At 65.0% G+C, this 49,107-nt stretch carries 54 protein-coding genes and 1 tRNA gene; 21 read left to right on the top strand and 34 right to left on the bottom strand.

Annotated elements, in window-relative coordinates:
- On the top strand, positions 1 to 1,038 hold a 1,038-nt coding region (locus LJE61_RS04045; protein ID WP_296910553.1), incomplete at its 5' end, for a S16 family serine protease.
- A 4-nt stretch (positions 1,039 to 1,042) separates the two neighbouring features.
- Here LJE61_RS04045 and rfbD read toward each other — a convergent pair.
- From rfbD to LJE61_RS04015, 6 genes are all read right to left on the bottom strand, one after another.
- On the bottom strand, positions 1,043 to 1,954 hold the full coding sequence (gene rfbD, locus LJE61_RS04040) for a dTDP-4-dehydrorhamnose reductase (protein WP_296917513.1): 912 nt from the start codon (positions 1,952 to 1,954) through the stop codon (positions 1,043 to 1,045).
- Positions 1,951 to 2,517 carry a dTDP-4-dehydrorhamnose 3,5-epimerase gene (gene rfbC, locus LJE61_RS04035; protein ID WP_296910548.1) on the bottom strand — a complete coding sequence of 189 codons (567 nt, stop codon included), beginning with the start codon at positions 2,515 to 2,517 and terminating at the stop codon, positions 1,951 to 1,953. Before rfbC ends, rfbD begins: the two co-directional genes overlap by 4 nt.
- Complete coding sequence (rfbA, locus tag LJE61_RS04030; RefSeq protein ID WP_296910545.1) at positions 2,514 to 3,395, bottom strand: glucose-1-phosphate thymidylyltransferase RfbA; 882 nt, start codon at positions 3,393 to 3,395, stop codon at positions 2,514 to 2,516. Before rfbA ends, rfbC begins: the two co-directional genes overlap by 4 nt.
- A 14-nt stretch (positions 3,396 to 3,409) precedes the next feature.
- On the bottom strand, positions 3,410 to 4,471 hold the full coding sequence (gene rfbB / locus LJE61_RS04025) for a dTDP-glucose 4,6-dehydratase (protein ID WP_296910543.1): 1,062 nt from the start codon (positions 4,469 to 4,471) through the stop codon (positions 3,410 to 3,412).
- A 21-nt stretch (positions 4,472 to 4,492) separates the two neighbouring features.
- Complete coding sequence (gene ssb / locus LJE61_RS04020; RefSeq protein WP_296910541.1) at positions 4,493 to 4,999, bottom strand: single-stranded DNA-binding protein; 507 nt, start codon at positions 4,997 to 4,999, stop codon at positions 4,493 to 4,495.
- Positions 5,000 to 5,223: 224 nt separating this feature from the next.
- Positions 5,224 to 6,615, bottom strand: coding sequence for an MFS transporter (locus LJE61_RS04015; RefSeq protein ID WP_296910560.1), 1,392 nt, complete (start codon positions 6,613 to 6,615; stop codon positions 5,224 to 5,226).
- Positions 6,616 to 6,748: 133 nt separating this feature from the next.
- Between LJE61_RS04015 and LJE61_RS04010 the strand changes: the two genes are divergently transcribed.
- The 3 genes from LJE61_RS04010 (at position 6,749) to LJE61_RS04000 (ending at position 8,983) form a co-directional block, all read left to right on the top strand.
- Positions 6,749 to 6,824: transfer RNA gene (locus tag LJE61_RS04010), tRNA-Thr, on the top strand.
- A gap of 236 nt (positions 6,825 to 7,060) precedes the next feature.
- On the top strand, positions 7,061 to 8,197 hold the full coding sequence (locus tag LJE61_RS04005; RefSeq protein WP_296910539.1) for a hypothetical protein: 1,137 nt from the start codon (positions 7,061 to 7,063) through the stop codon (positions 8,195 to 8,197).
- 111 nt (positions 8,198 to 8,308) lie between these two features.
- Complete coding sequence (locus tag LJE61_RS04000) at positions 8,309 to 8,983, top strand: hypothetical protein (RefSeq protein WP_296910536.1); 675 nt, start codon at positions 8,309 to 8,311, stop codon at positions 8,981 to 8,983.
- 18 nt (positions 8,984 to 9,001) lie between these two features.
- Here LJE61_RS04000 and LJE61_RS03995 read toward each other — a convergent pair whose 3' ends face one another.
- On the bottom strand, positions 9,002 to 9,523 hold the full coding sequence (locus LJE61_RS03995; RefSeq protein ID WP_296910534.1) for a hypothetical protein: 522 nt from the start codon (positions 9,521 to 9,523) through the stop codon (positions 9,002 to 9,004).
- 256 nt (positions 9,524 to 9,779) lie between these two features.
- Here LJE61_RS03995 and LJE61_RS03990 point away from each other — a divergent pair, with 256 nt between their 5' ends.
- From LJE61_RS03990 to LJE61_RS03980, 3 genes are all read left to right on the top strand, one after another.
- The gene (locus LJE61_RS03990) at positions 9,780 to 11,231 is read left to right on the top strand and encodes a TrkH family potassium uptake protein (protein ID WP_296910532.1); all 1,452 of its coding nucleotides are present in this window, start codon (positions 9,780 to 9,782) and stop codon (positions 11,229 to 11,231) included.
- 55 nt (positions 11,232 to 11,286) lie between these two features.
- Positions 11,287 to 11,610 carry a tetratricopeptide repeat protein gene (locus tag LJE61_RS03985; RefSeq protein WP_296910530.1) on the top strand — a complete coding sequence of 108 codons (324 nt, stop codon included), beginning with the start codon at positions 11,287 to 11,289 and terminating at the stop codon, positions 11,608 to 11,610.
- A gap of 147 nt (positions 11,611 to 11,757) precedes the next feature.
- Positions 11,758 to 12,009, top strand: a complete 252-nt coding sequence (locus LJE61_RS03980) for an FmdB family zinc ribbon protein (protein ID WP_296910528.1) — start codon at positions 11,758 to 11,760, stop codon at positions 12,007 to 12,009.
- A gap of 238 nt (positions 12,010 to 12,247) precedes the next feature.
- On the opposite strand, the gene LJE61_RS03975 is transcribed toward LJE61_RS03980, so the two are convergent.
- Genes LJE61_RS03975 through LJE61_RS03960 form a run of 4 tightly spaced genes read right to left on the bottom strand, consistent with a single transcriptional unit; the run spans position 12,248 to position 14,872 of the window.
- Positions 12,248 to 12,403 carry a hypothetical protein gene (locus tag LJE61_RS03975; protein ID WP_296917519.1) on the bottom strand — a complete coding sequence of 52 codons (156 nt, stop codon included), beginning with the start codon at positions 12,401 to 12,403 and terminating at the stop codon, positions 12,248 to 12,250.
- Positions 12,388 to 13,458, bottom strand: a complete 1,071-nt coding sequence (locus LJE61_RS03970; RefSeq protein ID WP_296910526.1) for an AI-2E family transporter — start codon at positions 13,456 to 13,458, stop codon at positions 12,388 to 12,390. Before LJE61_RS03970 ends, LJE61_RS03975 begins: the two co-directional genes overlap by 16 nt.
- Complete coding sequence (locus LJE61_RS03965; RefSeq protein WP_367114904.1) at positions 13,455 to 13,943, bottom strand: hypothetical protein; 489 nt, start codon at positions 13,941 to 13,943, stop codon at positions 13,455 to 13,457. Before LJE61_RS03965 ends, LJE61_RS03970 begins: the two co-directional genes overlap by 4 nt.
- A 32-nt stretch (positions 13,944 to 13,975) precedes the next feature.
- On the bottom strand, positions 13,976 to 14,872 hold the full coding sequence (locus tag LJE61_RS03960) for a LysR family transcriptional regulator (protein ID WP_296910524.1): 897 nt from the start codon (positions 14,870 to 14,872) through the stop codon (positions 13,976 to 13,978).
- A 248-nt stretch (positions 14,873 to 15,120) separates the two neighbouring features.
- On the opposite strand from LJE61_RS03960, the gene LJE61_RS03955 reads away from it, so the two are divergent.
- Positions 15,121 to 16,422 carry an OmpP1/FadL family transporter gene (locus LJE61_RS03955; protein ID WP_296910521.1) on the top strand — a complete coding sequence of 434 codons (1,302 nt, stop codon included), beginning with the start codon at positions 15,121 to 15,123 and terminating at the stop codon, positions 16,420 to 16,422.
- A 301-nt stretch (positions 16,423 to 16,723) separates the two neighbouring features.
- Here the strand turns inward: LJE61_RS03955 and dsrE2 are convergent, their stop codons facing one another.
- The 3 genes from dsrE2 to LJE61_RS03940 form a co-directional block, all read right to left on the bottom strand.
- Complete coding sequence (gene dsrE2, locus LJE61_RS03950; RefSeq protein ID WP_296910519.1) at positions 16,724 to 17,203, bottom strand: sulfur carrier protein DsrE2; 480 nt, start codon at positions 17,201 to 17,203, stop codon at positions 16,724 to 16,726.
- A 64-nt stretch (positions 17,204 to 17,267) separates the two neighbouring features.
- Positions 17,268 to 17,498, bottom strand: a complete 231-nt coding sequence (locus LJE61_RS03945; RefSeq protein ID WP_296910517.1) for a sulfurtransferase TusA family protein — start codon at positions 17,496 to 17,498, stop codon at positions 17,268 to 17,270.
- 326 nt (positions 17,499 to 17,824) lie between these two features.
- Positions 17,825 to 18,136 (bottom strand): rhd_2599 family sulfurtransferase, encoded by a 312-nt coding sequence (locus tag LJE61_RS03940; protein ID WP_296910515.1) that lies wholly within the window; start codon positions 18,134 to 18,136, stop codon positions 17,825 to 17,827.
- Between the two features lie 96 nt (positions 18,137 to 18,232).
- On the opposite strand from LJE61_RS03940, the gene cysG reads away from it, so the two are divergent.
- Complete coding sequence (gene cysG, locus LJE61_RS03935; RefSeq protein WP_296910513.1) at positions 18,233 to 19,657, top strand: siroheme synthase CysG; 1,425 nt, start codon at positions 18,233 to 18,235, stop codon at positions 19,655 to 19,657.
- 66 nt (positions 19,658 to 19,723) lie between these two features.
- On the opposite strand, the gene plsY is transcribed toward cysG, so the two are convergent.
- Positions 19,724 to 20,320, bottom strand: coding sequence for a glycerol-3-phosphate 1-O-acyltransferase PlsY (gene plsY, locus LJE61_RS03930; RefSeq protein ID WP_296910510.1), 597 nt, complete (start codon positions 20,318 to 20,320; stop codon positions 19,724 to 19,726).
- A gap of 99 nt (positions 20,321 to 20,419) precedes the next feature.
- Between plsY and LJE61_RS03925 the strand changes: the two genes are divergently transcribed.
- Positions 20,420 to 20,782: a dihydroneopterin aldolase gene (locus LJE61_RS03925; protein ID WP_296910508.1), complete on the top strand. Its 363-nt coding sequence runs from the start codon at positions 20,420 to 20,422 to the stop codon at positions 20,780 to 20,782.
- Between the two features lie 192 nt (positions 20,783 to 20,974).
- On the opposite strand, the gene LJE61_RS03920 is transcribed toward LJE61_RS03925, so the two are convergent.
- Together LJE61_RS03920 and LJE61_RS03915 are read right to left on the bottom strand one after the other, a co-directional pair.
- Positions 20,975 to 21,640, bottom strand: a complete 666-nt coding sequence (locus LJE61_RS03920) for an SOUL family heme-binding protein (RefSeq protein WP_296910506.1) — start codon at positions 21,638 to 21,640, stop codon at positions 20,975 to 20,977.
- Positions 21,641 to 21,808: 168 nt separating this feature from the next.
- Complete coding sequence (locus LJE61_RS03915; RefSeq protein ID WP_296910504.1) at positions 21,809 to 22,294, bottom strand: DUF2452 domain-containing protein; 486 nt, start codon at positions 22,292 to 22,294, stop codon at positions 21,809 to 21,811.
- Positions 22,295 to 22,462: 168 nt separating this feature from the next.
- On the opposite strand from LJE61_RS03915, the gene LJE61_RS03910 reads away from it, so the two are divergent.
- Positions 22,463 to 23,653: a class I SAM-dependent methyltransferase gene (locus LJE61_RS03910; protein ID WP_296910502.1), complete on the top strand. Its 1,191-nt coding sequence runs from the start codon at positions 22,463 to 22,465 to the stop codon at positions 23,651 to 23,653.
- 137 nt (positions 23,654 to 23,790) lie between these two features.
- Here the strand turns inward: LJE61_RS03910 and LJE61_RS03905 are convergent, their stop codons facing one another.
- From LJE61_RS03905 to LJE61_RS03895, 3 genes are all read right to left on the bottom strand, one after another.
- Complete coding sequence (locus tag LJE61_RS03905; RefSeq protein WP_296910501.1) at positions 23,791 to 24,573, bottom strand: VOC family protein; 783 nt, start codon at positions 24,571 to 24,573, stop codon at positions 23,791 to 23,793.
- A gap of 89 nt (positions 24,574 to 24,662) precedes the next feature.
- Positions 24,663 to 25,268, bottom strand: coding sequence for a hypothetical protein (locus tag LJE61_RS03900; protein ID WP_296910499.1), 606 nt, complete (start codon positions 25,266 to 25,268; stop codon positions 24,663 to 24,665).
- A 33-nt stretch (positions 25,269 to 25,301) separates the two neighbouring features.
- Complete coding sequence (locus LJE61_RS03895; protein ID WP_296917510.1) at positions 25,302 to 26,417, bottom strand: hypothetical protein; 1,116 nt, start codon at positions 26,415 to 26,417, stop codon at positions 25,302 to 25,304.
- A 528-nt stretch (positions 26,418 to 26,945) separates the two neighbouring features.
- Here LJE61_RS03895 and LJE61_RS03890 point away from each other — a divergent pair.
- Positions 26,946 to 27,548, top strand: coding sequence for a DUF938 domain-containing protein (locus LJE61_RS03890; protein WP_296910495.1), 603 nt, complete (start codon positions 26,946 to 26,948; stop codon positions 27,546 to 27,548).
- 9 nt (positions 27,549 to 27,557) lie between these two features.
- Complete coding sequence (locus LJE61_RS03885) at positions 27,558 to 28,130, top strand: DUF427 domain-containing protein (protein ID WP_296917509.1); 573 nt, start codon at positions 27,558 to 27,560, stop codon at positions 28,128 to 28,130.
- A gap of 59 nt (positions 28,131 to 28,189) precedes the next feature.
- Here LJE61_RS03885 and LJE61_RS03880 read toward each other — a convergent pair whose 3' ends face one another.
- The 9 genes from LJE61_RS03880 to LJE61_RS03840 all read right to left on the bottom strand — a co-directional run bounded on the left by LJE61_RS03880 (position 28,190) and on the right by LJE61_RS03840 (position 36,689).
- Positions 28,190 to 29,218, bottom strand: a complete 1,029-nt coding sequence (locus LJE61_RS03880) for a phosphoglycerate mutase (protein ID WP_296917507.1) — start codon at positions 29,216 to 29,218, stop codon at positions 28,190 to 28,192.
- A gap of 60 nt (positions 29,219 to 29,278) precedes the next feature.
- Positions 29,279 to 30,571: an APC family permease gene (locus LJE61_RS03875; RefSeq protein ID WP_296910490.1), complete on the bottom strand. Its 1,293-nt coding sequence runs from the start codon at positions 30,569 to 30,571 to the stop codon at positions 29,279 to 29,281.
- Positions 30,572 to 30,673: 102 nt separating this feature from the next.
- Positions 30,674 to 31,567 carry a 23S rRNA pseudouridine(2605) synthase RluB gene (gene rluB / locus LJE61_RS03870; RefSeq protein ID WP_296917505.1) on the bottom strand — a complete coding sequence of 298 codons (894 nt, stop codon included), beginning with the start codon at positions 31,565 to 31,567 and terminating at the stop codon, positions 30,674 to 30,676.
- Between the two features lie 120 nt (positions 31,568 to 31,687).
- Positions 31,688 to 32,299 carry an SMC-Scp complex subunit ScpB gene (gene scpB / locus LJE61_RS03865; RefSeq protein ID WP_296910486.1) on the bottom strand — a complete coding sequence of 204 codons (612 nt, stop codon included), beginning with the start codon at positions 32,297 to 32,299 and terminating at the stop codon, positions 31,688 to 31,690.
- Complete coding sequence (locus LJE61_RS03860; protein ID WP_519972934.1) at positions 32,280 to 33,134, bottom strand: segregation and condensation protein A; 855 nt, start codon at positions 33,132 to 33,134, stop codon at positions 32,280 to 32,282. Before LJE61_RS03860 ends, scpB begins: the two co-directional genes overlap by 20 nt.
- A gap of 115 nt (positions 33,135 to 33,249) precedes the next feature.
- On the bottom strand, positions 33,250 to 34,467 hold the full coding sequence (locus tag LJE61_RS03855) for a tryptophan--tRNA ligase (protein WP_296910484.1): 1,218 nt from the start codon (positions 34,465 to 34,467) through the stop codon (positions 33,250 to 33,252).
- Between the two features lie 17 nt (positions 34,468 to 34,484).
- On the bottom strand, positions 34,485 to 35,156 hold the full coding sequence (locus tag LJE61_RS03850; RefSeq protein ID WP_296910481.1) for a site-2 protease family protein: 672 nt from the start codon (positions 35,154 to 35,156) through the stop codon (positions 34,485 to 34,487).
- A 24-nt stretch (positions 35,157 to 35,180) separates the two neighbouring features.
- Entirely contained in the window at positions 35,181 to 35,804 is a 624-nt protein-coding gene (locus LJE61_RS03845; protein WP_296910480.1) for an L-threonylcarbamoyladenylate synthase, read from the bottom strand.
- Between the two features lie 9 nt (positions 35,805 to 35,813).
- Positions 35,814 to 36,689, bottom strand: a complete 876-nt coding sequence (locus tag LJE61_RS03840; protein WP_296910479.1) for a PHP domain-containing protein — start codon at positions 36,687 to 36,689, stop codon at positions 35,814 to 35,816.
- 192 nt (positions 36,690 to 36,881) lie between these two features.
- On the opposite strand from LJE61_RS03840, the gene LJE61_RS03835 reads away from it, so the two are divergent.
- Positions 36,882 to 37,628 (top strand): hypothetical protein, encoded by a 747-nt coding sequence (locus LJE61_RS03835; RefSeq protein ID WP_296910477.1) that lies wholly within the window; start codon positions 36,882 to 36,884, stop codon positions 37,626 to 37,628.
- Positions 37,629 to 37,674: 46 nt separating this feature from the next.
- On the opposite strand, the gene LJE61_RS03830 is transcribed toward LJE61_RS03835, so the two are convergent.
- Both LJE61_RS03830 and LJE61_RS03825 read right to left on the bottom strand, forming a co-directional pair.
- Complete coding sequence (locus LJE61_RS03830) at positions 37,675 to 38,556, bottom strand: sigma 54-interacting transcriptional regulator (protein ID WP_296910475.1); 882 nt, start codon at positions 38,554 to 38,556, stop codon at positions 37,675 to 37,677.
- 134 nt (positions 38,557 to 38,690) lie between these two features.
- Entirely contained in the window at positions 38,691 to 39,380 is a 690-nt protein-coding gene (locus LJE61_RS03825; protein ID WP_296917503.1) for a sulfite exporter TauE/SafE family protein, read from the bottom strand.
- Between the two features lie 503 nt (positions 39,381 to 39,883).
- Here LJE61_RS03825 and LJE61_RS03820 point away from each other — a divergent pair.
- The 6 genes from LJE61_RS03820 to LJE61_RS03795 all read left to right on the top strand — a co-directional run bounded on the left by LJE61_RS03820 (position 39,884) and on the right by LJE61_RS03795 (position 44,593).
- Positions 39,884 to 40,663: a DUF3050 domain-containing protein gene (locus tag LJE61_RS03820; RefSeq protein ID WP_296910472.1), complete on the top strand. Its 780-nt coding sequence runs from the start codon at positions 39,884 to 39,886 to the stop codon at positions 40,661 to 40,663.
- A 250-nt stretch (positions 40,664 to 40,913) separates the two neighbouring features.
- Entirely contained in the window at positions 40,914 to 41,216 is a 303-nt protein-coding gene (locus LJE61_RS03815; protein ID WP_296917501.1) for a TusE/DsrC/DsvC family sulfur relay protein, read from the top strand.
- Positions 41,217 to 41,398: 182 nt separating this feature from the next.
- Positions 41,399 to 41,692, top strand: coding sequence for a FeoA family protein (locus LJE61_RS03810; protein ID WP_296917499.1), 294 nt, complete (start codon positions 41,399 to 41,401; stop codon positions 41,690 to 41,692).
- A gap of 57 nt (positions 41,693 to 41,749) precedes the next feature.
- Positions 41,750 to 41,983: a FeoA family protein gene (locus LJE61_RS03805; RefSeq protein WP_296914050.1), complete on the top strand. Its 234-nt coding sequence runs from the start codon at positions 41,750 to 41,752 to the stop codon at positions 41,981 to 41,983.
- Complete coding sequence (feoB, locus tag LJE61_RS03800) at positions 41,980 to 44,307, top strand: Fe(2+) transporter permease subunit FeoB (RefSeq protein ID WP_296914052.1); 2,328 nt, start codon at positions 41,980 to 41,982, stop codon at positions 44,305 to 44,307. Before LJE61_RS03805 ends, feoB begins: the two co-directional genes overlap by 4 nt.
- Before the next feature lie 37 nt (positions 44,308 to 44,344).
- Entirely contained in the window at positions 44,345 to 44,593 is a 249-nt protein-coding gene (locus tag LJE61_RS03795; RefSeq protein ID WP_296914055.1) for a FeoC-like transcriptional regulator, read from the top strand.
- Positions 44,594 to 44,814: 221 nt separating this feature from the next.
- On the opposite strand, the gene LJE61_RS03790 is transcribed toward LJE61_RS03795, so the two are convergent.
- From LJE61_RS03790 to LJE61_RS03780, 3 genes are read right to left on the bottom strand one after another with little or no spacing between them, the layout of a single operon-like run.
- Complete coding sequence (locus LJE61_RS03790; RefSeq protein WP_296914057.1) at positions 44,815 to 45,537, bottom strand: PqiC family protein; 723 nt, start codon at positions 45,535 to 45,537, stop codon at positions 44,815 to 44,817.
- Complete coding sequence (locus LJE61_RS03785; RefSeq protein ID WP_296914059.1) at positions 45,534 to 47,216, bottom strand: PqiB family protein; 1,683 nt, start codon at positions 47,214 to 47,216, stop codon at positions 45,534 to 45,536. Before LJE61_RS03785 ends, LJE61_RS03790 begins: the two co-directional genes overlap by 4 nt.
- Positions 47,161 to 48,453: a paraquat-inducible protein A gene (locus LJE61_RS03780; RefSeq protein ID WP_296914062.1), complete on the bottom strand. Its 1,293-nt coding sequence runs from the start codon at positions 48,451 to 48,453 to the stop codon at positions 47,161 to 47,163. The genes LJE61_RS03785 and LJE61_RS03780 overlap by 56 nt, the downstream gene beginning before the upstream one ends.
- Before the next feature lie 328 nt (positions 48,454 to 48,781).
- Between LJE61_RS03780 and LJE61_RS03775 the strand changes: the two genes are divergently transcribed.
- On the top strand, positions 48,782 to 49,107 hold a 326-nt coding region (locus LJE61_RS03775; protein WP_296917497.1), incomplete at its 3' end, for a DNA polymerase III subunit chi.

Here is a 49,107-nt window from a genome sequence, read left to right as displayed (position 1 = left end):
GTCCTCGACCCCGAGCAGAATACCGGCTTTCTCGACCATTATCTCGACCTGCGCTTCGATCTTTCGAAGGTGCTCTTCGTCTGCACGGCGAACCAGCTCGACACCATCCCGGGTCCTCTGCTCGACCGCATGGAGGTCATCCAGCTCTCCGGATATATCGCCGAGGAGAAGCTGCAGATCGCTAAGAGGTATCTGCTTCCTCGCCAAATCGAGCGGGCCGGCCTGAGCAAAGGTGCGATCAGACTCGATACCAAGACCATGCGGGCGCTCATCGACGGCTATGCGCGGGATGCCGGCGTCCGGCGACTGGAAAAGCAGCTCGGGAAGATCGTCAGGAAAGTCGCCGTTCGCATGCTGGAAGGCGAAGGGACCCCCATCGGGATCACCGAGGCCGACCTCAGAGACTATCTTGGGAGTCCGGTCTTCCGTGACGAGCGCAAGCTCTCCGGTCCCGGGGTGGTGACCGGTCTGGCCTGGACCGCGATGGGGGGGGCGACCCTTTCGATCGAGGCGGCCCGCACGCATAGTTTCTCGCGTGGGTTCAAGCTGACCGGGCAGCTCGGCGACGTGATGAAGGAGTCGGCCGAGATCGCCTATGGCTATCTGGTCAGTCATGCGGTCGAGCTCGGGGCCGATCCCGCCTTCTTCGAGAACGCGTTCGTTCATGTCCACGTCCCGGCCGGTGCAACCCCAAAGGACGGCCCATCCGCCGGGGTGACCATCACCTCGGCGCTGCTTTCGCTGGCGCTGAACGCGCCCGTTCGCCGGATCGCCATGACGGGCGAGATCACACTGACGGGAGAGGTCTTCCCGGTCGGCGGCATCCGCGAAAAGCTGATTGCGGCGCGGCGCGCCCGGATCCGGGAGATCATCCTACCCGAGGACAATCGGGGCGACTTCGATGAGGTGCCGGAGCACGTCCGCACGGGGCTGACGGTGCACTTCGCATCCCGCTACGCCGACCTTCTGCCGTGGCTCTTCAATCCGAGAAAGGCCCCAGGTGGCGCCTCGCGGCGCCGGGCGGGCGCAACGCCCTAGGCGCCTACTTCAGCTCCTCGAGACACTGAGCCAACGAGAGGCGCCAGTCCGGCATCGCAAGCCCGAAGGTCTCCCGAAAACGGCTGTTGTCCAACACCGTGTACAGCGGGCGGCGCGTTGGCGCGGGGTATTCCGAGGTCGGGATCGGGATCAGGTTCGCCTCAAACCCGGTTGCCTCCAAAATCGCGCTTGCAAAGCCATACCAGCTGACCTGGCCTGAGCCGGTGAGATGATAGAGACCGCCGACCCGCTCCAGGTCGAGCTCGCCACGGAGGACCCGGTAGAGGACCAGCGCGGTCGCCTCTGCGAGCATGCGGCTCCAGGTGGGCGAGCCGATCTGGTCATCGACGACGCGCAGCTCATCGCGCTCTTTGAACAGGCGCAGCATGGTCAGCAGGAAATTGGCGCCTCGTGCGCCATACACCCAACTGGTCCGGAAGATCAGTGCCGGTGCACCTGAGCGAACAAGCGCTTGCTCGCCCCCGAGCTTGGTTTGACCATAGACGTTGAGCGGACCCGTGGGGTCGTCCTCCCGGTAGGGACGATCGAGTGTCCCGTCAAAGACGAAATCGGTGGAATAGTGGATGATTGGAGTCGCCCGGTCGGCGAGCAAGGCGCCAAGCTCGCCGACGGCATCGGCGTTGATGCGCTGGGCGGCCTTCTTGTCCGTCTCTGCCTTATCCACAGCCGTATAGGCTGCGGCGTTCACGACCGCATCAGGATCGGCATCCTGAACCAGTGTCGCCAAGGATCCCGGGGCCAAGAGGTCGATCGCTGGACCATACTCGCCTTCGAGCGAGGCCGCGACGACGTCGCCGACCACGGCGAGTGTGCGCCGCAGCTCCCAGCCGACCTGGCCATTGGCACCGATCAACAGGATACGAGGCCGATCAGTGAGCGCGAGCTTGCTGGTCATGTGTAATCCTCGTGGCCAGGGAGCCGCTCGGGCGGTATGTCGTTCAAACATGCCGCCGCCGCGTCTTTCGGGGAGAGCTCAGGCGCGCCTTCGAGCGGCCAGTCGATCCCAATGTCCGGATCATCCCAGCGCAGGCTGAATTCCGTATCTGGGCTGTAGTAGTCTGTTGTCTTATAGGTGAAGAGAGCGGACTCGCCGGTCACCAGAAACCCGTGCGCGAAACCCGGCGGGATCCAGAGCTGATGTCGGTTCTCTCCCGACAGGATTGCACCCACCCAGCGCCCGAAGGTCGGAGAGCCGAGGCGGATGTCCACCGCCACATCGAAGACCTCCCCGGTCAGGACCTGCACCAGCTTCCCCTGGGCGCGCGGGTGCTGTACATGCAGCCCGCGCAGGACCCCTTTGCGAGAGAGCGACAGATTGTCCTGCACCATCGGCATCGAGATCCCGAGATCGGCATAGCGGTCAGCGCGATAGGTCTCCAAGAAAAACCCCCGCTCGTCGCCCCATACCTTGGGCTCGAGGATGAGGACACCCGGAATGGCCGTCTCCGAAACCTTCACAGGGAGCCCCGCCGCAACAGGCTGAGCAGATAATCACCATAGCCGCTCTTCTTCAGCTCCTCGCCCATGGCCCGGAGCTGGTCGTCGTCGATCCATCCGTTGAAGTAGGCCACCTCTTCCGGGCAGCAGATCTTGAGCCCTTGGCGACGTTCGATGGTCTCGATGAACTGTCCGGCCTGCATCAGTGACTCGTGAGTACCCGTGTCGAGCCAGGCGGTTCCGCGACCGATGCGGCTCACGGAGAGCTCGCCTCGCTCGAGATAACGCAGATTGAGATCCGTGATCTCCAGCTCACCGCGAGACGACGGGCGCAGCCCCTCGGCCAGCTCACATGCCTTCCGGTCGTAAAAATAAATCCCAGTCACCGCCCAGTTGGACTTAGGCAGACGTGGCTTCTCCTCAAGGCTCAGCACGCTTCCCGCTGCGTCGATCTCGGCTACGCCATAGCGCCCGGGATCCGAGACATAGTAGCCGAAGACGGTCGCACCGCTTTCCCGCGCACCCGCCGCCTTCAGTTGATCGACCAGGCCGTGGCCGTAGAAGATGTTGTCTCCCAGAATCAAGCAAGAGGGGGAGTCACCCAGAAACCCCTTGCCGATCAGGAAGGCTTGCGCCAGCCCCCCGGGGTACGGCTGCTCGGCGTAATCTAATGCGATTCCCCATTGGGATCCATCTCCAAGCAATGACCGAAACATGGGCAGGTCATGCGGAGTGGAGATGATCAGGATCTCGCGAATCCCCGCCAACATCAGTGTCGAGAGCGGGTAGTAGATCATCGGCTTGTCGTAGACCGGCAACAGCTGCTTGCTGAGGGCCCGAGTCAAAGGATAGAGCCGGGTGCCGGAGCCTCCGGCGAGGATGATGCCTTTCCGATCCATATGAGTAGCCTTTTTCAGGGTCCGGCGGCGCCGAGACGCTCACCGAGGTAGCTTCCGTCGGTCACCCGGCGACACCAGGCGGGGTTGTCAAGATACCAGCCGATCGTCCGCCGTAACCCCGACTCGAAGGTCTCCTCCGGTGCCCAGCCCAGCTCGCGCTTGAGCTTGCCGGCATCGATGGCGTAGCGGCGATCGTGCCCGGGACGATCGGCGACAAAGGTCCGGAGGCCGGCGTGGGGACGATGGGGCGATTCCGGTAGTCGCTCGTCCAGGATCGCGCACAGGGTATCCACGACCTCGAGGTTGGTCTTCTCGCTGTCGCCGCCGACGTTATAGACCTCACCCGGTGTTCCCGCTTCGAGCACGCGCAGGATCGCCCTGCAGTGGTCGATCACGAACAACCAGTCGCGCACATTCCCGCCATCGCCGTAGATCGGTAGCGGTTCGCCGCGCAGGGCCTTCAGGATCATCAGCGGGATCAATTTCTCGGGAAACTGATATGGGCCGTAATTATTCGAGCAATTGGTGGTGAGGACAGGCAAGCCGTAGGTGTGAAACCATGCCCGGACCAGATGATCGGAAGCGGCCTTGGAAGCCGAATAGGGTGAGTTGGGGGCATAAGGGGTCGACTCGGTGAATCGTCCGGTCGGCCCTAACGAGCCGTAGACCTCGTCCGTGGAGACGTGCAGAAAGCGGAATGCATCCCTGGCCGCGCCGCTGCGCCTGGCCCAATGCGCACGGGCGCAGTCCAGAAGATTGAAGGTCCCGACGACATTGGTCTGAACGAATTGGGCCGGACCGTCGATCGAGCGGTCCACATGACTCTCCGCCGCGAAGTTCACCACCGCATCGACGTCATACTCGTCCAATAGGCGACTCACCAGTCCCCGATCTGCGATATCACCCTGCACGAACACGTGGCGAGGGTCGCCCTTGAGTCCGGCCAGGGTATCCAGATTGCCGGCATAGGTCAGGAGATCCAGGTTGACGACACGCGCGTCGGTGGAATCGAGGATGAAATGGACGAAGTTACCGCCGATAAAACCGGCGCCGCCGGTGACGAGGAGTGTGGACACGCGCAGCTTGCTCCCGGCTATTCAGAAAGGGATGTCGTCATCGAAATCGGCGGTGCCGTGACCGCCGCTTCCACCGGAGGTCGCCGGCGCAGGCGTTGGTCCTCGAGACGACCCGCCGCCATAGGCTTGTCCGGAAGGCGCTTCGTCAAAGGGGACCGAGGAGCCACTGCCGCCGCCGGAACGGCCATCGAGCATCTGCATCGTGCCGTTCATGTCCACCACCACCTCGGTGGTGTAGCGATCCTGTCCATCCTGGCCTTGCCACTTACGGGTGCGCAACTTTCCTTCGACGTAGATCTTGGAGCCTTTGTGCAGATACTGCTTGACGATCTCCGCAAGCTTCCCAAAGAACACCACCTGGTGCCACTCGGTGCGCTCCTGCATCTCGCCCGTGCTGCGGTCCTTCCAAGCCTCGCTGGTCGCGACCCGGACATTCGCGACCGCATCCCCGCTCGGCATGTAGCGAACGTCCGGATCGGCGCCCAGGTTGCCGATCAGAATCACCTTGTTGACGCCGCGCGTCGCCATCTCTTCCTCCTGCCCAGCGCCTGACGGTGGGCCTCATCGTCATGATTCGGATAACCGCCGCCGCGATGGTCGCAGCGACGTGCTCGAGTGCCGAGACGCCAAGGATGGCAGTCGGGCGCCCCGGAGGCCGGATGGAGCGTCAGCAGAAACCAGGCTGCCGCAGATGCGTCTGACCGATCCTACGCCGCGAGCCAGCCCCGGATTCCGCTGACGCGTCATCCAGGCTACGCCGAAACCGCAGTGAATTCCTGCAATTTTGCCCAATCCAATCTGCGACTGTCCACCTTCAGATAGGCGACGCCCTCATCGAGCGCGACCACCGCGTCCTCGACGCCCGGTATGGCGAGCAGACGCGCCTCCAGACCGTCACCCGGGCCAGCTGGAAGCGCGTCGAGCGACAGGACGTGCGCGGTCAGATTCGCGGGCATCGCCATGCCCGCGGCGAGGCCGACCCACACCAACGCGGTCGCAGCGCCGACCAGGTAGACTGCGTCCGCACCGAAGCTCTGGTGCGCCATGCCCCCAAGCAGCCCACCCAGAAACGCACCAACGAACTGGGAGCTCGAGAAGACCCCCATGGCCGTTCCTTTGGCCCCGGGACGCGCGGCCTTCGAGACCAGGGACGGCAGAATGGCCTCCATCAGGTTGAAGGCCGTGAACATCACGAGCAACAGCAGCCCCAGGACCCAGACCGACTGGTTGAAGCGATAGAAGCCCAACATCGCCGAGCCCATGGCGATGACCGAGCCGAGCAAGACGCTCTTTACCTTGCCCCCACGCTCGGCGAGGATGATGAAGGGGACCATGGCGACGATGGCGAGCAGCACCACGGGCAGATAAAGCAGCCAGTGGTCCTCGGCCGCCAGTCCTGCCGACTCGATGGAGAGCGGCAGCACCACGAAGAGGCTGACCATGGTGAGGTGCAGAAGAAAGATGCCGAGGTCGAGTCGCAGCAACGTTCGGTTGGTGAGCACGCCGGCAAACTGGTCCATCACCGGCTGCGCCTCTCGGTGCACACTCGAGCGCACGGGTTCAGGCACGACATAGGTCAGTACCAGGATCCCCGCGACCGCCAGGACCGCAGTTAACCAGAAGATCCCGGATATCCCGACCCAGCGCGCCAACGGCGGCCCGATGACGAGCGCGGCCGCAAACGACAAGGCGACGCTGATGCCGATGGCGGCCATGGCCCGGGTCCGCACGACATCCCGAGTGAGATCGGCGGTCAGGGCAATGGTCGCCGCCGCGATGGCGCCGCTGCCCTGGATCACCCGCCCCAGGATCACGAGCTCGATCCGATCGGCCAAGGCCGCGACGATACTCCCGATCGCAAACAGCACAAGTCCGGCATAGATGACGGGCTTACGCCCGACGCGATCCGACAGCAGACCCAAAGGGATCTGGAAGAGCGCCTGGGTCAGGCCATAGGCGCCGATCGCCAGCCCGACCAGGATGGGCGTCGCGCCCTCTAACTCATGGGCGTACAGAGCGAAGACCGGCAGGACCATGAAGAGACCCAGCATTCGCGTTGAGAAGATCGCGGCCAGACCGGCGGCGGCGCGCGCTTCCACGCGGGTAAAGGCGACCAGGGATCGTTCGGCAGGGTTCACGGCCATCGGCTTCATGCGTCAATACGGCTCAATTTTGCAGTATAACAGCTCGAAATGCCGCCTCGCAGACACGGACAGAAACCGCATCAGCTCCCGGTTGAGGCCGGCGGTTTCTCCACCTATACTTAAGAGCTTGGTTGCCGGTGTAGCTCAGTCGGTAGAGCAACGCATTCGTAATGCGTAGGTCCGCGGTTCGAATCCGCGCACCGGCTCCAACTCAACGACGCGCATGGATCAGCGGCAGGCGCCCTGCCAACCTTTGCATTCGGTTCAACGGCACCGCGCCGGGGCGCACGATCCGTTCCCGTAGGCCTGGCGCATGGGGTCGCGGGCCCTGAATCGCGCCATCCCCGCTAGGATCCTGACCTAAGGTATGGCACGCTTGGCGGGACCTGGGACGGTCGGCGTCCGCCGGGTATCCACGGATTGATCTCGAGGACTGGGTGTGAAGATGCGTTTCATCGTTAGTGTCTGCTGTCTCGCGACCCTCGGCGGCATGATGGCCGGTTGCGCCGGTGCGCCGAGCGCCTCCGGCTCGGACATGCGGCCGGGCAGCTGGTCGGTTGGGGATCGCCCGCAGATGGCGTTCCCCGGGGCCACCCGTTCCGAGGTCAAGGCACTCGCCATGGGGGCGGCACGGAGCCGGTCCTGGACCATCGTGGAGTCGACCGAAGACCGTTTGGTTGTTCAACGATCACTCGATTCGGGCTCATCGGCGGCGCGTGACCTCGCGGCATCCGGGATCGCACCCGGCTCGCCGGTTGAGGTCACCTCCTACTTCCTGAGCGATCGGGGTGGCGTCAAGGTTGCCCTGGACGCGGCGGTCGTCTCGCAGGCCGCGCGCGCCGGAAGGCCGATGCGCACCGACGTGACCGAGACCTTTCGCGCTTCGCTGAACGAGTCCCTCCGGTCGCTCCACGACTCATGGTCTCAGAACCGCGCCCGGCTCGCACAGGCCGCACCGCCGCTCGGCGGCGGCGCACTGGCCGAGCGCGACAGCGAGGCACAGAGTCAGGACTCCTTCGCCCGAGGCGATGCAGCGAGCGACGTCAGCCAACGTCACCCAGCGGGTTGGACCAACGAGGCCGCCGCGGCAGTGATCGAGCCCGACCAGGCACCAGCCCCAAGCGCGCCAGAGCCTCCAGCACCTCGGTCTGCGCCGGGACCCGTTGAGCAGCCGGTCCCCACCCGCGTCGCCGATACCCGACTGCGGCCGCCTGCGCCTGAGCCCAGGCGCAGCGGGGTCACGCCGGCCCCAGTCGTCGACGCCAGCCCCGTCTTGAGCGGCCTGCCGACTGTAGCAACGGTGCAACCGATGGTGATCCCGGAACCGGCTCCGGAGCCGCCCGCCGCGCCCCTGCCACTGCCCAGCAGCGAGAACATGGTGGCGCTGTACCCGGCGTCGGAGTCGGTGCGCTGGGCGTACTATGCAGAGCAGTATGCGCGTCTGCGCGGCTGCAACGTGGCGTCCCAGGGCTCGATCCTCATCGATTCGCGAAGCGACGGAGAGATCCACAAGGTGCCCTGCAAGGGCACGGACGCAGTCCTCGTCCAGTGTGACAATGGTGAATGTCGGGGTCTGCTGTGACCGGGGTCAACGGTCGCGCTCGGCCTGACCACGCCGTTTGTGCCAGATGACGGCGGGATCGGAGCGAGGACCCGCTCATCCGCCACCCGGCGGAGAGGCGCCGGATCGCGAATGAGGCGTGGCGGTGCCGGGCGGAAGCTCGCGACCCTGGTCACCGGGGTCTTCCTCGTGAAGCTCAGCCTCGCCGCCCCGATAACCGGACCGAGCGCGCTCTTGTTCTATGCCACCGTCGATGAAGCCCGACGCTTCGCCGTCGACTCGGCATCCGAGCGTGGATGGGCCGTGCTTGCGGCGGCGGAGGTGGCGGAATTCGAGCAAGTCCTCGAGGAGGGCGATCCGCGACGACTGATCCGCGTCTCAGCGTGGTTCACGGAAGAACCCGCCGGCGTGAGGGTGCTTCTGCGCGGCCGCGAGGTCGAGGTCTCGGCGACCGGAGAGGAGTTGAGCACGGACGTCACCGAGCGCTACCGCGAGAACCTGACGAACGCGTTGGCCTCACTCCGAAGCAACTGGGATCGCCAGCACCGCCGGGATCCGGGCGAGCCGGAGGAAGCGACCCTCGTGGGGTCCGTCGGCTCAGTCGGCGATCCGACTCAAAGGGGCCCGATCGGTGTCTGGGCCTATTATGCGGAGCGCTACGCGGAGAGTCGCGCTTGTGCGCTGACGCCGACGGGGGCCGTGCTCGAGGCATCCGGCGCGGATTGGGAGCGCCATCGCGTCGACTGCCTCGATGGGCGATCGCTGCGCATCCACTGCCACCATGGCGACTGTACGGCGCGGCGTTGAGCTCGCCCCCGACCGCAATCAGGACGCGGCGCCGGCGATGGCCCGGATCCTCATCTGCGGCCCGATGACCTGCTGCGACTGGGGAAGGGTGAGAGGTGGACCAAGGCGGCAATCAAAGTACGGGGCGATACAACGCAGCGATCGCACGTTTGACCCGGGGTCGCTCCGCAGCCGCCACACGGACTCCTGGAACAGGGTGTCGGAGCAGCCGAACCCCGCCATCAGGGCGGGAACGCGCGTGATCGGATCTTTGAGCAGGGTGTAACGACTAGACACGACCCGGAAATTCCCGGAGCTGCTCATCTGGCCCGCATCGGAGACCGTGGCGATCTCCAACTCGCAAAAGGGCTCCAGCAGACTAACTCCGGCAACCTGTCGGCCGCCCCGAAAGCTGGCATGGGCGGATCCTGGCGGGATCCTGATGGGCTCGGGGATCTCGACCTCGAAGCCCGCTACGCGCGGCTGGCCAGGCGCGTGAGTGCATCCGGCCACGCCGAGGGCCAGGCAAAGCAGCAGGCCGCGGGTTGGTGCTGCAATCACGGCCCGCGGATGCCGGGGCCGTCTAGCCGGGTCGGTCGGCGGGAAAGCCGACGTTGGCTCAACGGGATGGCGGATCATCGTCGTTGGCGGAGCGGCTGTCAGAGCCGGAAAGGAGTAGACCGGCGACGGCGAGGCCGAGCAGCAGCAGCAGGGAAATTGCAACAAGGGATACGGCTAGATTCATCGTCTGGTGTCGTTCATTCGGGATGCTGATCCCGGCGGCTATCGATTGCTTGACGATCCGTCCGGGTGCGAGATGAAGCTATTCGCAGTCCAGAAGATCCTCGGACTCCTGCTGACGATCTTCAGCTTTTCGATGCTCCCGCCGGTCGTGGTCGGGCTGATCTACCAAGACGACGAGGTCTGGCCGTTTCTCGCCGCATTCCTGCTCATCCTCGGCATCGGCCTGGTGACCTTCCTTCCCGTCATGCGGGTCCGGCAGGAGCTGCGGATCAGGGACGGGTTCATGGTCGTCGTCCTATTTTGGACCGGCCTCGGCCTGGCCGGTTCTTTACCCTTCCTGCTCGCCGAGGAGCCCAACCTCTCGGTAACGGATGCAATCTTCGAGTCCATGTCCGGACTCACCACCACCGGCGCGACAGTGATCGTCGGACTCGATTACCTGCCCAAGGCGATTCTCTTCTACCGCCAACAGCTCCAGTGGCTAGGCGGCATGGGCATCATCGTACTTGCGGTCGCGGTCCTCCCGATGCTCGGGATCGGCGGAATGCAGCTCTACCGCGCCGAGATGCCAGGGCCGATGAAGGATACCAAGCTTACACCCCGGATCACCGAGACGGCAAAGGCGCTCTGGTACATCTACGCCTGGATCACGGTCGCCTGTGCGCTCGCCTATTGGGCCGCCGGCATGAGCCTGTTCGATGCGGTGGGCCACGCCTTTTCCACCGTCGCCATCGGTGGCTTCTCGACCCACGACGCCAGTATGGGTTATTTCGATGGCACCTTGATCGAAATGATCGCCGTCGTCTTCATGCTCATGGCAGCCATGAGCTTCGCGCTTCATTTCGTCGCGTTTCGACGACAGGATCTAGGCGTCTATTGGCGCGACAGCGAGCTGCGTTTCTTCCTCCTCATCATGGCCGCTGTGACCGCCATGACGACGCTTGCCCTGTTCTATAGCGACACCTACATCACCTGGGACGATGCGTTCACGAATGGGCTGTTTCAGGCGGTATCGATCGGGACCACGGCCGGCTTCACGACCGCGGAATTCTATTTCTGGCCACCTTTCATCGAGATCCTGTTGTTGTTTGCCAGTTTTGTCGGCGCCTGCGCTGGCTCGACCGGCGGCGGGATCAAGGTCATCCGCTTCCTGCTCCTGATCAAGCAAGGCATCCGCGAGATCGAGCGGCTGATTCACCCCAACGCACAGATACCCGTTCGCATCGGCGGAAAGAGCGTCAACCACCGCGTGGTCGACGCCGTATGGGGATTTTTCTCCCTCTATGTCGCGAGCTTTGTGGCGATGTACCTGTTGCTTGCGGCCACCGGGCTCGACCTCCTGACCTCGTTTTCCGCGGTCGCGGCATGCATCAACAATCTCGGCCCGGGACTGGCCCAAGTCGGCCCCCACTATGCACACCTTTACGATCCTGCGAAATGGATCCTCTGCGTGGCAATGCTCCTCGGGCGGCTCGAGATCTTCACGCTCCTGGTCCTCCTCACACCGGCATTCTGGCAACGCTGACGCGGGGTGGAGGTCGCAGGCACACCACCCTCCATCCAACCACGGATCAAGCGCAATGGGCATCATCGATAACCTGCAGGCCATGTTGAAACGCGGTCAAGACTCCGCCCTCTTGCGCTATAGCCTCGGCGCGGAGCAACTCAAGGCCGGCGATCACCGACAGGCACTGGTCCACCTCGCCGAGGCCGTGCGTCTCGACCCCGGCTACTCGGCCGCCTGGAAACTCTTCGGCAAGGCGCTCTCGGCGGCCGGACGACATGCCGAGGCGATGAAGGCCTTCGAGAACGGCATCGCGGTCGCGGAGGCGAAGGGCGACATCCAGGCCGCGAAGGAGATGCAGGTCTTCCGCAACCGTGCGCGGCGGGCCATGGAGGATTGAGACCGTCACCCATGCCGGCATCTGCATCAGCCACCAACCAGTTGACAGATCAACGAGGCACGGCAACGCCGGTGGGGCTTGCCTGAAAGCGCACCAGGCCTATAATGCTGTCCATAAGCATTCATCGATATTCTTCGGAGAACGACGATGCCGACCTATGATTACCGCTGCGATACGAACGACCGCGTAGTCGAAGTGAATCACCGCATGAGCGAAAACCTCACGAGCTGGGGGGAGCTTTGCGAGCGAGCCGGCCTCGAGCCCGGCGACACCCCGCCGAGCGCGCCGGTTCACCGACTTGCGACCGGCGGGAACCTGGTCTCGAGCCTCGGCAGCGGGGCCGCCCCGGCTTGCTCGACCGGAGCCTGCTGCCCGGGGGGGATCTGCGGTTTGAGCTAGTAGTCTGTCAATCGAGGATTGACGGACTACTAGGGCCTGTTGACAATCAACGTTCGCGGTCTGACGGCGGCCCTGTTCCGCGCTGACGGGTTTGGGGGCTCCCGAAGGGCGAGGCCAGAAGCGGCCTCGACGGCGGGTGGCCGGGTTGCCTGCCCGGTTCCTGACACAGGTTGCCCGGGACTGCAGCCTAGCAACAGCCGGACCTCGATCACCTCCCCCTTGCGATAGACTCGCTGGACTACCCTGGCTCCGGCCTGACCTGCCCCCCGGCCTGAGAGGTGTCGACCGGAACGGCGAAACCGATTCCGGCGAAGCCCCCAGAGGAACTGCAGATCCCCGTATTCATGCCGATCACCCGCCCGGTGCGGGCGTCCGGATTCAGGGGGAGACACATCCCGGCTCCTCGGGCGGGATCGGCCACGCCGTCAAGATCGCCTGGACGAGGGTCGCGAGCGGGATCGCGAAGAAGACCCCCCAGAACCCCCAGACCCCCCCGAACACAAGGATTGCCACGATAATGGCGACCGGGTGGAGGTTGACCACTTCAGAAAAGAGTAACGGAACCAGCACATTACCGTCCAGCGCCTGGATCACGAAATACGCCACGCCGAGCCAGATGAAGGTCGGTGCCCAGCCCCATTGGAACCAGGCGACCAGAAGGACCGGCAACGTGACCACGGCGGCCCCAATGTAAGGAACGATCACCGAAAGACCGACCAACAAAGACAAGAGCATCGAGTACTTGAGCCCGAAGGAATAGAAGGTGGCATAGCTCACCGCCCAGACGATCAGGATCTCCCAGGCCTTTCCGCGCACGTAATTGGAGATCTGACGGTCGACGTCTCTCCAGATGTCGTTCACGATCGGGCGGTGCTTGGGAAGATACCGGCGAAACCAATCCAGGATCAGCTCCTTGTCTTTCATGAAAAAAAACACGAGTAATGGCATGAGGATGAGATACACGAGGATGGTGATGATCCCAACCACGCTGGCGAGGGACCAGGATAGGACGCGCTGGCCGAACGAGACGGTCTCGACGCGGAGCATGTCGATCAACTCAGCGACCTGCGCCTCGGTCACCAGATCCGGATAATGCCCAGGAAGCTCCAGGAGTGAGTTGGTGGCTACCGAGATCATGGATGGAAGCTGCTGCACCAGCTCGGTGACCTGGCGGGAGACCATCGGCATCACTCCGAGCAGCACCAGGGCGACGAACAACAGGAAGGCCAGGTAGACCAACAGGACGCTCGCCAGGCGCGGCAAACCGGCCCGCTGGAGCTGCGAGACCAGTCCCTCGAGGAGATAGGCGATGATGACGCTGGCGAGCACCGGAGTCAGCATGCTCCCCATGGTGATGACCACGGCGAACAGGATGAGCAGCAGCAGTGCCAGGAGGATGATCTGGGGATCGGAGAAATAACGCCGAAACCAGTTGGCGACGATGTTCATGAGGTTCGGGATTCACCATCCGATTGGTGCTTGGTGCGGTAATCCTGGTAGTACCGGGCGAACAGGGCCTCCAAGTCGTCGATCACCTCGCGGGCTGAGCGCCCATGCAACACATGCGCGGACATGAGTGCAGAGGTCTCATTCAGCATGGCTCCGCGGTCGAGCATGGCGTAGCTCTTGGACAAGCGTCTGATCGCCGCGACCACGGTCTCCTCGCCGGGACGCGGCAAGGGTACCGGATCAGGCGGCTCCTCACGTTGCGCCTTCACATTGTCACGCTTCACTAGGAACGCGGCGAAGGCGAGAAGCGTCTCCCGGTCCGCCGGTGCGAGCGCACGAAACGCCCGAACCAGCCGGCGCTCGGCATCGGAACCCGGCACCCGACTAAACACGTCCCACCCCGGAGCCCGCTCCAACGCAGCCGGGGTGAGGACCTGCGGCGCCGGGCGCCGCCATCCCATAGAACGGCCCGCGGCAATGGTCACTCCAAGGGGACATCGTGGGCGGGGCCGTCTCGCTAGTGCTCGCGACAATAGGCGCGGGCAAACTCCAGCAGCTCTTCCATCACCCGCAGGCGGAACTTCTGTTTCTGATGGACAAAGGAGAACGGCCGATCAAGCGGCGGATCCAGGTTGAGGGCCACAAGTGTGCCCAACTTCAACTCCTTCTGAATGGTGGCCCCTGAAACGACGGACACACCCATGCCGGCCTCGACGGCCCCTTTCACGGCCTCGGGGCTGCCCAGCTCCATTGCCACCTTAAGGACCGAATGGCCGTCCTGCTGGAGATGCAGGTAATCGTTGATCACCTCGCGCGTCCCTGAACCCTCCTCCCTGCAAATAAAGGGGTATTCCAGAAGCCGCTCGAACGTGACGCGGTTCTCGCCTGCCAGGGGATGGCCCGGCGGCACGATTGCGTAGAGTTGATCTCGCTTGCAGTGCTCGACGACCAGGTTCTTGTTGCCGACCGGCGCCTCGACCACGCCAAGGTCAATGGTGTTGTTCTCCACCATCGAGACGATACCCTCGCTGTTAGAGACCTTCAGATGGACCGTGACGTCCGGATAGCGCTCTTTGAAATCACCGAGCAGGGTTGGCAACATGTACTCAGCGATGGTCGTGCTCGCCCCGATCGCCAACGCGCCGCTGATCTCGCCTGTGATCTCGCGCACGGCGTTTTCCATTTCCGCATAGAGCTCGAAGATCCGATCGGCCGACTGGAAGACCGTCTTGCCCGCGTCCGTCAGGCTGATCCGGTTGTGGGTCCGATCGAACAGACGCGTGTTGAAGTATTCCTCCAGTTGACGGACCTGAAAGGTCACCGCCGGCTGGGTCATGTGCAGCACCTCGGCGGCTTTGGTGAAGCTCAGCAGCCGAGCAACCGCATGAAATACCTGGAGTCTGCGATCTGCCATCCTGGGGGGACTGCGCCGATGACAACGAACGAATAAATTTGGCTTATACCACAATCGCCTGCCGCACGGATAGTTCCACTGTAATCTCAAGGGCTTTGCTGACGCTGCGCTGCAAGACGCGGGGGCACCCCCTCCCGGTCCCGGCGGGCGGACATCTTACGGTCACGAACCCTGGATTCAGGCGGCCGCGTCGCATACAGTTTCCTTACAAAAAGGCATGATTCCATGCACCGACAAGGAGCCGTTTAATGAACCAGCAGAAGATCACGGCCGCGATCGCCGGCCTCGTGGCAGCCGGCGCACTCACAACGGTCAGCCCAGTGCGGGCGGCGGGCTTCTCCCTCCCCGAGGCCTCCAGCGCCGGCATCGGACTGGCAAACGCGGTGGTCGCCAACCCGGACAACATCGGGGCCTTTCCCTATAACCCGGCCGCGATGGGTTTTCACGAGACATCCAGCGGCGCCGTCGGCGCGCTCATGATCGGTCCGAGCTTCACCGTGGAGACCGCAACGGGCAGCCACGAGAGCCAGGGCGCGGACTGGCTCGCCAGCCCCATGGTTCAGGCCGCCGTGCGCGTGGACGACCGGTGGCGGATCGGGCTGGGCGTGACCGCTCCCTTCGGGCTGGAGACCCGCTGGCAGGACGGGACCTTTCCGGATTTGAGCAACACCGTCCGGCTTCCCTTCCCCGTGCCGCCCCCGCTCGACCCGAACGTCCCGCGCGGCCACCCCACGGCGAGCAAATTGGAGGTCATCGACCTCTCGCCCAGCGTCGTCTATCGGGTCAGCGACAACCTCAGTCTGTCCGGCGGACTGGACATCTACTGGCTGAAGCGGGCTCAGCTCGACTCGACCGCCGGGCAGCTGCGAGGCGACGGGACCGATCTGGGCTTCAACCTGAGCGCCCTTTACCGCTATGGGGACTGGAGCTTCGGTGCCGCGTTTCGCTCTGGCGCGACCATCGGCGTCGAGGGCGATTACAGGCCACTGAGCCGGACGCTGGTCGCGATCGGCGCCATTCCGCCGGCGCAGGATGCCGAGGTGAGCTTCGACCTGCCCTGGCGCCTGCAGCTCGGCATTCGCCGTCTGATCACGGACGCGCTGGCGATCGAGCTCGACTGGACACGTACCGGCTGGAGCGCATTCGACAAACTGGTGGTCAAGGGCAAGCGCACAGGCGAGACGATCTTCACGGATACGAACGACTGGCGTGACAGCAGCGCATACCGGATCGGTGCAACCTACCAGCTGCGGTCCGCGACCCAATTGCGTGTCGGTTATTCTTACGACGAGACAGGACAGGACAATGCCCATTTCAGCGCCCGGGTCCCGGACAGCGACCGCCATCTTTTCAGCGTCGGCCTCGCGCAGGGATTGGGCGCCGGCCTCTCGGTCGAGGCCGGTTACATGTATGTCAAAGGGAAGGACCGCCATTACCGGGGCGACAGACCCTATCTCGGCGGGAGAGACATCAACGGGACCGACGCGATCCAGGGCAAGTATGCGATGGATGCACACCTGCTCGGGATCGAGGTGGTCAAGGTTTTCTAGCCCACGAACAGCCCGGCATTTTCGAGCGCCCTAAGCGACTGAAAATGGAGCGGTTCTGAAATCGCACTTTCGAGTCGCGAGCTGATCGAATGCGAGGATGGCATTTGAGCAGCGTCTCCCCAGAAGCCACTAAGGCAAAGTCGATCGAGTGGCCATCCTGCCACCAAAAATCATCACCGAACCAGACAGTGCCGCCCCACAAGGCGCCGAAACAGAAACGCCGCCGGATCGGCGGCGTTTCGGACCGACCGATCAGATGATCGCTCACACAGACAGCCGCTCGATCGATGTCTGAGGCATCTCAGATGTAGAGACAGATGTCGCTCTCGCCAGCGAACTCGAAAAAGGCGGCGGCACCTGCGTACTCGACACCTTCGATGAACTCAGAGTGGTCCATGTCGAAAAGGTCAACCGTCATTTGACAGGCGATCAGCTTGACCTCGGCCTCCTGGCAGAGCTCTCTCAGCTCTTCGACGCTGGCAACGCCCTTGTCCTTCATCTTCTTCTTCATCATCGCCGTCATCATGCCTTGCATGCCGGGCAAGGCGAGGCCGAGAACCGGAAACCACTTGTCCATTCCCATGGGCATTGGCATCCCGGGGTTACCGAGCGGGGTAACCTCGAGGGCCAGCTTCTTCTTGAGAAGCTGGAGCCCGTAGAAGGTGAAAAAGATCTGGGTCTCGTAGCCCAGCGCCGATGCGGTCGACGCCAGTATGAAGGGCGGGTAGGCCCAATCGAGAGAGCCTTTGGTCGCTATAATGGCGAGTTTCTTGTCTTCCATCGGATCCTCCTCGCGAATCAAAGGCTCGCGGTTTGGTTCGGTTTGGCGGGAAGGGTCTGACCTGTCAGGATTTCTTGATCAGGAAATGAAATTTCCCGCCCTCTTCCTTCGACTCCATGAGCTCATTGCCTGTCTGCTTGGCGAAGGCGTCGAAATCCTTGACCGACCCGGGATCCGTGGCCACGACGTGCAGCACTTGACCGGAATCCATCGCGTTGAGCGTCTTTTTCGCACGTAGGATCGGGAGCGGACAGTTCAGGCCGCTGGCGTCGAGTTCTTGATCAAAGTCTGCCATGGAGCACCTCCTCGCGAGAGCTGTTTTAGAATATCAGTAGACACGAGAACTCGGTTTTATAGGCGAAAAAGGCGGAAAAGGCAAGGTGCTGCGATCGGCGCGAAGCCCCGAAGGAAACGCTGACTTACTGGCCATCCTGGCCAAGGAACGGCGCGGAGAGCGAAAACGCAGCTTCCGCTCTCCTTCATTTTCAGCGGCTTGACCCACTGCAAATGTCGCGGCTTCCTGCCCCGCGCGGGAAGCGATGACTGTTTCAGCGCTTCCCTGAGCCATCACCCCACCAGGGCCTCGAGATGCCGCGCCGGGCGGGTTGAGCGCCGAAATGGTCAAGCGATCGGGTAACCGTGGCGCGCCCAGGCGATGATCCCCCCACGCAGGTTCAGGACCCGGTCGTACCCTTGCTGCATCATATAGGCACACGCTTGGTACGAACGGGCGCCGCTGCGGCAGTAGAGGACCAGGTCCCGGTCCTTCGGCAACTCATTCATACGCACCGGGATCAGGTGCATCGGCAGTTGGAGCGCATCGGGGATCGCCCCCTGCGCGATCTCGGCCGGGGTCCGAATGTCCACGAGCAGGACCCCCTCGCCGCTCGCAATCCGTTCGTGCAGAGATTCGGAATCAATCTCATTGATCACATCACCATCCTACCACCAACCTAAGTATTTAAGTATATTAAGGTGTTTTGACAGCCAACTCAACGACCCGGGCCGAACCACAACCCCGATATGACCATGGACTTCCTTCCCATCTTCCAAGACATGCGAGGTAAACCCTGCCTCGTCGTCGGCGGCGGAGCGACATCGGCACGCAAGATCAACAGCCTGCTTCGCGCCGCCGCGGCGGTCACCGTCGTCGCTCCGGATCTCGTGGACGCTCTGGCGCGCAAGGCCGAGCGCGGTGAGATTCGTCACCTCCCCCGGCGCTTCGAGCCGAGCGATATCCCCGGCAACAGACTGGTGATCGCCGCGACCGACGACCGCGGCGTCAACCGCCGTATTGCCGAGCTTGCCGGCCAGCACGACGTCCCTGTCAACGTCGTCGACGACCCGGAGGCCTGCACCTTTCTGCTCCCCTCCGTCGTCGACCGTTCGCCCGTGGTGGTCGCCGTCTCGACCGGAAAGGCGTCACCGGTTCTCGCCCGGCTCCTCCGAACCCGGCTCGAATCACTGATCCCGGCCGGCTATGGGAGGCTCGCCGAGCTCTGCGCCCGCTATCGCGATCGGGTCAAGGAGCGCTTCGAGGAACAGCGCGAACGCCGGAGGTTCTGGGATCGGGTGCTCGAGGGCGCGGTCGCCGAGCGCATCTTTGCCGGCCAGTTTGCGGAGGCCGAGGCAGTGATCGAGCAGGAGCTTGCGCCCGATGCGCTTGAATCCGATACGGGCGAGGTCTATCTCGTCGGCGCAGGTCCCGGTGACCCGGACCTGCTCACCTTTCGCGCCTTGAGGCTCATGCAGCAGGCCGACGTCGTGGTCTACGACCGCTTGGTCGCCGAGCCGATCCTCGAGATGACCCGCCGCGACGCACGGCGCATCTACGTCGGCAAACAGCGCAATCACCATGCGATGAGGCAGGAGGAGATCAACCGCCTGCTCGCCGATCTCGCCAAAGACGGTCACCGCGTGCTCCGCCTCAAGGGCGGCGACCCCTTCATCTTCGGGCGCGGCGGCGAGGAGATCGATACCCTTGCCGCCGAGGGCGTCCCCTTTCAGGTCGTTCCCGGGATCACCGCGGCTGCGGGATGCGCCAGCTACACCGGCATCCCGCTCACCCACCGCGACTATGCCCAGTCCGTGACCTTCGTGACCGGCCATCTAAAGGACGGCACCATGAATCTCAACTGGCCGGCACTCGCCCAGCCGAATCAGACTGTGGTCTTTTACATGGGCCTGGCGGGCCTCCCCATTATCGTCGACCGGCTGATCGCGCATGGGGTCTCGCACACGATGCCGGTCGCCTTGATCCAGCAGGGCACCACGCACAGGCAACGGGTCTATTCCGGCACCCTGTCGACCATCCTCGATCTCGTCGAGGCCGACCCGCCCGAGCCGCCGACCCTCATCATCGTCGGCGAGGTCGTCAAGCTGCGTGAGAAACTGAGCTGGTTCCGCCCGCCGGACGAGCCGCATCAGGGCGCGACAACACGGATCCTGGCCTGAGCCAGGGCTCGGTCGAGCTGTCCCGCAGGCCGGTGCCCCGGCATGGGCCACCGCGGGCCCTGCGTCCTATTGCGGCCGGTCGGTCAGTCGATCCTCGGTTCCGCTGACCAGGTTGCGGATATTGCTGCGGTGTCGCCAGAAGAGCAGGCCCGTGATGATCAGCTGCATCCCGATCAGCAGCTTCTCGGGCCAGAAGACCGAGACGATCAGGGGCGCCAACGCCATGGAAACGAGCGCGGACAACGAGGAGATCTTCAGCACCTTGGCCGTAAACAGCCAGATGGCAGCAACGGAGAGTCCGATCGGCCAGTAAAGCCCGATCTGGACGCCCAAGGCTGTGGCCACACCCTTGCCACCGCGGAATCCGAAGAAGACAGGATAGAGATGACCGATGAAGGCGGCCAGACCGATGCCGGCCAGGACGGCGGGAGCGGCGTCGAGCAGGTGACCGGCGACCATCGGGATCAGGCCCTTGAGGCTGTCCCCGAGGAGTGTAATGGCCGCGGCTCTTTTCCCGCCGATACGCAGCACATTGGTGGCACCGGGGTTGTTGGACCCCTGCGTGCGCGGATCTGGAAGACCCATCAGGCGGCAGACGATGATGGCGCTGGAGACCGAACCGAGCAGGTAGGCGCCTGCGATGAGGAGCGATGCGGTGATCATGGCGCACAATTGGACATGGGATGCCAATAGAGGTCAAGCTGGTGCGTAATGGTGGCGGCGTGCCGCTGAAACAGCGGGTTGGGGCATAGGACCTGAACAATGGACATCGTTTTCATCCGCGGCCTGCGGATCGAGACCACGATCGGCATCCACGACTGGGAGAAGCGGATCCGGCGCCCGATCGACCTGGACCTCGAGATGCGCAGCGACGTCGCGCGCGGCGCCGCGACGGATCGAATCGAGGACGCCTTGGACTACGAGGTCATCACGCGCCGACTGACCCGGTTTGTCTCGGAGAGCCGTTTCGAGCTCGTGGAGACCCTAGCCGAGCGGTGCGCGGCCATCCTCATGGATGACTTCGGCATCCGCTGGGTCCGGCTCAGTCTGAGCAAGCCCGGTGCGATCGGCGAGGGGGTGGACGTCGGGGTCGTGATCGAGCGCGGCGACCGCACGCCGGGTTGAGTCGGCCGCCCTGTCGCGGATTCCCGGTCTGCATCCATGCCGGCACGGACCTTAGGCTTGAGTGCGACTCCCCATCGATCTGGGGATCGCGAGCACACTGCCGCGCCTCGCCGCATCCAAGTCCACCGGCATCACCGCGAGCATCCGGGGTGCGACGCGCATCCGAGCGGGTCACCAGGCCCACCGTCGAGCTTAATCGGGCGGAGTCTTCGCTTCGGTCACCTGGACCGCGATGTCGATGAGCACCTCGTTACGCCGCAGAAATCCGGGCGTGAACGGGTCGTTGTAATAGGCGTAGACCGCGGGGCCAGCCGCATCGAGGCCGCGGGCCACCATCCAATCCCGCAGAGCGGCCTCCCGCTCGGCCAGCGCCGCGTCCTTGGTCGATCCGCTGAAGCGAACCGCCGCGCGACGCTGGGCCGACATCTCCTTCAGCCTGACATCGGGGTTTACCGGCGCGGGAAGCTGGCCCAGCCCGTATTCGGCCGGCAGGATGAAACGCACCACCCACTCGCCATCCGGCGCACGCGACTGGGTGACCGGGGCCGTCATCGCGATCGACTCGGAGCGCTGCTGAATCACCGGGGCGGTCATGGCAATCTTCCCGCCGCCGCGTTCCCTGGCAAAGATGTAACGTGCCAGCATGCCGAACCCGGCGCTGAGGGCCTCGCGCCGCGAGCCGGACCCAATCGCCTCGGCAACGACAAGTGAAGGATAGTCTCGGATCTCGAACGCGCCGTCCCGTTCCACAGTGACATAGTCCGGCGTCTCGACATTCTGGATCACGAAGACGAAGACAGCCAGCGCCCCGATGGCAAGCAGGACCAATGCGGCAATGATGAGCACGAGCAGCTTCATGGGGACGGTTCCTAGCTGATGCACAAGGCGGAACGACGCCGAGGACGGGCTACCGCCGCTCCGACCAGCGTCGAGGTGCGAAGCGGACAGCCTCGCCTCAAGCTCCATACGGGCGGCTGAGTGCCCCTCGCGCGGCCTCGACGGCGGGGCCGCAGGTCGACGCCGCGCTCACGTGGACAGGCCGCCGATGCGCAGCAGCTGGCTCACCAGCTCGCTGGTGTCATCCGGCTGATCGGCGCGCTGGGCGGGTGTCCAGGAATAATCCGACTCCAGTCGGTAAGAGCCCAGGAACTCATCGGGCGAGGCACCGCCCCACTCCTCCGGCGCGAGCATCGAGAAGAAGGGCGCGCCGTCCGCCTTGCGATACAGATGGTAGGTGTGGCCGGGGATCCGCCTGAAGGCACAGCGCGCCTGCGTCAGCGCCTGCTCTTCTCGGGCCTCTGCCAAGACCTTACGGGCCTCTTGCTGCAGAAGCCTGATCTGGTCGGCGATGACCCGGAGCTTGGCCCCTGTGCGGGCGCTCAGCATCGCCTCGGCCTTCGCAACCTCGGCCGCGAGCTCGCCGGAGTCGAAGGCCGGGGCCAGCCGGCTGACCGGATATGGAGAGCTGGATGAGGCGCCGCGGTGCAGCGCCACCCGCTTGTCGTGACTCATTTTGCGTTTCTCCCGACCTTGATGCCTGGCCGCCGCAGCCTCCGCCGCGCGGGGAGCCACGGACGCGTGCTCGCCATCCTTATGAGCCTCAGGTGCCGGCGGGGCCGCCGCTTGTCCTTGGTTGCGTATATAGTGGCGGATCGCGCCAAAGCAGCACCGAGGCACTCGATGGACAACCAGCAGCATCGCACCGACCCGACGGCTGTCGTCGAGGACGACGGGACCGAAATCCGGGCCAGGATCAGCGCCCAGCTCGTCGAGCGGATCCGTGCCGAGATCCATGCCGCCGGGGGTCTGCTGCCGTTCGACCGCTTCATGGATCTGGCGCTCTACGCGCCTGGCCTCGGCTACTACATGGCCGGTGCGGTGAAGCTTGGGGCGGAAGGCGATTTCGTCACCGCCCCCGAGATCTCGCCCCTGTTCGGCCGCTGTCTCGCCGTCCAATGTGCCGAGGTTCTGCAGCAGACTGGCGGTGGTGATCTGCTCGAGCTCGGTGCCGGCACCGGTGCGCTCGCGGTCCAGGTGCTTGAGACGTTGGAGCAATTGGGGGTCCTGCCGCAGCGGTACAGGATCCTGGAGCTCAGCCCGGATCTCCAATCCCGGCAACGGGCGCTGATCCTCGAGCGGATCCCGCATCTGGCACCGCGCTGCGACTGGCTGACCAAGCTGCCAACCGGACTGCGGGGCCTGGTCCTCGCCAACGAGGTACTCGACGCCATGCCGATCCACCGCTTCCGCAGCGGCGAGCACGGATCAGTCGGGGAGCTGTTCGTCGCCGAGCGCGGCGGCGCCCTGACCGAGGTCGTCGCACCCGTACGCTCGCCTGGACTGGCCGAAGCCGTCGCCGCCTTGCACGCCGAGGGACTCGCCAGGACCGCCGGGTATCGCTCGGAGATCAATCTGCGTCTCGGCCCCTGGCTGGATGCGCTCGGGGCGTCGCTCGATGCCGGCCTCGTCCTCCTGATCGACTACGGCTACACGCGCCGGACCTACTACCAGCCGGATCGGACGATGGGAACCCTCATGTGTCATCTTCGCCACCAGTCCCGCGACGACCCCTATCGCGAGATCGGACTGCAAGACATCACCGCACACGTCGATTTCACAGCGGTTGCCGAGGCCGGCGCAGCCGCCCGGCTCGATCTGGCCGGTTTCACCACCCAGGCGCATTTTCTGGTCGGCTGCGGAATCGACCGCTTCCTCGCCGACTCACCCGATACCGTCGACCTCGCCCTCGGGGCCAAGCAACTGCTTCTGCCGTCCGCGATGGGCGAGCGATTCAAGGTCCTGGGCCTGTCCAGGAGGCTCGAGGGGACGCAATGCGGGTTCTCGGTCCGGGATCTGCGCGACCGGCTATAGGACCGGTGCGCCGAAGCCTGGAGTTGGAAGCACTGCGCTTATCCACCCGACAGGCCTCATCGCGGAGCCTTGTGGGGGGGGGACAAGACGCGCCCCACGACGCTGGCGGCAACACGTCCCCTGCAGCATCCGGGCATTCAGACCCGGTGGGCAAACTGGATCACGGCGAAGATGGCGCCCTGGGGATCGCCGAGAAAGGCGAATCGACCGACCGTGTCAATCTCCCTGGCGTCCATCACGATGGTTCCACCCAGGCGCTTGACTGCGGCGAGGACGCCATCGCAATCCTCGACGCCGAAATAGATCGACCAATTCGCCGGCATCGAGCCCCATTCCGGGCCCAGCTCGATCATCCCTCCGACCTCCTTCCCGTCGAGCTCGAAGAGGGAGTAACGCCCCTCCATCAAGCTCTTGCTGGTGCGGGAGGTCCATCCGAAGAGACCCTTATAGAAATCAGCAGCCTTGACGGTATCCCGGGTCTGCAGCTCGCCCCAGCTCCGCGCACCGTAGGTATTGTCGAGCTCGGCGCCGAAGTGCGCGCGCGGCTCCCAGAGACCGACCACGGCGCCAGTCGGGTCCTGAACGAAGACCATGCGCCCGAGCTGCATCACGTCGACCGCCGGCATGACCAGCCGCCCACCGAGCTCGAGCGCCCGATCGGCGCTGCTGTCCGCATTCGCCACCCGAACATAGCTGGCCCAATAGGGAAAGGCACCCTGCTCGGGGGCCATCTGATAGAGTCCCGCGACCTGTTTTCCTTGCCGCCTCAGGATCGTGTATGGGACCTCGTAGTCGGTGGCAATGTCCTCGGCCGTCCAGCCGAAGATCTGGCCGTAGAAGCGCTTGGCCTCCTCCGGTGCGTTCGTCGCCAAGTCGACCCAGCAGAAGGTGCCGGGCATGTAGCTCGTCATCTCGCCCATGCGATGCTCCTCATGTCGGCAGGGGGAATGGCCAACCAAGGCCTGGGGGTAGGTGCCTCGAACAGCAGGGTCGCACCCAGTCCTGTGACTCAATCGATATCGGCACGGCGCGCCTGACGACCCGGCAGCCGACGTCGGGGCGGGTCGGCCTCCACCATCATCAGCATGCGCTCCTCATCGGCGAGGCGCTTTGCTGCGATCCGCTTTTCCTGACGCACGCGCGCCGTGTATCCGAGCGCCGCGCCCCCCGCCGTCGTCAGGGTCAGCAACCCGAGGGTCACAAACTGGGCGAGCATCATCGCCACACCGAGACCCACCGCCCCGCCCACGACGACCCCCGTCTTCAGGTTGGCGCCCATGGCACCACGGCCTCGGACCTTGGCCTGCAGTCTCGCATTGTCGCGCCCGACCTTGGCGCGCAGCTGCTCGGCCTTGACACGGATCTTCTCGCGCTCCTTCGAGAAGCGCTCGCTGACCCGGGAGACGGTGCGATGCCGGTCGGCCGCGACGATGGTGTTGAACCAGAAGGCGACCAGGGTCCCGATCGAGAATGCGAGTAGAACGAAGAGTGGCCAGGTCGCGTTCCAGTCCGTCCTCAGGGCCGTATAGACCAAGAGGCCGGTCACACCTTGGAGCAGAAAGATCCCGATGAGGAAGCGGATCAGGCTGCCGAGTCCGGTTGGAATGATGTTCATGCCCCCAGTCTGCTCGCTTCGGCCCCCGGCCAGTTAGATACCCGAGCGGTCGCTCCGCGCGACGACGCCCTTGGAAAGCATCGGTTGGATCCCGGCAAAGGCCCCAACCGACCGACTGTCGGGCCCGAGCAGGAACACCCAGTCGCCCCGCGCAGCCGCCCCGCTCTCCGGGTCGCCAAGACGGCTCGGCAGAACACCCTGCAGTCGGTCCCGGACGGCCACCAGACTCTCGAGCCGACCGCTGAGCTCCGCTGGGACGCTGCGATCGAATGCGTCGACAATGGGATAGAGATGCTCGACGCCGATCCCCGAGAGATCCGCCACAAGCCTGGCTGCGTGCGATCCCCCGGGCAAGAGGTCAGGCTCGAAACCGGCGACCAAGAACGGGCCGGCGCCGCTCTCCATGCGGTCCGCCAGGGTCGATTGGCCCCGCAGACGCAGATCCTCGACGAATAGCGCCCGCATCTGATCGGACAGGTCCGTGGCGATCTGGCGGAAGAGGGGTTCGTCGGTCCGCTCCGAATCGATTGGGATGACAAAGGTATGGGCATCGCGTCGCGGATTGCCTTCCGCGGATCCTCCCACCGCGGCATAGGTCTCCACCAGGCGAAAGAGCTCGCGATGCCGCGCCTGATCCGATTCGGCAAGGCGGTCCAAGCCGGCGCCGACGAAGATGAAGGTGTAGATCCCATACCCCGGAACCGCTTGCCGATAGAGCCGATCGAGGGCATCCGCCGTCTCGATCCGCACATCCTGGCCGGCCGACGGGTAGTAGGCCATGGCATGACGCGCGGTCACCCGGGGCGGGCCGATCCTGAGGCCGCCGACCGTGGCACGCCGGTCGAGCCCAGCCGCTGCCGCGGTCTCGATCACCCGTCTCGCTTGAGGAGGACTGAGCACACGGGCGCGATCGACCACAGGGTCCAGGACAGCCTCCCCTCCCTTGGCGACCATCGCCTTCACGATCTCCGCGACCGGACCGCAATCGCCCCGAATCAGGGCTTCGGTCCCTTCGGCGGGATCGACCCTGGACAAATAGAGACCGGTCACTAAGGGATCCAGGGAATCAGGCTGGGAAAACGCCCTTGCCGCCAGGCACTCAGCTGCAACCTCGGCCCGCAGCAGCTCCGGATCCTGACTGAACAGCACCGGCGCCGTCAGCGGGTCATCGAAGAGAATCCCGCCGGGAGCGCGCCTTTCGGCGTCGCCTGCAGGCTCCCCCGGACGCCACTGCGGCGGTCTGGCCGAGTCCGCGGACGCGCCCACCGCATCCGGCTCACTGACCCGGTCACCTGTCAGAACCCCCGCGCAGCCGCTGGTACAGGCGACTGGGCAGATCAAGACCCAAGGCAGCCAGGACTGCCACCGCGAGACCGGTCTCGCAATCCGCCGCGACCGAGCAGTGAGTTTAACGGCTTGCGCAAAGAGTGTCTTCAAAATACGCCGTTCTCCGGTAACCAGGGTCATCATAGCGGATCACGGATCGGGATTGACCAAAAAGCCGGCCGTTCTGGTGCGTCGGATTCGCCGCGCGCAACACACCGCCCTTGGCTTTCAGCGCGACACGCGCCATCCTTGACCGACCGGATGGGAGGCACGAACCGCTTGCCCCTCAAGGCGAATGAGCTGTCAGCTGCGATCCGATCACTGCTTGAGCCCCAAGCAACACGGGGAAACATGTATCCCAGCGACAAACCCTACTCCCAGGCGTGCGAAGAAAACAAGCGACCGATCCTGGGCGTGATCGCACCCTTGTTTCGAGATGCGCACCGCGTGCTCGAGATCGGAAGCGGTACAGGGCAGCATGCGGTCTTTTTTGCCGCGTCCCTTCCACATCTGACCTGGCAGACCAGCGACCTTGCGTCCAATCTGCCGGGTATCCGATCCTGGCTGGCCGAGGCCGGGCTGCCCAATCTTCCGCCGCCGCTCGCCCTGGACGTCACCGGGATCTGGCCCGACGCACGCTACGATGCCGCCTTCAGCGCCAATACCGCACACATCATGTCCGAGGCGGAGGTGGGCGCAATGTTTCGCGGCATCGGTCGGGTCCTGGTCGCGCGCGGCCATTTCGCTCTCTACGGTCCATTCAATATCGGCGGGCGCCCCACCAGCGAGAGCAACGAGCGATTCGACACCGCCCTGAGGATGCGAAACCCTGAGATGGGACTGCGTGACCGCGACGCCCTGGTCCGGTTGGGGAGCAAGAGCGGGCTCGCGCTGATCGCGGATCACCCGATGCCGGTCAATAACCGCACCCTCGTCTGGCAACGCACGCCTTGAGGTGACACGATGGCGAAAGAGCCGCCTGACAGGACAATCTCCGCAAGCCTCGCACGGGTCCGTGCGGCTTGGCGTTTCCGCGGCCAGGAGCGGCCGGAGTTCGCCGTCGAGCCCGGACCGGGCCAAGCGTCCGTCTGGGATTACCCGCGTCCTCCGGCCATCGTCCCCGAGCCGCGTCAGGTGCAGGTGCATGCGTCGGACCGGATCCTGGCCAGCTCCAATCGCGCGGTGCGGGTCTGTGAGACCGGGAGCCCACCGACCGTCTATGTGCCGCGGGACGACGTGGACACGGCCCGCCTGGAGCTCTCGGCCACTCGGAGCTTCTGCGAATGGAAGGGTGCGGCGAGCTACTTGCGACTCAAGGACGCCGGGGCGCACTCGAGCGATGTCGCCTGGTGTTATCCGCAACCCTTCACCGGTTTCGAGCACTACGCGGGATGGCTCTGTTTCTACCCCGGGCGGATCGCTTGCTTCCTAAACAGCGAACGCGTTCGGCCACAGCCAGGTGACTTCTACGGCGGCTGGATCACCGCTGAGCTCGTGGGTCCCTTCAAAGGCGAGCCGGGCACCGCTCACTGGTAGCCTGTCGCTTAACCGTGAGATCGGAGGCGAGGCCATCGATCGGGCGAGGTCCTGCAACACTACCTCGACCGATCCGCGATCGATTGACTGAGCGCATCGGCGAACCTGCGGCGGCGCCAGAAGCGGCGCAACGCCGGTCTCGAGACGCGATAGGCATTGCCACGGCAGGGATCGATCAGGATCACGGCCACTTCCTGGCGTCCGAGCGCGAGCTCACTCTCGGCAAGCCGGGCATTCAGGTCGACCAAGGCGCTCGACCAAGCGGTCAAGTCGTGCCCCGACAGCGCCGCGCGGAGTCGATCCCACAGAACCACGCAGCGCCCCTTCGCGGACGGGCCCTGTTCCGACCATCGTCCCAGCGTTCGGTGCGCAACCCCGGCCCATCTGGCCAGGCCCAGCGTCAATGGATCATCGCCAATCACCACGTCCGGCGCATCCCCCGAGGGTTCCGACAGCCTGCCCCCGCCCCAGGTCCAGATCCCGCTGATCGCCGGCCGTCCCTCCTGCTCGCGCGACCGATTGACCTCGGAGGCGAAGAACAGCATCTGAATCTCGCTCATCAACCCGCTCCATCGACGGGCATCCTCACCGCGCGGCGAATCGGCGGAAATCGGACCACCGGTGACCCGGTGGAGAGGCTCGGATTTCAGATCCAGCTCCTGATCCGATCGCAGATACCAGCGATCCGGCCAGGGGGCCGTCAACCTCAGCCCATCGCTGCCGAAGTGTGCATTGAAGAGCGCGATCAGGTCATCCGCCTCCTTGCGGGTCGGCGCAATAGCCGCTCCCGAATAGAGGAGCAGCCGATCGCGATCGGGCCTCAGATGGACGGGGTCGGCATGCATCCAGTAGCCGTCGCGGGGCTCGTCGCATGCCTCCCCGAGCAGACTGAGCGGCGCCGTGGGGGGATCCCCCTCGGGATCAGCCGCGATTCCGAAGGATTCCAAGAGCGCGCGTCCCGCATCGTCGTGTCCGGTCGCGATCCGATCGGCACGCGCCAGCAGACGGTCGAGCGTCGGGACTGGCGGAAGTGAATCCGGGATCGCGGGAATCGGGCCGAGCAGGCCCGGACAGAGGAGTGTCAGCATGACGATTCGGGACCCATTCTCGGCTGCCCCGACCAATGGGTCGCAAACGACCGGACCGGTCTAGGTCCCACGGTCCGAGGCCCTGACAAACAGCCAGCCGAGCCACAGAGAGAGGCACGCCAAGAGTACCGGCGCGGGCCGCTCCTGAGCCAGGAACGCGAGACTCGCCAGACTGACGAATATGAACACCAGCGGCGGCAGCGGATACCAGGGCACGCGGAACGGTCTCGGCAGGTCCGGCTCGCGCCGACGCAGATGAAGGACCCCGGCGACCGTCAGAACCGCGAACAGGGTCAGGGTAAAGCCGGCAAAGCTCAAAACGCCCTCGAATGAGCCGGTCAGGACCATTGCCAGCGCCAGTCCCCCATGGAGCACGACGGCGCGGGTGGGCGCCCCACGGCGGTTACGCACGCTGAGCGGCCGGAAGAGCGGCAGATCCTCCCCGATCCGCTCCAGGACACGTGGCCCGGCCAGCACCATGGCACTGATGGTCGAGACCAGGAGCAGGGTCAGCACCAGACTCATGAGATGACCGCCCAGCGACCCGAAGATCGTCTCGGCGGACAGTGCCCCGACCTCGACCCGACCAATCAAGGCTTGGTACTCGATGGTGCGTAAGAAGGTCAGGTTCAGCAAGAGATACAGCAAGGTGACGACAGAGGTCCCAAGCAGCAGGGCGCGTGGGACCGCACGCCGCGGCTCTTGGACCTCATCGACGACATAGGCGGCCGCGTTCCATCCCGAGTAGGCATAGGCGACATAGATCAGCGATACCGCGAAGGGCGCACTCAGCACGGCGTCCAGGGTAGCTCCGGAGGGCAGCACCGCCAGGCTGCCCGGCGTGGTAGGCAGACTCAGTCCGAGCCCGCAGAAGAGGAGGATCACCAGGATCTTCAGCCAGGTCGCAACGATCTGCACGCGGCGCCCCAGTCCCAGATCGAAGGCATGGACGGCCGTGATCAGGATCAACGCGGTGACCGCAATCGCCGCAGGCGCGACAGGGACGACGGTCGCCCCGTAGTGGCCCATGGCCATCGCGGCCAGGGCAACGGGGGCCGCGAAACCCACGGTCACCGATACCCAGCCCGCCAACTGGCCCAGCAACGGATGGAAGACCCGCGACAGGAAGTGATATTCGCCGCCTGAGCGCGGCAGCGCGGCGGCAAGCTCCGCGTAGGAGAGCGCCCCGCAGAGCGCGATGACGCCCCCCATCAGCCAGAGGAGCAGCAAGGCGGCGCCGTCGGGGATTCCGGCGGCCTGGAGGCCGAGCGTCGTGAACACACCGGTACCGACCATGTTGGCGACCACGATCAGGATCGCGGTGCGTTGGTCGATGAAGCGGATGCTGTCCACAAGGACCCGATCTACACCTGTACGTCGGTCACGGCGCGCTCCTCCCAAGACCCGAGCAACACCCGCGAGATCGGCGGCACCCCGCCAGAACCAAGCTCGTTCTCACCGTTGCGTCCCGCGTCGACCCCATTTGGCACCGCCGCTGTGCATCGGCTCGCCGGCCGGCCGATGTGGCCAGGGCTTCGCTCCGGCCTTGCGGCGGGGATCAGGCGAAACGGTCGAGAGTCCGGCGAGCCCCATGAGGGTGGTCAGCTCCTGCTCGGTCAGAGGTCTCCAATTTCCGGCGTAGAGCCTCCGCCCGAGCTCGACGTTTCCGTATCGCACGCGGATCAGGCGGCTGACCTGACAGCCGACGGCCTCCCAGACTCGGCGCACCTCGCGGTGGCGGCCCTCGCGCAGGACGACGTGATACCAGCGATTCGCGCCGCTGCCGCCACGCTCGCTGACGGCATCCAGCTTGGCAACCCCGTCTTCCAGCTCGACGCCGCTCGTGAGACGCGTAAGGGTTCCGGGCGGGACCTCGCCAAGGATGCGCACGGCATACTCGCGCTCGACCTCGCGCGAGGGGTGCATGAGCCGATTGGCAAGCTCGCCGTCGGTGGTGAACAGGATGAGCCCGGAGGTATTGATGTCGAGGCGACCGACGGCGATCCAGCGGCCCTGCTTGGGTTTGGGCAGGCGGCGAAAGACGGTCGGGCGCTCCTCTGGATCGCGGCGGGTGACGATCTCCCCTTCTGGCTTGTGGTAGGCGATGACCTGCGGCGGAGTCTCACGCCGAGACTGGAGCCTGACATCTCGCCCGTCGATGCGAATGCGATCGCTGCTGGTGACCCGATCACCGAGTCGGGCCAGGTTGCCGTTGACGCGCACACGGCCCTCGCTGATCCAGCCCTCAATGGTTCGCCGCGAGGCCAGGCCGGCGTCGGCGAGCGCCTTCTGGAGTCGGATCGGCTTCTCCGAGGACACGGGCGAAGGCATGCGTCGGTCGCGACTCATTCGGGTTCTCAGCTTGAGCCTCCGGACCGCAGGATGGGGTCAACCGAAACCCGGCCCCTGGGTCAAAGCGATGGTGACGCAGCGCCGGGCATCGCAGGGTGCCGGCCGGCCCCGCCCCGATCATACATCAGATTCACTGGCGGTCTTGCCTTCTCCGACCTCCGGGTTCGGAGCCTCGAGCCCCAACTCACCGTCGATCAGAAACTCAGGGTCGCGAATCTCGGTGAGTGTCGGGAGCTCATTGAGCGAGCGCAAGCCGAAGTAGTCCAGGAACTTACGGGTGGTGGCATAGAGCGCCGGTCGGCCGGGCACATCGCGGTGGCCAACCACGCGGATCCACTCGCGCTCGGTCAGCGTCTTGACGATCTGGGTGCTGACCGCCACCCCCCGGATGTCCTCGATCTCCCCACGCGTGATGGGCTGCCGATAAGCGATCAGCGAGAGGGTCTCCAGCAAGGCCCGCGAGTAACGCGGGGGGCGCTCCTCCCACAGGCGGGCGACCCAGGGCGCGATGCTCGAGCGGACCTGGGCGCGATATCCCCCCGCCACCTCGACGATCTCCAGGCCCCGGTCGGCGTAATCCGCCTGCAGCTCGCCGATCACCCCCAGCAGGTCACCACGGGTGGGCCGCTCCTCCTCGGGGAAGAGCGCGAGGATCAGGTCGAGGGTGAGCGGCCCACCCGCGGCGACCAGGGCGGCCTCGACGAGCTGCTTAAGTGGGGGTAGCCCCATCGCGGGCCTCCTTGGCCAAGGCTTCTCTCTGCGTCTCGCGCAACCGCACATGGATCGGCGCAAAGGGCTCGGCTTGCACCATCTCCAGCGCCGCCGTCTTGATCAATTCCAAGAGGGCCAGAAAGCTCACGACCACCCCCTCGCGACCTTCGGTAATCTCGAACAGGTCCGTGAACGCAACGAACCCGCCCTCGCGCAGCCGCTCGAGCATCCACGACATGCGCTCGCGCAGCGACAAGGACTCGCGCTCGACCCGATGCCGGGTGTAGAGATCCGCCCGGGCGAGCACCCCGCGCATCGCCAGCAGCAGCTCACGGAGGTCGACATCCGGCGGGATGCGTTGGGGATGCCCCGGCGGGACCTCGACCCGCGTGGCGAACAGGTCGCGCTCCATACGCGGCAGCGCATCCAGGTCCTGGGCCGCCTGCTTGTAACGTTCGTACTCCTGGAGCCGACGAACGAGCTCGGCACGAGGATCTTCCTCCTCGTCGGCCTGGTCGTGCGAACGTGGCAGAAGCATGCGCGATTTGATCTCCGCAAGCATCGCGGCCATGACCAGATAGTCCGCGGCGAGCTCGAGTCTGAGCTCGCTCATCAGGTCGACGTACTCCATGTATTGCGCCGTGATCGCGGCAATCGGGATGTCCAGAATGTCGAGATTCTGGCGCTTGATCAGGTACAGAAGGAGATCCAACGGACCCTCGAAGGCATCCAGAAAGACCTCGAGGGCGTCCGGCGGGATGTAGAGATCGACCGGCAGGGTCAGGAGCGGCGCACCCCGCACCGTCGCGAGCGGCACCGCCTCGAAGGGCATCTCCTGCTGCACGCCGAGCATCGCCGGGCGAGCGTCGCCCGAGCCCGATGCGGCCTCCAGCTCGACCTGCGGGGCGGAGGGATCATGACCAACGCGGTCGCCCTGCACGGCGTCCATCCGGGGCGCGCGTCCGCGGTCAGCTCATCACCAAGGACATGGCGTGACGGACCTCTTCGATCGTCTCGTGAGCGACGTCGCGAGCTCGCTCGCAGCCGTCATTGATGATGTTACGCAGCAGCTCGGGCTGGGCGGCATAGTCCTGGGCCCGTTGCTGGATCGGCATGAGCTCGGCCAGCACGCCATCGATCACCGGCTGCTTGCATTCAAGGCAGCCGATCCCGGCCGACCGACAGCCCTCCTGCACCCAGTCGCGGACCTGCTCGCTCGAATAAACCAGGTGCAATTGCCAGACGGGGCACTTCTCAGGGTTGCCCGGATCGGTGCGGCGCACCCGCGCGGGATCGGTCGGCATGGTTCGCAGCGCCTTCTCCACGTCGCGTGGGTCGTCACGCAGGGCGATGGTATTGCCGTATGACTTCGACATCTTTTGTCCATCCAGTCCCGGCATCTTGGATGCCTTGGTCAGCAAGGGCATGGGCTCGGGAAGGATGACCCGTCCCCCACCTTCCAGATAGCCAAGGAGGCGCTCGCGATCGGCCAGGGTGATGTTGCCCTGCCCCTCCAAGAGCGCGTGGGCAACGTCCCGGGCCTCTTGATCCCCCTGCTCCTGAAAGCTGCGCCGGAGCCGGTCGAACAGCTTGGCGTTCTTCTTTCCCATCTTCCGCTTCGCCTCCTCCGCCTTTTCTTCGAAGCCGGGCTCGCGTCCGTAGATATGATTGAAGCGACGGGCGATCTCACGCGTCAGCTCGACATGCGCGACCTGATCCTCGCCCACCGGAACCCGACCGGCCTTGTACATCAGGATGTCCGCGCTCTGCAGCAACGGATACCCGAGAAACCCGTACGTCGCCAGATCGCGCTCCTTGAGCCTGTCCTGCTGGTCCTTGTAGCTCGGCACGCGCTCGAGCCAGCCCAGCGGCGTGATCATCGACAGCAGCAGGTGGAGCTCCGCATGCTCCGGGATCCTCGACTGGATGAACAGGGTCGCCGAGCCCGGGTTGATCCCCGCCGCCAGCCAGTCGATCACCATCTCCCGGCTGCTGGTCGGTATGATCGACGGATCCTCGTAGTGCGTGGTCAGGGCGTGCCAGTCGGCGACGAAAAAGAAGCACTCATACTCGTGCTGAAGCTCGATCCAGTTCTTCAGGACGCCGTGATAATGCCCCAGGTGGAGGTGACCGGTGGGACGCATCCCGGAGAGGACACGCGCATGATGTGCGGAGACGGAGGTCAAGGTTTGGCAGCCTCGTATCAGACGAAGAAGAGCTCCCTCACGATCCCCGAGCCCGGCAGAAGGTCGACTGTCCCGATCACGATCGGGAGCAACACCGCGCCCAAGACCCCGGTGACCAGAAGTGCCATCAGGATGATCAACCCGAAGGGCTCCAGTCGAGAGAACTGGAACGCCACCCGCGGCGGCAGCAGGGCGCTCAGGATCCGGCCGCCGTCAAGCGGCAGGAGCGGCAGCAGGTTGAGCACCATGAGGAACACGTTGATCAGGATCCCGGCCGCGCCGGTGTAGATCAGCGGCAACGCAACCCACTGGGTGCTGGGCATCAGCAGGATCCCCAACTGGATCATGCCGCTCCAGAACACGGCCATGATGAGATTGGCTCCCGGCCCGGCGACCGCTACGAGCGCCATGTCACGGCGCGGGTGTTTAAGGTTGCGCCAGTTGACCGGGACCGGCTTCGCCCAGCCGAAGAGGAAGCCAACCAGAAGAAAGGTCGCCACCGGGACCAGGATGGTTCCGACCGGATCGATATGTCGGATCGGGTTAAAGGTGACCCGACCCAGCATCCGTGCGGTTTGGTCGCCGAGGCGACTGGCAACCCACCCGTGCGCCGCCTCGTGCGCGGTGATCGCGAAGAGAACCGGAACGGCGAGGACGGCAAGGAGTTGGAGTGCGTTGAGTGCTTCCATCGGCGCATTATACGGGGCGGCCGCTCATTCCTCGAACAAACCGGCGTCGCCCTTGCCGATGCGCAGGACCGACGGGGGATCCGCTGTCATGTCCACCACCGTGGTCGGCTCGAGACCGCAAAAGCCGCCGTCGATGATCAGATCGACCTGCTTGTCGAGGAGATCACGCATCTCTTCGGGATCCGTGAGGGGTTGGTCGTGCTCGGGCAGGATCAGCGTCGTGCTGAGGATCGGCTGGTCCAGCTCGCCGAGCAGCGCCCGACAGATCTCGTTGTCCGGGACGCGGATGCCGATCGCCTTGCGCTTGGGATGAAGGAGGCGCCGCGGGACCTGCTTGGTGGCCTCGTGGATGAAGGTGTAGGGACCCGGGGTCAGGCTCTTCAGCAAGCGGAAGGCCTGATTATCGATCTTGGCATAGGTGGTGATTTCCGACAGGTCGCGGCATACAAGTGTGAAGTTGTGCCTGTCGTCAAGCTTTCGAATCCGTCGGATGCGCTCCAACGCCGACTTCTCCCCAATCTGACAACCAAGGGCATAGGACGAATCGGTCGGATAGAGGATCACACCTCCTTCAAGCAGGATCTCAACCGAGCGCCGGATCAACCGCGCCTGAGGGTTGGCGGGGTGGATCTGAAAAAACTGCGCCATTGAAGGTCCTTAGCACACGGCAACGCGAGGGGGGGGCAGCGGCTCGAGCAGCTCCGGCCAGTCGTGCCAGATAGGCGTGCAGCCCGCCGGCAGCGCGGGAAGGCGTCCCAGGTCGATCCAGGGGTTCTCGGGACCATGGTAGTCGGATCCTGCCGAGGCGAGCAGACGCTGCTCACGGGCGACGCGGGCGAAGCTCAAGGTTTCGTCCCGGCTGTGGCTGCCGGAAACCACCTCCAGCCCGCCCCCCCCGCACTCGCGGAATTCCCCGAGCAGCTTGAGAAGACGGGCTCTCGTGAGCCTGTAGCGTGCCGGATGAGCGATCACGGCCTGACCGCCGGCATCATGGATCCAGCTTGTCGCCTCCTCAAGGGTCGCCCATTCGCCGGCCACATGCCCGGGCTTGCCGCTGACCAGATAGCGGCTGAAGACATCCCGGAGGTCGGCGGCGCGACCTTGGGCGACGAGAAAGCGGGCAAAGTGGGTGCGACCGATCAGGCGCCCGTTCGACAGTGCCTTGGCCCCCTGATAGGCACCTTCGATCCCCTGTTTCGCGAGACGCCGCCCGATCTCCTCGGCGCGCCAGGCGCGGTAGGCGAGCAGCCGGCCGAGACCGTCTTGGAGCCGAGGATTGGCGGGATCCAGGTTGAGGCCCACGACGTGGATCGTGCGACCGCCCCAGGTAACCGAAACCTCGACGCCGGGAATCAGCCGGATGCCCAGGCGATCCGCCGCGGTCTGACCCTCGGCAATTCCAGCGGTGGTGTCGTGGTCGGTCAGGGCGAGGACCTGGACGCCGGCCGCTGATGCGCGTCGCATCAGCGCCTCGGGTGTAAGGGTGCCATCGGAGGCCGTGGAATGACTGTGAAGATCGGGGCCCTGCATCATCGGCGTAGTCTAACGCATGCCTCGATGTGGAGTGAGTGGACGGACGAGACGAGTCCAAGTGGTCTTGCTATATTTTCCAGGTGTGGCAGTCGGAGTCCCGTTACAACGCCTGGCCTCAGCATCACTGCACAGCCCGGGCGGGTCGGTCGAACGGCGCGCCAGACCATTCCCGCCCCCAGGATGAGGCACACTATGCTCCCGAAGGTCGATCTCAGCGATATCGCGGACGAGCTCAAAAGACTCGGGGAAGAGATCCAGCGCGTCCATGAAGACTCCGACCAAGTGATCGAGCCGGCACCGCAGGTATTACTGGCAGGACTCGACCAACTACTCGATACACTGCGTGCGAGCGATTCCGATACACCGCAGCAGGTCGCTCAGGCGTTACGCGCAGCCACCGGGTCCGAGCCCGACGTCCTGCTCGATCACGGGCTCGACCTCCTCCGGCAACTCGCAAACGTTGCCAGGCAACTCGGCCTGGGGTCCCAGGCGGAGGCACTCGAGGTGCTCGCCGTGCCCATCGCCTGCTGGATGCTGCGCCGAGGTGGGGAGCTATCGCATCCCGAAGCGGTCGTCAACGCCCTGGCCACGCTGGCGAACCGGCTGTGTCAACCCGAGGACCTCGCCGAGCTCTACGGCCTCATGGGCGAGATCTCAGACGGGATCGGGCCGGAGCAAACGCAAGCCATGGATCCGACCGATCCGACCGATCCCTGGCGTGTCCTCCTCATCAATCGCGGCATCGTCGCAACCCGAAGCCACCAACCAGCCCTCATCAGGGAGGCGTTCGACGCCATCGTCGAGCACTTGCCGGTCGATGCGCCCCAGTTCTTCCGGGAGGGAATGGGGCAGATGGAGGCGTTGGACTATCCGCCACAGGTCCGAGATCTGATGCAGCGCTATTACGACCGCTGGTGCAGCGGTCAGCGGCTGCACTGAGGCTGAGCTCAGCGACTTGCCCCGCCTCACGGAATGCAACGCCCCCTCAACCCGGGATCAGGTGCTTCTGCAGGCGGTACAAGAGGGTATCGCGGGTGAGGCCGAGCAGGCGGGCGGCGCGGCTCTTGTTGCCGCCCGCGAGCGACAGCGCCTGTCGGATCAGGTCCGCCTCGAGGTCGTTGAGGTCGATGCCGTGTGGGGGGAGCGCAAACCCGAGGTCTTGATCGGCCGGCGGCGCCCCGCGCACGACCGCGGTGGGCAGATTCTCAGGGCCGACTTCGGCTCCGGGCAGGAGAATGACCAGACGCTCGCACAGGTTGGACAGCTCACGCAGATTTCCCGGCCAAGTGTAACGCCGGAGGAGCCGCTCCGCGCCCGGCTTGATCAGGGGCGGATCGAGCTGATGCCGCTGCGCCGCGTCCGCGATGAAATGGCGAGTCAGGGCGGGGATATCGAGCACCCGCTCGCGCAGGGGCGGCACCGCCAGCGGAACCACGCAGAGTCGCAGGTAGAGGTCCCGGCGGAAGATCCCTTGCTGCACCAACCGCTCGAGATCCAGGGCCGACGCGGCGATGACGCGCAGATCAGGGCCACCGGTGGCAGTGTCCTGCTCGCACAGCAGGTGCAGCAGGCGCGCCTGCTCGGGGCATCCGAGCTCACCGACCTCGTCGAGGTAGAGGGTCGCGGGGCACCCATTCGGAATCTCCGCGAGGCAATGCCCGAATGCATCGGGCGGCGCCCCGGTGCAGGCAAACGCGCGAAAGGGCCCACGCTGGCGGGCACCCGCTGCATGGACTTCGCGTGCCAGGGTTGTTTTGCCGGTGCCGGGCTCACCCAGGAGCAACAGGCTCACGTCCGTCGCGGCCACCATGGACAAGGCGTTTCGCAGCCTCGCAAACGCCGGGGATTCGCCAATCAAGCTCTTCATCTGTTCGGGACTCTCGAATGCATCTGCCGGTCGGTCATGATCGCGCCCTGCGGTCCCGCGCCCCTCGCAAAGCTCCGCTGGATCGGCTCCGCCTCAACGGCCCGTGCGGCACCGGCGGCTTCGACCTCGCCCGATCAGCCAGTCGCATTGTATCCATGGGTATTCAATGTCAACAGCCCCAGCAGCATGACGGCGATGCCGGCCGCGACCTGAAAGCGCCGGTCTTGGCCCAGTCGATATAGGCGCCCCGCAAAGACGCCGCCTGCCACCAACACGGGCAGTGTCCCTGCCCCGAAAAGCGCCATGTAGATCGCCCCGGCCCAGGCGCCGCCTTGCGCCGGGCTGCTGAGAAGCATGCTGTAGACCAGACCGCACGGCAGCCACCCCCAGATCATGCCGAACAGGGCGGCGCGCGGGAGCGTGGTCACTGGCAGGAGGCGCCTGCCCACCGGCTCGAGCCTTCGCCAGAATGGCGCTCCCAACCGTTCGATCAGCACGAAACGGGGGAACCAACCCCCGATGTAGAGGCCAATGCCGACGAGGACCGCTGCCGCAAGCCAGCGCATCGCCTCGAAGGGCAAGGGATGCCCGCTCAGCTCGAAGAGCGCCCCGCCCAATGCCCCGGTGACGCCGCCGGCCAGGGCATAGCTGCCGATCCGGCCCAGATTGAACGCGAGGACGAAGATACCGAGCTGCCGCGGGCGATTCCGCATCTCCGCCGGGAGCGAATAGCTCAGAGCACCGGCAATCCCTCCGCACATGCCGATACAGTGCATGGCGCTGAGCAGTCCCACGACGAACGCGAGGGAGTACGCCGGGCTCATGGACGATAAGCCGGCGCCGGCGTTCCGTCACTGCGCATGCGGCGAAGGCTCGCCTCGCGAACCCATGGGATCGATCCGGAAATAACGTTCTGCGACCTGCCCGCCCGCACGAACAATCCAAACGTGCAGCGTGTCAACGCGAAGCCGACTCCCGCACGCCCCATCTTGCCGATCTCCGTTTTCCGGCTCACCGGCACCCTACCCGACTGGGAGACCGGCGGCGATGACATCGGTCACCCCTGCGCCGGCTATCGTCGCGCGTCGGCTGGAGATGTCGCCCCCGCACCCCTTACATCCGGCACAAATGGATGATCCGCCGCAATGCAGGCCTCTCGCACCCGATCGCTGCGCTGCGACTCCTCGCAACAGAGCCCGCAGTTCCTCGTCGTCGCGCCCTGCTCTCGGGCACGATAAACGCACCTCACTTACCGCAAAAACCAGATGCGACGAGTATATAATCGCATCAGTGTCGAATGAAATGCTGAAGAACGAGGACGGGGCTCATGGCATCACTGAACCTGGATCGTCTCCACCCCCTGCAGGAGCAGCTCACCAAACACGCGATCTACGGCGCCCTCGAGCGGATCGAAGACCTGCGCGTCTTCATGGGTCACCACGTCTTCTCGGTATGGGATTTCATGTCGCTGATCAAATACCTGCAAGCCCGAATCGCCCCGGCCCAGGTACCCTGGATGCCCCGAGGGGAAGCGAGCCTGCGCTACTTCGTCAACCAGCTGGTGTTGGAAGAGGAGTCGGACACCGCGCCTCGGGAAGACCGCGGTGTCGAGTATGCGAGCCATTTCGAGTTCTACTGCCGCGCCATGGCCGAGATCGGAGCCGACGCCGATGGACCGAGGCGGTTTGTCGACCTGGTTGCCGAACGAGGCATCGACGCGGCGCTCTACGACCCCCAGGTACCACTTCCCGCGCGTTATTTCACGGAAACGACCTTTGGCTTCATCCGCGAAGACAAGCCGCATCTGGTCGCGGCTGCTCTGGCCCTCGGACGCGAGAAGCTGATCCCCGCGATGTTTCGCGAATTTCTCAATCGGATGCGGATCACGCCGGCCGAGGCGCCGGGCTTTCACCGTTATCTCAACCGCCATATCCACCTGGACGAGGACTTCCACGGCCCTCTCTCGCTCAGACTTCTCGAGCATGTCTGCGGAGACGATCCCCAACGGATCGAAGAAGCAGAAACCGCGGCGGAAGAGGCGATCTGCGCCCGCCTCCGATTCTGGGACGGCGTGCTGGAGGCGATCCAGTCCGCGCGCTCACGCTGACCGGGCGCGGGGCTGCCATCGAGGATCCCGACGCGGGTGACCAGGGGCTCGACCATCGTCCCCAGGCGGGCGGATACACCGAGAGCCGACCCAGGTCGATTTCGTCAACCTGTTTCACCCCCGTCTCTGGAGATGCCACCCAGCGCGTTGATCCGCGAGCACCGGCTGTGGCTTGCATCCTCACCCGACGCCACCACCCTCTGTGCAGTCGATAAACCCCTGTCTGAAATCCATTCTGGAGCAGTCCGATATGAGCTCAACGATCACCGTCCCCCTGGATAATGAGGGCTTCCTCCTCAACCGCGACGATTGGAGCGAGGAGGTCGCCGTCGAGCTGGCCAAGGCGGACGATTTCGAGATGACCGAGCAGGTCATGCAGTTCATCCGCGAGGCTCGCTCGATGTACGAGACCGACGGGGTGGTGCCGCCGATCCGGATCTTCGCTAAGAAGCAAAAGGTCTCGACGAAAGACCTTTACGACATCTTCAAGAAGGGCCCGATGAAGCTGATCTGCAAGTGGGGGGGCTTACCTAAACCGACCGGTTGCGTCTAGGAGCCTGCAGATCCCCGGCCATTTTATGTGTTGAGAATCATTTGCACTAAGCCCCTGCCTGCGATAGGATGAGGATTCTAAGAGCAGCCCGTCACCAGCGGGCTCGCCCCCCTGAGACGGTCGTCGCGGGGAAGGCTCCGGGGTGAGCCCAGCTCGAGCACCCACGACGTGGAGAATGAGAGATGATCGGTCGATCGGTTCCCGGTCACCACGGAGGGTGCGAGTCAACCCAGGCGGCGCCGGCCATCAAGAGCTTCCCATTGATGATGGCCGGCGAGGGTACACGCGTGCGCGTCCTTGCACTCCAGGGAGGGAAAGGGTTAACCACGCGTCTGACGGAGCTCGGGCTCAATGTCGGAACCGAGCTGCGCGTCGTCCAGCGCCAAAGCGGCGGCCTGATGGTTGCCCGTGGCGAATCGCGCATTGTCCTCGGTGCCGGAATGGCCGCGAGGATCCAGGTCGAGCCGTTGGCCTGACTACCGTGGCAGCCGTCACGCCTCCCATTCGAGCCCGGTAACGAAGTCTCAGCACAGATGACCACCCTCAAGGACTTGAAGGCCGGCGATCGGGGCCGCGTCAAGGGCTTTGATTCGCAATCGCAGGCCTATCGCCGCAAGCTTCTCTCGATGGGGTTGACGCCGGGAGCCGAACTCGAGGTGATCCGGGTCGCCCCGCTTGGCGACCCGGTGGAAATACGGGTGCGCGGTACCTCGGTCAGCCTGCGCAGGGATGAAGCGGCGGCCCTCCTGTTAGAGCGTCTGCGATGACCAAACCCTTGACGATCGGCGTCGTCGGCAACCCGAATTGCGGAAAGACGACCCTGTTCAACGCCTTGACGGGATCGCGCCAACGTGTCGGGAACTGGCCCGGCGTGACGGTGGAGCGCAAGGTCGGGCGCTACCGGTTCGAGGGCTCCATCGTCCACCTCGTCGACCTTCCCGGAACCTACTCGCTGGACGTCTCGGACCACGATCTCTCGTTGGACGAGCGGATCGCCCGGGACTTCATCCATGATCGCGAGGCCGACCTTGTCCTCAACATCCTGGACGCCACCAACCTCGAACGGAATCTCTATCTCACCACCCAGCTGATCGAGATGGGACGGCCCCTGGTCCTGGCGCTGAACATGATGGATGTGGCCCACGAGCGGGGCATGAGGATCGACGTCCCATCCATCGCGGCGCGCCTCGGCTGCCCTGTTGTCCCCATCTCCGCGGCGACCGGAGAGGGCATCGCTGACCTCAAGCGTGTCCTGCTCGAGTGTCAGGCAACGGGGTCGATTCCGCGGGCGGAGGTCTCCTATCACCCGTCTCTCGAAAAGGCGATCGCCGCACTCGTGCCGCGTCTCGACGCCGTCGCCCGTGAGAATGGCGACTCGCCCCGCTGGCTGGCCGCACGCCTGCTCGAGGGTGACGATCTGGCCCGGCGTCTGGTCGGTGACCGGGTCACGCCGGAGGAGATCAGTGCACTTCTCGGTGACCAGGCCGAGGAGGTCGACATCCTGATCGCGGACGCCCGCTACGGCTTTGCGCACGCCATCACAGAGGCCGGTGTGACCCAAGCGGGAGAGGTCTCCCGCAACCTCTCCGATCGGATCGACCGGGTCATGCTCAACCGCGTGCTCGGCATCCCGATCTTCCTGGTCGTGATGTATCTGATGTTCATGTTCACCATCAACATCGGGGGCGCCTTCATCGACGCCTTCGACCAGACCGCCGGAACCCTCTTCGTGGACGGCGCTGCCCACGCCCTCGCCGCTTCGGGCGCACCCGACTGGGCGATCCTGCTTCTCGCCGACGGGATCGGCGGCGGAATCCAGGTGGTCGCGACCTTCATCCCGATCATTGCCTTCCTCTATGTCTTCATGTCGGTGCTCGAAGACTCGGGGTACATGGCCCGCGCAGCCTTCGTCATGGATCGGTTCATGCGCGCCATCGGCCTGCCGGGCAAGTCGTTCGTCCCACTGTTGGTCGGTTTCGGCTGCAACGTCCCCGCGATCATGGCCTCCCGTACCCTGGAGAGCCCGCGTGACCGCATTCTCACCGTCCTCATGACCCCCTTCATGTCCTGCGGTGCACGTCTGCCGGTCTACGTCCTCTTCGCCGCCGCCTTCTTCCCGGTGGGCGGTCAAAACATCATCTTCGGGCTCTATCTCATCGGCATCGCGGTCGCGGTGCTCACCGGTCTGGTGATGAAGGGAACCCTGCTCAAGGGCGACGCCACACCCTTCATCATGGAGCTGCCGCCTTATCACCTTCCCACGCTCAAAGGCGTCGCGCTGCGCACACTGGACCGGACCAAAGGTTTCGTGGTGCGCGCCGGCGGGGTGATCGTGCCCATGGTGCTGGTGCTCAACGTGCTGAGCAGCATCGGCACAGATGGCTCCATCGGCAACCAGGAGAGCGAACAATCGCTGCTCGCCGAGATCGGCCGCACCCTTGCGCCCGCCTTCTCGCCCATGGGTCTCGACGCCGAGAACTGGCCCGCTACGGTGGGCATCTTCACGGGGGTACTCGCCAAAGAGGCGGTGGTCGGCACCCTGGATGCCACCTACTCCGCCTTGGCGGCAGCGGACGCAGGCGCGACCCTGCAGGAGACTCCCTACGACCTAGGGGCGGGCTTGCTCGGGGCGTTGGCCACGATACCGGCGAATCTCGCCGATGCGCTCGGTCGCTGGAACGACCCGCTGGGGCTGGACGTCGGTGACCTGAGTATCCCCACTTCGGCCGCCGAGTCTCAGGCCGTGACTACGGGCACCTTCGGGGCAATGGTTAAGCGCTTCGACGGGGCCGCAGGTGCCTTCGCCTATCTGCTCTTCATCCTGCTTTATGCACCCTGCGTCGCGACCATCGCGGCCATCCATCGCGAGACCACACCCGGTTGGACGGTCTTTACCGTCCTCTGGACGACCGGGCTCGGCTACATCGTCGCCACCGTGTTCTATCAAGCAGCCACCTTCGGCCGCGATCCTGCCGGCTCGGCAAGTTGGATCGGCGCGATGCTGGCCATCTTCGTAACCACTCTGCTCGGAATGCGTTTCCTGGCCCACCGCGGGGCAGTCGCCACGAGACTGGCTCGCGAAGGGGCATGAGGCGGGGCAAGCACAACCGAAGCCATCGAGACCCCCCATGATCCTGTCAGACCTCACCGGATATCTCGCCCGCCACCGCCAGGTGTCACTGATGGACCTCGCCTACCGATTCGAATCCAACCCAGACGCACTTCGCGGGATGCTCTCCATCCTCGAGCGCAAGGGGCGGGTGCGCCGGGTCAGCACACCGGCCGGATGCGGCACGGCCTGCAGCACGTGCGATGCCGCGACGATCGAGACCTATGAGTGGATCGGCATCGCCGACGCACGCCAGCCGACGGATTGACCCTGACCCCTCCCTCGCCCAGGGCCCCTCGACCACCAGCGTATCCGCCATGCGCCGATCCTCGGACTGGTTCAGATCAAGGTCGAGGTCGGTCACTGCCGCCAAGCCGCCTTGGGAAAACGCTGAGTATTTCATTCCCAAAGGAAAATGCTGATTCGTCGGACATCCAGGCAAAAATCAGCACGGAGAGCGAAAATGCGGATTCCGCTCTCCTTCCATTTTCAGCGGCTTGTCCGGCTGCGACTGGCGGGGCTTCCTGCTCCGAGCCCGGCCTCGACCCGCGTGCTGGCATCGGGACCACCCCGGTCGTCGTGCTCGGGGGAAAGCGGCCCGGGACGTTCCGGCCTCGGGAGGTTCCGCAGGGTCGCCGCGACATCCCGGCTGAAGTCGCCAAGAGCGGAGCTCATCGCGGCGATCAGCGCCGCCTCGTCCCTCGGCTCCGCCAAGGCCCTTCGATAGGTCGTCTCCTCCACCACCAGCGTCCGCTCCCGTTGGTGGTCCAGCACGACCCAGCGGACCTTGAGCAGCGCCTGAGCGTCTGAGGTGCCTTCAAAGGCGAGCACGTCGGCGGCGACCCGGAAGTCCAAGGGATAACGGACCTCGCTGGGCAAGATGAAGACCGCGCTCGTGCCAAGGAGGGACGAGAGGTTTTCGCTCCAAACCCTAACGAAATCATCCTGTAGTGTTCCGCCCCAACGATGGAACTCATCGATGGTCAGGCGATTCCCGCCCCCGCGCGAGACGATCTGGGGTCGGTCCAGGAACTGCGGGAAGCTGACAGGCCCGAGACCCACGCCCAAGGCGACGCCCGGCGCACCGCCCGCCTCACGGGTGTCCGGCAAGGCGGTCAAGGTATAGAAGCTCGAGGGCGGCGAGGTCGCACAGCCTGCCAGCCCGACCAGCAGCAAGACGGCGACTGACCGCGTCAGGCGCATGCGTTTCATCGAGTACCCCCCTTGCCCTTGAGGAGGGCCTCCGGATGGCGCTCGAGATAGTCGGCCATGATTCGAAGCGATCGCGCCGCTCCCGAGACCTCCTGCAGCATGCGACGTACCTCCACAGAGATCGGCGATCCGTCCGCAAGGATCTGTCGCGCATCCTCCAGCGTCGACGTGGTCTGCTGGAGGGTCGCTGCCAGCTCGGGCGCAATCTCGGTGTTGAGCCGCTCCGCCACGGCACGAACCTCGGCGAGCGCCCCCTCCATCTCCGCGACGCCCCGTCGCAGCCCCTCGGAGTTGACCATGGCGTTCGCCCCCGCGACAGTCTCCGCGAGGTCACGTCCGACCTGGTCCAGCGGAAACGCCATGAGACGGTCGAGGATGTCCGTGACCTTGGTGGTCAGGGCATCGAGCGACGCGGGCACCGTCGGGAGGACGTCATAGCCGCCATGCTTGACGACCAGCTCAGGCGGCACCTCCTCGTGGAGATCCAGCTCGACGTAGAGCTGCCCCGTAATCAGACTGCCCGCCTTCAGCTGCCCACGCAGACCCTGACTGACCAACTGCTTCACGAGACTCGCCCCTCCGAGCTTGTCCGGGTCACCGCGGACCGCGATGCGATCCGGCTCGATCTCGATCAGCACCGGGATATGGAACTGGAAGTCGTCGGCGCTGAACTGCAGCTGGACGTCCAGGACCTGCCCGATCGCAATCCCGCGCAGCAACACCGGGGCGCCGACGCTGAGACCCCGCACCGAGCCCTTGAAGAACAGCAGATAGCGCTCCTTGTCCAGATAGATCTGCTCGTGGGCCTCGTCGCGATTCGGATAGAGCGGGAAGACATGCTCGTCGGTCGGTTGCTCGCCCGGCGCATCAATGGTGTCAGGGGTGTCGAAGGAAACCCCGCCGATCAACACTGCCATCAGCGACTGGGTGTCCACCTGGATGCCCGACGCGCCGAGCGAGAAGTCCACCCCGCTCGCGTTCCAGAAACGGGTACTCGTCGACACCAATCGATCATGCGGGGCGGAGACGAACACCTCGATATCGACCGCCTCTCCGTCGGGATCGAGCGAAAAGCCCGCGACCTGCCCGACCTGGATCTGTCGATAATAGACCGGCGAGCCGACGCTCAATGAACCCAAGGTTGGCGACCGCAGGCGAAATTGGGTACCTGAATCCGCGGTCGTGAACAGCGGCGGCTCCTCCAGCCCCTTGAAATAGCGACTCGCCTTCCCCCTCAGGACGGGATCGATCGCGATGTAGGCGCCGGACAGCAGGGTCTCGAGCCCGGAGACGCCGCTCGCGGTCACCCGGGGCCGCTCGACCCAGAAACGTGTCCCCTCCGTCAGGAAATCGGCGGCCCCGTGCTTGAGCTCGGCCGTCACGATCACGGTCTTCAGGTCCGGACTCACGTCGATGGCGCTGACCTGACCCACGTCCACGTCCTTGAACTTGACCTTGGTGCTGCCCGCCTGCAGTCCGGAGGCGGTGGCGAACTCGATCCGGATCGTCGGACCCCGCTCGGCCAATGTCTTGACGGCGAGCCAGGCCCCGATCAGGACCGCCACCAGCGGAATCAGCCAGACCGGCGAGAGGCCGCTGCCGCGTCGGACGACGGCCTGCGGCCTATCCTCCTGATCCTGCCGCAGTGACCCCTGCGGGGCGCCCTCGTTCTCCGACATACCTCTGCTCCATTGCGTCCCAGATCAGCCTGGGATCGAACGACATCGCGGCAAGCATGGTCAAGACCACGACCGCACAGAAGAACACGGCGCCCGCCTCGGCCTGCACGCTTGCCAGGTTACCGAGGCGCACCAGCGCGACCAGGATGGTGACGACATAGACATCGACCATCGACCAGCGGCCGATCGCCTCGGTGATGCGATAGAGGCGTGTGCGATCCCGGGGTCGCCAAACAGAGCGCACTTGGACCGAAAGGAGCAGGAAGACCAGGATCAGCAGCTTCAGGAAGGGCACGAAGACGCTGGCCACGAAGACCACGATCGCCAGGGGCCACATCCCATGTGTGAGCAGGAAAACCACCCCGCTCAGGATCGTATCCGATTGGGTGCGCCCAAGCGAGGTGACGGTCATGATCGGGAGCAGATTTGCGGGGACGTAGCAGACGACTGCGGCGATCAGCAACGCCCAGGTCCGTTGCAGGCTCCGCGGCTTGCGTCCATGCAGCACATCGGTGCAGCGGGGACAGCGCAGGCGATCGCCATCGCGCAGCGCGGCAGAGCGGCGCACGACCAGCTCACAGACGTCGCAGGCCAAATGGGGCTCTCCAGGATCCAATGGGCGCGTGACACGCGGCAGGACCGGCACCCGCGACCAGACCAGATCCGGATCCAAGGCGGCCTGGGCGGCCGCGAGGACGAGGATCAGGACCGCGAATGCGAAAAGCGAGGTCCCGGGGACGATCGTCGCCATCTCCGAGAGCTTGACGACCGAGACCAGGATCCCGAGCATGAAGACATCCATCATGCCCCAAGGGGTCAGGGTCCGAACCCACCGGAACAATGGAGGCAGCCACGGGGGCATGCGGTTGACGGAGAGCGGAATCAGCACGGTCACCAAGAGGGCCAACTGGAGCCCCGGAGCCAAGATGCTGGTAAAGAGGACGACCGCGGCGATCGGCCAGTCGCCGGCTTGATACAGATCGATGACGCCGGTCATCAGGGTCGTCTGTGTTCCTCGACCCTGCATCTCGAAGGAGAGAAAGGGGAAGGTGTTCGCCACGATGAAGAGCACGACCCCGGCGATCGTCAGTGCGAGCGTGCGATTCAGGCTGTTCGGTCGATTCCTGTGCAAGACGCTCCCGCAGCGCGCACACTGCGCGGTCCCGGCCGCGGGGAGCGGCGGGATGCGCTGGAGCAAACCACATTCGAGACATTCGGTGAGAGAATCCTGGGGCATGGAGGGGCAGTTGGCCGTCTTAGAGAGACACTGAGTTTATCGGCCCGCACGGAACAGCAACACCCGCCTTCGCCGTCCCTTCATCTTCAGTCGCCTGGGGGGCTGAAGATGGCGGCACATCCTGGTGCCGCCGCCGCGATTGGGCGATCGCTGGACCGGCGAGCGATCGGCGTCCGTCCGTCGATCCGGACCGAGCAGTCGCAAAGGAGGCGCCGGTCCGAGTCCGCCGGTTGAATCTGGGGGGCAAAAGACTCAGCATCCTACGTGCCTTGCCACGGCGCCCAGCAGCCGAGGCAGCTTGCCGCCCGGGCATGATAACCGACCAGCGATGACTCGAATCGACTTCTACAGCCTGGAGGCCGACAGCACCGGCGACCGTTTCCTCCTGACCTGTCGGCTGGTGGAACGCATCCGCACGACCGACGTGCGCATCCTGATCCATTGCCCGGACTCCGAGCAGGCTCGCCATCTCGACCGGCTGCTCTGGACCTTCCGCGACGAGAGCTTCCTGCCGCATGGGCTCGTCGGCCGGAGCGACCCGGCGTTGACGCCCATCCTGATCAGCGCAGACGGCAACCCGGTGACCGAGGATCAGGTGCTGATCAATCTGGCGCCCCAGGTTCCGGCCTTCTTCGGGCGCTTCGAGCGGCTCTG

It is taken from the genome of Thiocapsa sp., assembly GCF_022340925.1.
GTDB lineage: Bacteria > Pseudomonadota > Gammaproteobacteria > Chromatiales > Chromatiaceae > Thiocapsa.
Note: the sequence above shows the minus strand (reverse complement) of the source record. Positions and strands in the feature narration are given on the sequence as shown.

What these genes read in the sequence shown, in the direction of transcription:
- LJE61_RS03795 (WP_296914055.1), top strand. Translation starts at nt 44,345, where the DNA reads ATGATCCTGTCAGACCTCACCGGATATCTCGCCCGCCACCGCCAGGTG.
- LJE61_RS03805 (WP_296914050.1), top strand. Translation starts at nt 41,750, where the DNA reads ATGACCACCCTCAAGGACTTGAAGGCCGGCGATCGGGGCCGCGTCAAG.
- LJE61_RS03890 (WP_296910495.1), top strand. Translation starts at nt 26,946, where the DNA reads ATGTATCCCAGCGACAAACCCTACTCCCAGGCGTGCGAAGAAAACAAG.
- LJE61_RS03850 (WP_296910481.1), bottom strand. Translation starts at nt 35,156, where the DNA reads ATGGAAGCACTCAACGCACTCCAACTCCTTGCCGTCCTCGCCGTTCCG.
- LJE61_RS03990 (WP_296910532.1), top strand. Translation starts at nt 9,780, where the DNA reads ATGAAGCTATTCGCAGTCCAGAAGATCCTCGGACTCCTGCTGACGATC.
- LJE61_RS03900 (WP_296910499.1), bottom strand. Translation starts at nt 25,268, where the DNA reads ATGAACATCATTCCAACCGGACTCGGCAGCCTGATCCGCTTCCTCATC.
- LJE61_RS03860 (WP_519972934.1), bottom strand. Translation starts at nt 33,134, where the DNA reads ATGCTCGGCGTGCAGCAGGAGATGCCCTTCGAGGCGGTGCCGCTCGCG.
- LJE61_RS03925 (WP_296910508.1), top strand. Translation starts at nt 20,420, where the DNA reads ATGGACATCGTTTTCATCCGCGGCCTGCGGATCGAGACCACGATCGGC.
- LJE61_RS03810 (WP_296917499.1), top strand. Translation starts at nt 41,399, where the DNA reads ATGATCGGTCGATCGGTTCCCGGTCACCACGGAGGGTGCGAGTCAACC.
- LJE61_RS03980 (WP_296910528.1), top strand. Translation starts at nt 11,758, where the DNA reads ATGCCGACCTATGATTACCGCTGCGATACGAACGACCGCGTAGTCGAA.
- LJE61_RS04000 (WP_296910536.1), top strand. Translation starts at nt 8,309, where the DNA reads ATGAGGCGTGGCGGTGCCGGGCGGAAGCTCGCGACCCTGGTCACCGGG.
- LJE61_RS03910 (WP_296910502.1), top strand. Translation starts at nt 22,463, where the DNA reads ATGGACAACCAGCAGCATCGCACCGACCCGACGGCTGTCGTCGAGGAC.
- LJE61_RS03985 (WP_296910530.1), top strand. Translation starts at nt 11,287, where the DNA reads ATGGGCATCATCGATAACCTGCAGGCCATGTTGAAACGCGGTCAAGAC.
- LJE61_RS04015 (WP_296910560.1), bottom strand. Translation starts at nt 6,615, where the DNA reads ATGGCCGTGAACCCTGCCGAACGATCCCTGGTCGCCTTTACCCGCGTG.
- LJE61_RS03905 (WP_296910501.1), bottom strand. Translation starts at nt 24,573, where the DNA reads ATGGGCGAGATGACGAGCTACATGCCCGGCACCTTCTGCTGGGTCGAC.
- plsY (WP_296910510.1), bottom strand. Translation starts at nt 20,320, where the DNA reads ATGATCACCGCATCGCTCCTCATCGCAGGCGCCTACCTGCTCGGTTCG.
- LJE61_RS03960 (WP_296910524.1), bottom strand. Translation starts at nt 14,872, where the DNA reads ATGGCAGATCGCAGACTCCAGGTATTTCATGCGGTTGCTCGGCTGCTG.
- ssb (WP_296910541.1), bottom strand. Translation starts at nt 4,999, where the DNA reads ATGGCGACGCGCGGCGTCAACAAGGTGATTCTGATCGGCAACCTGGGC.
- LJE61_RS03840 (WP_296910479.1), bottom strand. Translation starts at nt 36,689, where the DNA reads ATGATGCAGGGCCCCGATCTTCACAGTCATTCCACGGCCTCCGATGGC.
- LJE61_RS03970 (WP_296910526.1), bottom strand. Translation starts at nt 13,458, where the DNA reads ATGAACATCGTCGCCAACTGGTTTCGGCGTTATTTCTCCGATCCCCAG.
- LJE61_RS03790 (WP_296914057.1), bottom strand. Translation starts at nt 45,537, where the DNA reads ATGAAACGCATGCGCCTGACGCGGTCAGTCGCCGTCTTGCTGCTGGTC.
- LJE61_RS03815 (WP_296917501.1), top strand. Translation starts at nt 40,914, where the DNA reads ATGAGCTCAACGATCACCGTCCCCCTGGATAATGAGGGCTTCCTCCTC.
- LJE61_RS03835 (WP_296910477.1), top strand. Translation starts at nt 36,882, where the DNA reads ATGCTCCCGAAGGTCGATCTCAGCGATATCGCGGACGAGCTCAAAAGA.
- feoB (WP_296914052.1), top strand. Translation starts at nt 41,980, where the DNA reads ATGACCAAACCCTTGACGATCGGCGTCGTCGGCAACCCGAATTGCGGA.
- LJE61_RS03820 (WP_296910472.1), top strand. Translation starts at nt 39,884, where the DNA reads ATGGCATCACTGAACCTGGATCGTCTCCACCCCCTGCAGGAGCAGCTC.
- LJE61_RS03920 (WP_296910506.1), bottom strand. Translation starts at nt 21,640, where the DNA reads ATGAAGCTGCTCGTGCTCATCATTGCCGCATTGGTCCTGCTTGCCATC.
- cysG (WP_296910513.1), top strand. Translation starts at nt 18,233, where the DNA reads ATGGACTTCCTTCCCATCTTCCAAGACATGCGAGGTAAACCCTGCCTC.
- LJE61_RS03825 (WP_296917503.1), bottom strand. Translation starts at nt 39,380, where the DNA reads ATGAGCCCGGCGTACTCCCTCGCGTTCGTCGTGGGACTGCTCAGCGCC.
- rfbA (WP_296910545.1), bottom strand. Translation starts at nt 3,395, where the DNA reads ATGGATCGGAAAGGCATCATCCTCGCCGGAGGCTCCGGCACCCGGCTC.
- LJE61_RS03955 (WP_296910521.1), top strand. Translation starts at nt 15,121, where the DNA reads ATGAACCAGCAGAAGATCACGGCCGCGATCGCCGGCCTCGTGGCAGCC.
- LJE61_RS03885 (WP_296917509.1), top strand. Translation starts at nt 27,558, where the DNA reads ATGGCGAAAGAGCCGCCTGACAGGACAATCTCCGCAAGCCTCGCACGG.
- scpB (WP_296910486.1), bottom strand. Translation starts at nt 32,299, where the DNA reads ATGGGGCTACCCCCACTTAAGCAGCTCGTCGAGGCCGCCCTGGTCGCC.
- LJE61_RS03785 (WP_296914059.1), bottom strand. Translation starts at nt 47,216, where the DNA reads ATGTCGGAGAACGAGGGCGCCCCGCAGGGGTCACTGCGGCAGGATCAG.
- LJE61_RS03830 (WP_296910475.1), bottom strand. Translation starts at nt 38,556, where the DNA reads ATGAAGAGCTTGATTGGCGAATCCCCGGCGTTTGCGAGGCTGCGAAAC.
- LJE61_RS03845 (WP_296910480.1), bottom strand. Translation starts at nt 35,804, where the DNA reads ATGGCGCAGTTTTTTCAGATCCACCCCGCCAACCCTCAGGCGCGGTTG.
- rfbD (WP_296917513.1), bottom strand. Translation starts at nt 1,954, where the DNA reads ATGACCAGCAAGCTCGCGCTCACTGATCGGCCTCGTATCCTGTTGATC.
- LJE61_RS03975 (WP_296917519.1), bottom strand. Translation starts at nt 12,403, where the DNA reads ATGTGTCTCCCCCTGAATCCGGACGCCCGCACCGGGCGGGTGATCGGC.
- LJE61_RS03945 (WP_296910517.1), bottom strand. Translation starts at nt 17,498, where the DNA reads ATGGCAGACTTTGATCAAGAACTCGACGCCAGCGGCCTGAACTGTCCG.
- dsrE2 (WP_296910519.1), bottom strand. Translation starts at nt 17,203, where the DNA reads ATGGAAGACAAGAAACTCGCCATTATAGCGACCAAAGGCTCTCTCGAT.
- LJE61_RS03880 (WP_296917507.1), bottom strand. Translation starts at nt 29,218, where the DNA reads ATGCTGACACTCCTCTGTCCGGGCCTGCTCGGCCCGATTCCCGCGATC.
- LJE61_RS04005 (WP_296910539.1), top strand. Translation starts at nt 7,061, where the DNA reads ATGCGTTTCATCGTTAGTGTCTGCTGTCTCGCGACCCTCGGCGGCATG.
- rluB (WP_296917505.1), bottom strand. Translation starts at nt 31,567, where the DNA reads ATGAGTCGCGACCGACGCATGCCTTCGCCCGTGTCCTCGGAGAAGCCG.
- LJE61_RS03915 (WP_296910504.1), bottom strand. Translation starts at nt 22,294, where the DNA reads ATGAGTCACGACAAGCGGGTGGCGCTGCACCGCGGCGCCTCATCCAGC.
- LJE61_RS03780 (WP_296914062.1), bottom strand. Translation starts at nt 48,453, where the DNA reads ATGCCCCAGGATTCTCTCACCGAATGTCTCGAATGTGGTTTGCTCCAG.